This is a genomic window from Variovorax gracilis, from assembly GCF_030317115.1.
In the GTDB taxonomy this organism is placed as follows: Bacteria; Pseudomonadota; Gammaproteobacteria; order Burkholderiales; family Burkholderiaceae_C; genus Variovorax; species Variovorax gracilis.
Genome location: NZ_JASZYF010000033.1, coordinates 1 through 57,487 on the forward strand (window position 1 = coordinate 1; position 57,487 = coordinate 57,487).

Sequence of the window (57,487 nt, forward strand, 5' to 3'; positions counted from 1 at the left end):
GAGCACCGGGTCGACCGCCGAGTAGTTGAGAAAAAGCACCCGCCGGGCCGGATCGCGCTCGTTGTTCTTCTCGATCGCGTCGATCAGCGCGGCCGCGGTGGCCGACGAGTTGCCCTGCAGCACGATGCGCGCGCCATCGTCCATCGCGGCGCGCAACGCCGAGAGCGCCTCTTCGTTCTGGCCCTTGCTGTCGTAGCGGTCCAGTTGCAGGAAGCGCGCGCCGCCCGGCAGCTTGACGCCGCCGCGCGCATTGACTCTCTCGACCGCCCACAGGATGTTGCGGAACACCGCCTCGCCGGTGTTGGCGAAAGGGCCGCTCATGCTCTCGACGAGCGCCAGGCGAATCGGCCCCGCGGACTGGGCAAGGCCCGGAGCGGCCAGCGCTGCGCCGATGGACGCGACAACGAATTTCAGCGCCTGGCGGCGCATCGTGTCCATGGCTTACTCGGGCTTGAAATCGATCGACTTCAGCACGGCGCCGATGCGCTCGTAGTCCGAGCGCAGCGACTTCGCCAGCTCGTCCGGCATCCGCGGCTGGCCCGCGTCGAGCCCGAACTCCCTCAGTCGTTCGCGGGTGGCGGGTTGCGCCATCACCTTCAGCGCCGCGTCGCGCAGATGAGCCTGGGCGGCAGCAGGAACATCAGGCGTGACCCACAGGCCCATCCAGGCCGTCGCCTCGATCTGCGGGTAGCCCAGCTCGGCGAAGGTCGGCACATCGGGCAGGTTCGGCGAGCGCTGCGGCAGGCTCACTGCGTAGGGCACGATCTTGCCGCCCTTGATGAGCGGAATGGCGTTCGGGATGCCCGCGAACATCAGCTGGACGTGCCCGCCCATCAGGTCGGCCAACGCCGGCGGCGTTCCCTTGTAGCCGACGTGCACCATGTCGATGCCGGCGGCCTTGTTGAGTTGCAGTCCCATGACGTGCGACACGGTGCCGGGGCTGTAGGAGGCGTAGCTGACCTTGCCGGGATTGGCCTTCACATAGGCGATGACGTCCGCGACGTTCTTCGCCGGCACGGAGGGATTGCCCACCATCACCAGCCCGCCGCGTGCCAACTCGGCCAGCGGCTTGACTTCCTTGCCCATGTCGAAACGCAGCTTCACGATATGAGGGATCTCGCTGACCATCGCGTCGAGCGAGACGATCATCGTGTTGCCGTCGTGCGGCGACTGCATCAGGTCGTTGACCGCCACCGCACCGCCGGCGCCGGGCTTCGTCTCGACGATGACGGGCTTGCCCATCTCCTTCTGCAAGCCTTCGGCCAGGAGCCGCGAGACGACCTCCAGCGAGCCCCCCGGCGGCCCCGCCACGATGATGCGCGCCGCCTTGTCGGAAGGGGCTTGCGGAAAAGCCGAAGGGGCGGCCAGCAACGCGAGCGCGGCGGCCAGGGCGGCGCCCAGGCGGCGGCGGTGAAGGATGGAAGGCATGTGTGTCTCCTGTGGAAGTTCAATCGTTGGGGGAATGTTGGGGAGCCGATCCGGGATCGGGCAGCGCGTCGAAGAACTCGACCCGGCCTGTTTCCAGCGAATACTCGGCGCCGACGACGTGAAGCTGGCCCGCGCCGATGAGGCGCTCGAGAATCTTCGAACCGTGGCGCAATTGCTCGACCGACTGGCGGACGTTCGCCTGGACGCTTTTCCGGATCAGCGTCTCCCGGTCGTGGCCCAGTTTTGGAGCCAGAAGGTCGGCCACTGCGGGCCGGATTCGATCGGCAATGAATCGCAGGTGCGGCGAGCGGGCCTCGGTCGGCCGGCGCAACTGCTCCAGCGTCCCGAGAATCGCGCCGCAGTGCGTGTGCCCCATCACCACGACCAGCGGCGTCCCGAATTCCGCCGCGGCGAACTCGATGCTGCCCAGTTGCGAAGGAGCGGCGATGTTGCCGGCGACGCGGATGACGAACAGGTCGCCGAGGTCCTGGTCGAACACGATCTCGACGGGCACGCGCGAATCGGAGCAGCCGAGGATGATTGCGAAGGGCTTCTGCTCGAAGTTGGTCTTGGCGCGCCGCATGCGGTGCAGGAAGCGCTCGCCGGTGTGAACCTCGGAGGCAAAACGCTCGTTTCCTTCGCGCAGGCGCTGCAGTGCTTCATGGGCGGTGGTCATGGGCGTTGCCTGCCTTTCCGGTTTGACGAAATCTTGCATGCGGGGCCTCAGCGTGTGAAGAAGATGAATGCGGTCACGAGGACCGCGAGGAATATCGTTTCGCTCACCATCAGCACGATGGGCTTCAGGCCCACGGTGGCGAAATCCTTCAGGTGCGATTTCATGCCGATCGCGGCCATCGAGATCACCAGCAGCCAGGTGGAGAGCGTCTGCAGCGCTTGCTGCAGTGCGGCAGGAATGAGGCCGGCGCTGTTGGCGGCAACGAGCAGCGCGAAAGCCACCACGAACCACGGCAGCAAGGGCGGCTTCGGCCCGCCGGCCGGGCTGGCGACATGGGCCTTGCGGTACGACAGCGTGATGACCAGGATCACCGGCAGCAGCATCGCGACCCTCAGCAGCTTGACGATGGTCGCGACGTCGCCGGTCTCTTTCGACATGCCGTAGCCTGCGCCGACCACCTGCGCCACGTCGTGGATCGTGCCGCCCAGGAATACGCCGGCATGCTGCCCGCCGAAGCCGAGCGCGGCGACCAGCATCGGGTAGAGCACCATCGCGGCCGTAGAGAGCGTGCTGACGCCGATGACCGTGAAGATGGTGGCGCGCTCCTTCACGTTGTCGTCTGCCTGCGCCGGCATCACGGCGGCGATCGCCATCGCCGCCGATGCCCCGCAGATGCCCACGGCCCCGCCCGTCAGCACGCCGAAGCGGTTGCGGTAGCCGAGCATCCTTGCGAGGACCATGCCGAAGCCGATCGTCAGCGCCACCGACAGCACGACCATGGCGATCGGCATGGCGCCCAGCGCCGTGATCTGCGCCAGCGTGATGCGCACGCCCAGCAACGCGACACCGATGCGCAGCAGCGTGCTCGCGGAAAAACGGATGCCCGGGACGCAGCGGCCTTCGGTCGAGAGGAAGTTCAGCGCCATGCCGAGCAGCAAGGCAAAGAGCATGGCCGAAACGCGATAGTGATCGGCCAGCGAGATCGCGGCGACGGCCACCACCACCGACATCAGGATGCCGTGGAAATTGGTGCGCGCGGGCTGTCGCCAGCCGGTGAGCGTGAGGGAGAGGTTCATGGGATGGGACTCGCGATCGAGGACGGCGAAACGGCGCTCAAGCCGCTTCCTGCGCAGCCCTGGCGCGCTGGCGCGCCACGTCCGACTCGTAGCTGCGCGAAACCAGCACGAAGAAGACCGCGGCCGCGAGCGCGAGCAACGGCGCCAGCGACAGTGCGCGCTGGAGGCCCAGCACGTCGGACAGCACGCCAACGATCAGCGGCCCGGGCGCCAGTCCGATCAGGTTGTTGGCCAGCGCCATCGTCGCCGTCACCGTCGCCCGCACGCCAGGGTGCGTGACATCGCAGGCAATGGCCGCGGAACAACCGCCCTGCGCCGCGGCGAACAAGGCGCCGAGGAAGATCAGGCCCAGCCCCAGCGGACCGGGCGGCAGCGAAAAGGCGACGATCAGGATCAGTGCCGTCAGCGCCGAATAGGCGGCCGGCACCAGCGCACGGCGACGGGGATGCCGGGCGCTCAGCCGGTCGGCCAGTCCGCCGCCGAAGATCATCCCCACGCCCGACGCGAGTACCGCGACGCCGGCCATGAGCGCGGCCTTCTTCACATCCATGCCGTGGAAGCGGACGAAATAGGTCGGCAGCCACGCAATGAGCATCCCGGGCATCGCCATCTGCAGCCCGCTCGCGAGGAAGGCGAAATTGCCCGAGCGCGATGCGAACACCTCGCGCACGATCCGGCCCAGGCCCGTCCCCTTCAACGTGGCGCCGGCCTCCTGGGGCAAGGCGGCGTTCTTGTAGTCGCGCACGACGAAGGGGTAGATCAGCGCCAGCACCAGCCCGGGCGCGCCCACGGCGAAGAAGGCCATGCGCCAGCCGGACTGCGCCGCGATGGCGCCCCCGAGGACGACGCCGAGCACCGAGCCGAACAGGCTCGCCGAGAGGAAAGCACCCAGCACGGCAGCCCGCTGCTTCGCCGGAAACACATGCGCGAGCAGCGCGGCCCCAGCGGCGCCGTAGGCGGCTTCGCCGAGCCCCACGAAGGCGCGGGCCGTCAGTAGCTGCGCGTGGCTCTGCGCAAGGCCGCAGGCGATGGTCGCGAGGCACCACACGACGGCCATGAGCGTGATGCTCCTGACCCGCCCCCACCGATCGGCGATCAGCGAGATCGGCACCGTCAGCACACCCACAGTGAGCGAGACCACGCTCACGAGCATGCCAAGCTGGGCGTCCGACAGGCCCCACTCGGCCTTGAGGGCTGGCATGACGGCGCCGATGACCTGGCGCGACAGGTAGTCGGACAGCATCAGCCCGAAGGTGAGCGCGAAGACGGCCCACATGTAGACGCGCGAAAGGCGCCGGGGTTCGTTGGGGACGACGTGGGTGTCGGCGGCCGACAGTGCGGGATTCATCGGGTTTGTCTCTTGGTTGTCCGGGTTCTGGCTCAGAGATAGGTCGGCCACGAGCGCATCTCGTGCTCGCCGATGCCGCCATTGCGGTCGCGCCGGTGCGTGGCCAGCCCGTCCACGAGCCATGCGCGGGTCTGCTGCGGCGCGATGACCGACTGCACGCCGAAGGCGCCGGCCAGCGCGTAGGCCGAGGTGTCGCGTGCCAGTTCGGCCTTCAGTTGATCGAAACGCGCGGGGTCGTCCTCGCGCTTGATGCCGTAGAGGACGCTGACGCCGATCTGCGGATCCATGAAGCTGGCGTCGGCGCTGGTCCAGGCGGCCACCGCGTCGCTGTTGCGGCCGCCGCCCATGTTGATGTAGGCCTGGCCGTAGCTCTTGCGCAGGATCACCGACAGCTTGGGCACATTGCAGAGCTGCACGGCATGGATCATGTTCATGATGTGCGCCGGCGCCGCCTTGCGCTCGCCCTCGATGCCGACGAGGAAGCCCGGCGTATCGACCAGGAAGACGATCGGAATGTTGAAGGAATCGCACATCACCAGGAACGCCGTGACCTTCCGGCAGGCTTCCGGGTCCATCGCGCCGCCCTTGAACATCGGGTTCGAGGCCACGATGCCCACGCTCTCGCCGTCGAGCCGTGCCAGCCCGGTGACGGCGGCGCGGCCGAAGCGGTCCTTCAGGTTGAAGAAACTGCCTTCGTCGACGATGCCGGCAATCACCTTGCGCATGTCGTAGGTCTTGCTGCGCGCGGAGGGCACGAACTCGACCAGCCTGTCGGCATCGGGCGCGACCGCCTCGGCGGCAGGCCGCCTGGGTGGACGGGCACCCGCGTGCGACGGCAGGTAGCCGAGGAAGCGGCGGATCTCGGCCAAGGCTTCCGCGTCGCTGCCGACGACCCTGTCCACCAGGCCCGTCTGCTCGGCGTGCAGCTTCCATCCTCCGAGTTCTTCGGGGTCCACGGTTTCGCCGATCGCGAGCGAGGTGACTCTTGCGCTCGACACCGCGAGGAACGCGCCCTTGCGCATCACCACGAAATCGGACAGGCAGGTGTACCAGGTCGATGAGCCCAGGCAGGGGCCGAGCACGGCGCTGACCCAGGGGGTTTCGCGGCGGCGGCAGTACTGCTGCGGGTCTTGGCCGGCTGCCGCCATCGCCTCGGCACCCAGGCTGTCGGGCACCCGGGAACCGCTGGATTCGCCGAGGAAGATCAGCGGCATGCCGCTGCGATTGGCCGTGTCCTTGAGGCGGGAGATCTTGCGCATGTTCACGGCCGACGACGACGCGCCCTTGACCGTCATGTCATTCGACACGACCGCCACGCGCCGCCCCTCGATGCGGCCGGTGCCGGTGACCTTGGCATCGGCCGGCGAGCTTTCGCGGTCGGCAGGCAGCACCGAAACGGCCAGCATGCCGGTTTCGCTGAAAGAGCCGGCGTCCAGCAGTTGATCGATGCGCTCGCGTGCGTTGAGGTGGCCGCTGGCCCGACGCTGCGCGAGCTTGTCCGCGCCGCCCATGGCGAGCGCGGTGCGGATCCGGCTGTCGAGTTCGGCCCGCTGTTCTTCGTGGCTGGAAACGCCGAAAGCGGCGGCATTGACGGCCGCGTCGGCTGGTGCGAATGTGAGGCTCATGCGGATGCTCCCTTGGCTGCGCGCTGGTTCTTCATGGCGCTCATTCCTCTTCGAAGAGCGCGATTTCCTGGCCTTCGCGCACGGGCGCGCCCTCGGCGATGAGGATTTCGATCACGCGGCCGGCCTCGGGGGCCACCACTGGGATTTCCATCTTCATGGATTCGAGAACCATCAGGGTGTCGTCGGCCTGGAGGACGTCGCCTGGCTTCACCAGGATCTTCCAGACGGTGCCGGTGATGTCGGAGCGGATCTTTGTCGCAGTGGTCATGTTCGAGTGCCTCGTGGTGTGGCGGCGGAGTGCCGATGGCCGAACTTTACTCGACATTCAGATTGTTGACAAGATGAATGTGCCCATGATCTAATCGAAACATTGCAGCAGCGTGCTGCGCCCACGAGGCGGCACACCCGTCCGAACAGAGACAAACCCCATGGCCCCGACCGCAAGCGAAACAGAGAAAAAGCCGATGAACCCGACTCCGGCGCGCCCCGTGCCGATTCCCACCGCCGAGACCGCGCACTACTGGGGCGCGGCGCTGGAAGGCACGCTCAAGCTCCAGTACTGCCCTGCCTGCGCGCGCCACCAGTTCTATCCGCGCCGCTTCTGCACGGAATGCCTGTCGGAAGAAATCGAATGGGTGCCGGCCAGCGGCTCGGGCCACATCTACACCTACACCGTGTGCCACGTCGCCGGCCACCCCGCGTTCGAGACGCGCATCCCCTACGCGATCGGGATGGTCGAACTCGACGAGGGCGTGCGCATGCTGGCGGGCATCGTCGCCTCGGACCTGGACCACCTCGCCGTCGGCGCGCCGGTACAGGTCTGCTTCGAGCGCATCAGCAGCGAGATCGCCCTGCCGATGTTCCGCCTCACGGGCGGCGACCTGGCCGCCGCCGAAGGCACCGGCCGCCCGGACCATTTTTGAATACTGGAGACAACATGATCATTGATTCCTTCGACGCCGGCGCGACGGCATTCCCGGACCGCGTCTTCGTGCAAGGCGGCGGCCTGCAGCTCAGCTACCGCGAGGCCGCCGATGCCTCCCACGCGGTGGCCGCCGCCCTGGTGCGCGACGTGCAGCCAGGCACTCACGTCGCCGTGCTGTCCCCGAATCATCCGATGGTCCTGCCCGCGATGCTGGGCGTGATGCGCAGCGGCGCGGTCTACGTGCCGCTCAATGCGCGCGATCCGATCGAGGACATCGTCTGGTTCGCCAGGTTCTGCGAAGTGACGGTGCTCATCTGCCACGAGCAGTACGCACCCCACCTCGCGCGCATGAAGGCCGAGATCCCGACGCTGAAGCGCGTGATCGGCCTGACCGAGCCGCTGGAAGCCGGCGGCCACACCATCACGCAATGGTTGAAGAAATACGCCGGCCGGCGCGTCGACGTGCGCCGGGAGCCCGACGACATCGCGCTCATCAAGTCCTCCGGCGGCACCACGGGCCGGCCGAAGGCGATCATGCAGAGCCACCGCTCGCTCGAGACGGCCTACCGCATTACCAATCAGTTCACGCCGCCGCGCAAGGACCCTGTGCACCTCGTCGTCGCGCCGCTCACGCACGCGGCGGGTGCGACGATGGTCGCGCTGGCACGCTTCGGCGCGCGCAACGTGATCGCCCCTTCGGCCGACCCGGGCGTGATCCTGGAGGCGATCGAGCGCGAGCGGGTCACGCACATCTTCCTGCCGCCCACCATGATCTATCGCCTGCTGGCCCACCCGGACGTGGCGACGCGCGACTGTTCCTCGCTGGAGTACGTGCTGTACGGCGCGGCGCCGATGTCGGTCGACAAGCTGCGCGAAGGTCTCGCGCGCTGGGGCCAGGTGTTCATGCAGAGCTACGGCCAGTCTGAAGTGCCCGGCGTGATCACCTGCCTGTCGCGCAAGGACCACTTCGTGCACGACGACCCCGAACTCGACAAGCACCTCGCATCCGCCGGCCGCCCTTCCGGCGCCTGCGAAGTCGCGCTGATGGACGATGCCGGCAATATCGTGCCGACCGGCGAACGCGGCGAGATCGTCGCGCGGGGCGACCTGGTCTCGCCCGGTTACTACAACAACCCCGAAGCGACGGCCGAGGCGCGCGCCTTCGGCTGGCACCACACGGGCGACATCGGCGTGTTCGACGAGAACGGCTTCCTGTACGTCGTCGACCGCAAGAAGGACATGGTCATCTCCGGCGGCTTCAACATCTACCCGAGCGAGATCGAGCAGGTGATCTGGGGCCACCCCGCCGTGCAGGACTGCGTGGTGGTCGGCGTGCCCGACGCCGACTGGGGCGAACGCCTGACCGCGGTGATCGAACTCAAGCAAGGCACCGCTGCAACGGCCGACGAGATCATCGAGATGTGCAAGAAGCGCTTCGGCAGCCTGAAGACGCCCAAGCAGGTGGAGTTCTGGCCCACCCTGCCCCGCAGCCCCGTGGGCAAGGTGCTCAAGAAAGACGTTCGAGCCCAACTGGCTGCCGATTCGGCACGGGTCTGAGGTCAGACATGGACCCCAAAGCTCTCAGCGGCCGATATGCGATTGCCGGCGTCGGCGAGGCCGGCATGGGCAAGGCCCGGCCCGGAGACACGGCCCTGTCGCTGCAATGCGAGGCGGCGCGCCGAGCCATCCTGGACGCGGGACTGAAGCCCACCGACATCGACGGCGTGTTCGCCCACTGGGACGACCGCGCGGCCGGCCTGCTCGTGACGGAGTACATGGGCCTGAAGCCGAGCTACGTCGACAGCACTGTCGTCGGCGGGCAATCGAACCTCACCCACGTCGCCCACGCGATGGCGGCGATGGAGGCGGGCCTGTGCAATGCCGCGCTCATCACCTACGGCAGCACGCAGCGGCTGGACCGCAGCCGCTCCCGAGGCGGCCACGCGCAGGATGCGCGCATGCCGCCCGGGCAGTTCATCCAGCCCTACGGCATGCTGAGCCCGATCGGCTTCTACGCGATGCAGGCACGCCTGCACATGCACCGCTACGGCACGCGCGCCGAGGACCTGGGCGAGGTCGCGCTGGCGGCGAGGCGCTGGGCGCAGCTCAATCCGAACGCCATCGCGCGCTCGCCGCTGTTGATGGAGGACTATCTGGCAGCCCCGATGATCGCGGACCCGCTGCGCAAGTTCGACATCTGCCAGGTCACGGACAGCGCCGGCGCGGTCGTGCTGGTGCGGGCCGATCGCGCCAAGGAGTTGCCCCGCAAGCCGGTGCTGGTGCAGGGCTTTGCCGAGCAATACATCCAGCACGCCACGCCTTTCGGCACGGATGACTGGATCGACAACGGCGTGCTCGCCGAAATGGGCCGGCTGGCCATGGAGCGTGCGGGCCTCGGCCATTCCGACATCGACCTCGTGCAGATCTACGACGCTTTCACGATCAACGTGCTGATCGGGCTCGAAGCGCTGGGTTTCTGCGAGCGCGGCGAGAGCGGCGCCTTCGTGCAGGGTGGGCGCATCGCGCCGGGCGGTGCGTTTCCGATGAACACCTCGGGCGGCGGCCTGTCCTTCAACCACGGTGGCATGTTCGGCATGCCGCTGATGATCGAGTCGGTGCGGCAGTTGCGCGGCGAGTGCGGCGAGCGGCAGGTGCCGAACGCGCGCAACTGCCTGCTGCAGGCGGGTGGCCTGGTGATGTCCGCCTACATGGTGATGATCCTGGGGGTTTGATCGCCCCCAGCCCGCGATCGCTTATGAGTTGGTGGTTGCGCTGCCCTGCCGCGCTTCCAGTTGCTTCATCGCCTCTCGCTTCGAATCCTCGATCAGCTTTTCGACGGCTTCGGCAGCGACCTCCACGTTGCCCGCCTTCAAGGCCTTCTGCATGGACTTCCAGTTGCGCGCCGATTCCCTGCGGCGCGCCTGCGTGGCCAAGCCCAGCTGCGTGTAGCGCAATGTCTGGCGCGACAGCGACGCAAGGATCTCGGCAAGGCGCTCGTTGGTGCACGACTCCCGCAGGACGCGGCTGAGGCGGTAGGAGGTCTGGAAGTACTCGGCGTCCCCGCCCTCGTCCTGCGCCAGCGCGTCGAGCGCGCGGACGTCGGCGTCGATGGCGGCCGCGACACGCGCCGCCTCCTCGGCGGAAAGCCGGGCCACCATTGCCGCCGACAACTTGCGGCGGATCTCGAAGATGTCGGCGACTTCCTTGGACGAGAGCTGCGTGACGTGCGCCCCCCGGTTGGGCAGGATGCGGACGACCGAATCCTTCTCCAGGATGCGCAAGGCCTCGCGCACCGGACCACGGCTGACTTCGAACTGCTCGGCCAGCGCTTCTTCGCGAATACGCTCGCCGGGTTCGTACTCGCCATCGGCGATGGCGGTGAAGATGCGTTCGGCGATCTGCTCCGGCAGCGTCATCAACTGACGAAGCGGCTGCTTGGCGCGCGCCGGCTGCGCTTCGGCTTCCGCTCGGGCGGTGCCGCCGATGGCACTTGGGTTTCGGGTCGAGGCCATGGTCTTGGTCGTATCGGGGGTGCCTGGATTGCGGGGATGTGACAACAATTGTCAACAACCCCAATGTAAGCATGCGATTAGACCACAACTGCATGCGAATGCGGAAAGTCGCTTGTCAATGTCCCACGACATAGCGAAAGGAAAGTGAAGAGAGTGGCTGACAGCGTTCGTCCGCGCACGCTGACCGCCTGCGGCGGGCGCGAATCCTACGTTCATCGGCGAGCGCTGAACAAGAGGGGTGATCCATCATGAAGCCGAAGGAATTTCTCGGTCTTTGCCGGAAGGCGGTGATGGCCTGGATCGATGACTTCGCGCCGAGCATGGGCGCCGCGATCTCCTACTACACCATCTTCTCGATGGCGCCGCTGCTGGTCATCGTGATCGCCATTGCCGGTGCGGTGTTCGGTCGCGACGCGGCGCAGGGAGCGATCGTCACGCAGATCGGCGGCATGGTCGGCCAGGACGGCGCGACGGCGGTCGAGGCCTTGCTGCGCAGCGCGAGCGAGCCGGAGAGGGGCCTGGTCGCGGGCGCCATCAGCGTCGGCGTGCTCCTCGTCGGCGCCACGACGGTCTTCGCCGAACTCCAAAGCGCACTGGATCGCATATGGCACGTCCCGGAGCGGGAGAAGCCATCGGGCGTGTGGGCCGTGCTGCGGGCGCGTGTCCTGTCGTTCGGGCTGATCCTCGGCCTGGCCTTCCTGCTCATCGTTTCGCTGGCGGTCAGCGCGGCGCTCGCAGCCTTCGACGCCTGGTTCGGCGGATTGCTTCCGGGCTGGGAGATCCTCCTGCAGGGCAGCAACGAGGTGATCTCCATCGGCATATTCACCTTGCTCTTCGCCATGATCTTTAAGTTGATGCCGACGGCCGCGATCGGCTGGCGCGATGTCTGGATCGGAGCCTTCGTCACCGCGCTGCTGTTCGAACTCGGCAAGCTGCTGATCGGTCTCTACCTGGGCAAGAGCGGGGTCAGCGAGTCCTTCGCCGCCGCCGGCTCGCTCGTCGTGCTCGTGGCGTGGGTCTACTACGCGGCGCAGATTTTCCTGCTTGGCGCGGAGTTCACGAAGGCCTACGCGGATTCACACGGCTCGCTCGCAGGGGCCAGGGCCATGGACGGCACCGCGGCGGACGCGCGGGCCCATGCGGGCACGGGTCCCGGCATGGAGACTGCGGCCCATGCGACGAGGGAGCCGCTTCCGGACTACGCGGGCATCGCCCGGACCGCGGCCGCGCAGCGCGAGGTCGATCGACGCGTGGCGCAGGCCACCCGGCTCCTCACCCGGCAGTTGGTGCTGCTCGCTGCCGTCACGATCGGCAACGTGCTCGCCGCGCGCTGGACCAGGCATCAGCGAAGGATTGCCCGTCGACGCTAGTCATGGCCACCACCGGCTTTGCCCTACACACGCTGGACGATGTCGATGACTCCATGGTGCCGGTGGTCTATCTACCGTGACCTGTGGCCTCTTCCTCGAAGAGTTCTTTCTTTTCGCCCGTCAAGGGCAACCAAGGAGACAGCATGGCAACAGATGACGGCCGACTCGGCAATGGCACACCCAATCGCGATCCGATCACCGGCGCACCCGGCGCACATCCGGTCGGCACAGGCCTGGGAGCGACCGGCGGTGCGATCGCCGGGGCTGCCGCGGGCTCGCTCGCCGGCCCCGTGGGAACGGTGGTCGGCCTCGTGGCCGGCGCGGTCGCCGGCGGCCTGGGCGGCAAGGCCGTGGCCGAAGGCGTGAACCCGACCGCCGAGGAGACGTATTGGCGCGAGAACTACACCAAGGAGCTGTACTACGACCGAAGCCGGCCGTGGGAGGACTACGGTCCGGCCTACGAGGCGGGTTGGACCGGACGCAGCGTCGGGGGTGCCGACTTCCGTGCCGCAGAGCCCGGGCTGGCATCGGAATGGGAGAGCCGCCGCGGCGCTTCGAGGCTCGACTGGACCGAGGCCCGCCCGGCTGCGGAAGCAGCCTGGAACCGTGCGGACGAGACCTACTATGCGACGCAGGCCAACGGCAGTGACATCGTGAGCCACGAAGATCTCTCCAACGACGACGTGGTGGATGTGCTGAACGACCTGCTGGAGAACGCGCGCGACGGGGAATACGGATTCCGCACTTGCGCGGAGCAGGTCGAGACTGCCGACGCCAAGCAACTTTTCGCCAATCGCGCGGAAGGTTGCCGGCAGGCTGGGGTGGAATTGATGCAAATGATCAAGGCGTATGGCGGCGAGGCGGCGTCGGGCGGCACTGCGGCAGGGGCCATGCATCGGGGTTGGGTCCAAGTCAAGGGCTCTGTCGGCGCCGACAGCGAACTATCCATCCTGGAATCCTGCGAGCGCGGCGAGGATTCGGCGGTGGCCCGCTACCGCAAGGCGCTGAAGCAAAGCCTGCCCGCGGATGTGCGTGCCCTCGTCCAGAAGCAGGCGGACGGCGCGCAGCGAAACCACGATCTCATTCGCGATCTGAGGAACGCCGCACGCGAGCGGACCTCCTGACTCGACGCACGCCTCAGAGTTGCGCAGAAAGCAACGCGGCCAGGTGCTCCAACGCTTTCTCCGACAACGGCCGCTCGCGCCACGCGGCGAGAGTGATGCGCTTCGATTGCTTCAGGTCCGCCTCGAACTGGACCGTTTGCATCGATGCGAAAGCCGCGTCGTAGATGTTGAGGTTCGCTTCGTCGTTGAGTCGGAATGAACGGTTGTCGAAGTTCGTCGACCCGACCGACACCAGCAGTCCATCGACCGTGAAGACCTTGCAATGGAACATGGTCGGCTGGTATTCGCTGATCTCGGCCCCCGCTTCGAGCAGGGGTCCCCAGGCCGCCCGCGACGCCCCGCGGACGGTTTGGGAATCCATGATCGGTCCCGGCGTGATGATGCGCACGCGCACCCCGCGCTGCATCGCGGCGACCAGCGCGCCCACGGTCAAGTCGTCCGGAACGAAATAGGCGCTGGCCAGATCGATGCTCTTCGTCGCCGCCGCGATGGACAGCAGATACATCAGGTGCATGCTCTCGCTCCCTCCGGAAGGCGAGCTGCTGAACATCTGGGCCCGGCCATTGCCCGCCTTTTCGATCGCCGGAAAGTAGCGTTCTCCGTGCAGGACGTCGCCCGACACCTTGATCCAGTTGTCCATGAAGACGGCCTGCATCTGCGCGACGACGGGCCCTTCGACCTTGAAGTGGGAATCGCGCCAGTGTTCCGCGTCCTGCGCATTGCCGGTCCAGGCGGGAGCGATGCCGACGCCGCCGGTGAAGCCGACACGCCCGTCGACCACCAGGAGCTTGCGGTGCGTGCGGTTGTTCATGCGGGTGATGTCGTACCAGTTCGGCTTGTGGAACTTGCGGATCTGCACGCCCGCGCCTTCCATCTCCTTCACGAAAGCTTCGTCCACCTTCGCGCTGCCCACCCAGTCGAGCAGCACGTGCACCTTGACGCCGGCCCGCGAGCGCTCGGCCAATGCATCGGCGAACGCGCGCCCGATGTCGCCCGACCAGTAGATGTAGGTTTCGAAGGTGATGCTCTGCCGCGCGCCACGAATGGCGGCCAGCATGGGCGGGAAGATCCGGTCGCCGTTGTAAAGTGCCTCGAAGCGATTGCCGTCCGTGATGGGCGGCCCGAGCATGACGCCCAGCGCCCGCTGGTACTGCGCATCGTGCAGTGCGTATTCGCGGGTCACCTGCTCGTCGAGCTTCTTTTCACCGCCAGTGAAGGCGAGCACCAGGACGGTTGCGGCAACCGAGAGGAAGAGCGTCCAGAAAATGGCTTTCGTGCGGCTTCGCATGGGGGTTCATGGGTGGCGGGCGATGGGGCTGCAGTTTGCACGCCGGATGTCTCTCTCACGCACCCCGGGCGTCATCAAGCTCGGTAGGACGACGCCGCGACAAGGGGACGGCACTTCGTCCCACGCGCGAGCGGGGAGACGTCCGTGGCGATGGCCCGCGCTCGGTGGTCGACAATGCTGCGTTGCAACATCCAGAGCACGGAACCCATGAAGCAGTTGACCTGTTCGAATTGCAGCAATCGCGTTTTCTTCGAGAACCTGAGCTGCGAAACCTGCGGCTCGACACTGGGGTACGCGCCGGATGAGCAACTCATGCTCGCCTTCGAGGTGGCGGACGAGGATTCATGGCGCCGCCTGGGCCACCCCGGAGCCGACTACCGCCCCTGCGTGAACCGCAAGGAGAGCGTGTGCAACTGGTTGGTGCCCGCCGGCAGCGCTCACGGGCATTGCCTGTCGTGCCGCACCACGCACACCATTCCCGCGCTCACGAAGCCGGAGAACCGTGGCTACTGGGCCGCGCTCGAACAGGCGAAGCGGCGCCTCTTCTATACGCTCGTGGAGCTGGTGCTGCCGACACCCAACAAGCTCGAGGACCCCGCCAACGGCCTGTCTTTCGAGTTTCTCGAACAGGCGGACCCGAAGGAGCGCGTCCTCACCGGGCACGACGAAGGCGTCATCACGCTCAACATCGCCGAAGCCGACGACGCGCGCCGCGAGCATATCCGCATGTCGATGCACGAGCCCTATCGCACGCTGCTCGGCCACTTCCGGCACGAGATCGGCCACTACTACTGGGATCGCCTGGTGCGGCGCACCCAGTGGATCGACGAATACCGGGCGCTGTTCGGCGACGAACGTGCGGACTACGAGGAAGCATTGAAGAAGCACTATGCCTCGCCCGTGGCGGACTGGCCCCTGCGCTTCATCAGCGCATACGCCAGCTCGCACCCGTGGGAGGACTGGGCCGAGACCTGGGCCCACTACCTGCACATGGTGGATGGCCTGGAAACTGCCGCCTCCTGGGGCGCACGACTGGACTTCGCTCTCCCGTCCGGCCCTGCCCTCCAGGTGCGCCCGCTCGCGCTGCAGGCCGAGTCCATCCGGGACGCCGTGGTCGAACAGTGGCTGCCGGTGTCCCAGTTCATCAACGCGATGGATCGCAGCCTCGGCGCGCACGACAGTTACCCGTTCATCGTCGTCCCGCCGGTGATCGAGAAGCTCGACTTCATCCACCGTGTCGTCCGCGCGGGCAGTTCGGGCAGCGTCCCGATGAACTTCCTTCCGCGCTATCGCGACGACGCTCCCACCACCCGGTCGTAAGTCGCCTCGTCCACGAACCCGAGCGACAGCGCCGCCGCTCGCGGGCTGATGCCTTGCGCGAGTGCCGCGGCGGCGATCTTCGCGACCTTGTCGTAACCGATCAGCGGGTTCAGCGCCGTCACCTGCAACAGCGCGTTCTCGACGTTGCCCGCCAGCCGCGCGCGGTCCACCTCGGTGCCCTCGACCAGACGCCGGGCGAACACGCGCGACGCATCGGCCAGCACGCGAATCGACTGCAGCAGATTGGCGATGAGCACCGGCTTGGCGACATTGAGTTCGAAGTTGCCTGACGCGTTGGCCATGGTGATGGTCGCGTGGTTTCCGATGACCTGCATGCAGGCCTGTGCCAGCACCTCCGCAATCGTCGGATTGCGCTTGCCCGGCATGATCGAGCTCGTCAGGCCGTCGTCCGGGATCTTCAGCTCGCCCAGCCCGGAACGCGGCCCGGACCCGAGCCAGCGCACGTCGTTCGCGATCTTGATCAGTGAAGTCGCGATGACGTTCAGCGCGCCCGACGCTTCGACCAGGGCGTCGTGCGCGGCCATGCCTTCGAACTTCGATGGGTTGGGCCGGAACTCGCAGCCGGTGAGCGCACTGATCTCCTCGCAGAAGAACACGTCGAAACGGGGTGGCGCGTTCAGGCCGGTGCCGGCGGCCGTCCCACCCTGCGGCAGCAACCGGAGCCGCGGCAGGGCGGCGTCGATCCGGTCGATCCCGTGGGCGACCTGGCGGGCGAAGGTGTCGAAAGCCTGGCCCATCGTCATGGGCACCGCGTCCATCAGGTGGGTTCGAGCGATCTTGCGCACATCGGCAAAGGCGTCGGCGCGCCGTTGCAGGCTGCCGTGCAGCAGCATGAGCGATGGCTTCAGCCGTTGCTCCAGTTCCAGCACCGTGACCACATGCATGACGGTCGGGAAACTGTCGTTCGACGATTGCGATGCATTGACGTGGTCGTTGGGATGCAGCGGCGACTTCGTGCCCAGCGGCTGTCCCAGCAGTTCGTTCGCCCGGTTCGCGATGACCTCGTTCGCATTCATGTTGGTCTGGGTGCCGGAGCCGGTCTGCCAGACCGTGAGCGGGAAGTCCGCATCGAAGCGCCCGTCGCGCAACTCGGCCGCAGCGGCCACGATGGGCTCCGTCAGTTCGGGCGGCAACGCTCCGCAACGCAGGTTGGCCTGCGCGGCGGCCATCTTCTGGAGCCCGAACGCGTGGATCAGGGAGGCCGGAAAGCGCTCCTCGCCGACCTCGAAGATGCCAAGCGCGCGCTGCGTCTGCGCACCCCAGTAGCGGTCAGCGGGAATCTCGACCGGGCCGAAGGCATCGCTCTCGACGCGTACGGCGCCCATGATCAGTCCAGGGAGATGTTGGTCTTGGCCGCAACCGACTTCCATCGCGCGACCTCGCTTTCGGTGTGCTTGCCCAGCGCCGCGCCGGTGTACTGCTCCGCGGGCAGCAACTGGATGGCCTGCTCCGACATCTTGTCGGTGAAGGCCTTGTCGGTCATCACCTTCTGGTAGGCCGCCTGCACCTTGTCCAGCACGGCCTGCGGCGTGCCCTTCGGCGAGTAGACGCCATACCACGTCGATGCCTCGAAGCCCGGCAGCACGGTCTCGGCCAGCGTCGGCACGTCCTTCAGCTGCGGAAGGCGCACCTTCGACGTGACCGCCAGCGGACGCACCTTCGCCTCCTTGATCTGCGGCAACGCGGTGTTGGTCTGGTCGAAGATGCCGTCCACCTGCCCGCCGATCACGTCGATCAGCGCGGGGCCCGCGCCCTTGTACGGAACCTGCGAGATCTTGATGCCCGCGGTCGACGCGAACAGCGCCGCGATCAGGTGCGAGCTGGAGCCGACACCTGCGTTGCTGATGAACAGCTTGTCCGGGTTGGCCTTGCCGAAGTCGACCAGCGCCTTGATGTCCTTGGCCGGATGCTCCTTGCGGACCATCAGCACCAGCGGCGTATCGGGAAAGCGGAACACCGGCGCAAAGTCCTTCACCGGGTCGTAGTTGAGCTTCTTGTACAGGGCGGGCGCGGCGCCCATGTACCCCATGTGGCCGACCAGCATCGTGTAGCCGTCGGGAGCGGCGCGCGCAGCCTTGGCCGCGCCGACCGTGCCGCCCGCGCCGGGCGTGTTGTCGATGACGATGGGTTGCCCCAGTTCCCGCGCCACGCGCTCCGCGATGCTGCGTGCCAGCGCATCGGTCGGTCCGCCCGCGGCGAAGGGCACGATCCAGGTGACCGGCTTCGCCGGATAGGACTGCGCGACAGCGCCGCCAGCAACGAAGGCCAGCGCGAGCGCGCCAAGTTTCCAGTTCGACTTCATGATGAATTCCTTCAGGTGGGATCGGGGTCAGTGGGCAGCCGCCGGCGAACGCATGTCGATGCCGGTCGGGTGGGGATTGGTGTCCTTCATGTCCTCGGGCAGCAGGTTGCCGTCGTCCAGTTGTGCATCCGCGGCGGCGATCGCCGGGAAGCGCTCGGGATAGAGATGCCGCTCGGCAACCTTCGGGTCGAAGGTGCCCGACCATTTCGCGACGACCACGACCGCCACGCTGTTGCCGATGGTGTTGCAGGTCGAGATCGCCATCGACAGGAAGCGGTAGACGCCGAAGATCACCGCCAGTCCTTCGACCGGGAGAATGCCGGTGGAGGTCACGGTCGCCGCGAACACGACGAACGAGCCGCCCGACACCGTGGCCGCGCCCTTGGAGGTCAGCAGCATCAGCAGCAGGATGCCGATCTGGTGGTCCAGCGACAGCGGAACGCCGTACGCGTGCGAGATGAACATCACCCCCATCGCCATGAAGATCGACGTGCCGTCGAGGTTGAAGGCATAGCCGGTGGGCAGCACCAGTCCGACGGTCTGCTTGGCGCAGCCCAGACGTTCGAGCTTGATCAACAGGCGGGGCAAGGCGCTTTCCGACGATGCCGTGCCGAGCACGATCAGGATCTCGTCCTTGATGTAGCGCAGGAAGCGCCAGAGGCTGAAGCCGGCGATCTTCGCGATGAGGCCGAGCACGACGGCGATGAACAGCGCGATGACGGCATAGAAGCTCAGCACCAGTTGCGCCAGCGCGATCAGCACCGCGCTGCCATTGCTGCCGACCGAGTACGCGACGGCGCCGAAGGTGCCGATCGGTGCCAGTTTCATCACGAGGTTGATGAACGAGAACAGCACTTCCGAGATGTAGTCCAGTCCGCCGTTGACCTTTTCGCGGCGGCCTTCGGGAATCGCGAGGATGCCGATGCCGACCATCACCGCGAGGACGACGACCTGCAGCAGCTCGCCTTTGGCGAAGGCACCGACGAAGTTGTCGGGAACGATATGGGCCATGAACTCCAGGAAGCCTTGCGGCGCCGCGGCCTTCGCCACAGGAGCTGCAGCGCCTCCCGCCACCGTGGTCATGCCCTTGCCGATGCCCAGCAGATTGCCCGCCAGCAGCCCGACGACCAGCGCGATGGTGGAAATCACCTCGAAGTAGACGATCGATCGCCAGCCGACGCGCCCTGCACTCTTCACATCGCCGGCCGATGCGATGCCGTGCACGATGGTGAGGAACACGAGCGGTGCGACGCCCGCCTTGATGAGCGATAGGAACATGTCGCCCAGCAACTTGAGTTGCGAGGCGAACTTCGGGAAGGCGAAGCCAACGACGATGCCGAGCACCAGCGAGACCAGCACCTGCATGCCCAGCTTGCGGTACCAGGGCAGCTTGCGGGCGGGAGCCAGGGGCGCTTCGAGTGTGGTGGTGGTGGTTGTCATCTTGTCTCTCTCCCGCGCCTCAGGCGCTGACTTCGGCGGACAGCGCCAGCGCGCGATCCACCATCTGCGGCGCCAGGCCGAGGTAGTTGGCCGGATCGGTGAGGCGATCGATGGTGGCGCGGTCGAAGTGCTTCGTGACTTCGGGCAGGGCCGCGAGGGCTTCGGCCAGCGTGCCGCCCTTGTCGTTCACGGTGCGGCAGGCGTCGTAGACCACGTCGTGCGCCTGCTGCCGGCCGATGTGCGGGGCCATGCCCATCATCACGGCCTCGGCCACGATCAGGCCCTTGGTGATGCCGAGATTGTGGGCCATGCGGGCCTCGTCGACGATGAGGCCGCCGAGCGCGAACTTGGCCTGGTGCAAGGCGCCCGACGTGAGGATGAAGCTCTCAGGGATGGCAATCCACTCGGCATGCCACGGGCCGGTGGCGCGCTCGAAGTCCTGCACCATCGCATCGATCATCAGCCCGGCGTGCTGGCGCACCGCCTTGGAGGCGGCCAGCATCAACTCGCTGGAGATCGGGTTGCGCTTCTGCGGCATCGTGCTCGACGCGCCGCGCCCCTTGACGAAGGGTTCGTAGACCTCGGCGAACTCGGTCGACGCCATGATCATGATGTCGAGCGCGATCTTGCCGAGCGAGCCCGTGATGATCGCCAGCAGGTTCACCGCCTCGGCGAAGCCGTCGCGGGCCACGTGCCAGGTGGTGGCGGGCACGCCGAGCTTCAGCTCCTCGGCCATCGCCTTCTGCACTTCGAAGCCCTTGTCGCCGAGCGAGGCCAGCGTGCCGGCGGCACCCGCGAACTCGACCACCGCCACGCGAGGCCGCAACTCGGCGAGGCGCTCCTGGTGCCGGTCGAACATCGCGAGCCAGATCGCCACCTTGTAGCCGAAGGTCACCGGCAGCGCCTGCTGCAGGTGGGTGCGGCCCGCCATCGGCGTGTCGCGGTGCTTCTTCGCCAGCACACTCAGGATGCCGCGCAGCTCGCGGATGTCCTCGCCCACGCTGTCGAGCGCATCGCGCACCTGCAGCGCGACGGCGGTGTCCATGATGTCCTGCGTGGTCGCGCCCCAGTGCACATAGCGGCCCGATTCGCCGCACATCGCAACCAGCTGGTGGACGAGCGGGAGGATCGGATAGCCCACGATGTCCGTCTCGTGGCGCATGTGGTCGAAGTCGATGCGATCGATCCTGGATTCGCGTTCGATGACTTCGGCCGCCTCCGCGGGGATGACGCCGCAGCGGGCCTCCGCCTTCGCCAGGGCGATCTCGGCATCGATGTAGCGCTGGATCAGTGCGCCGTCCGAGAAGAGCTGGCGCATCTTCTGCGTGCCGAATGCATCGCGGAACAGGATGGAGTCGACGACCGTGCTGGCCATGGGAAGCGAAGGAGTGGACATGGGGACCTCGTGGAGTGGTGTGGGGCGGACGTCAATATGTCCGGACATATCTTCACTGTAATATGTTCGGACATAATTTCCAAATGGGGTATACCCTTAAGCCCATGAACGACGCTCACGAACCGGCCCCGCAGAAGGCCAACTTCTCGAACATCGCCCGCCACCTGACCGAAGGCATCACGTCGGGGCACTTCGCCGTGGGGACGCTGCTGCCTACCGAACTGGAGTTGTGCAAGCACTACGGCACCAGCCGCCACACCGTGCGCGCCGCGCTGGCGGAGTTGCAGGAGCTGGGACTGGTGTCGCGGCGCAAGAACGTGGGCACGCGCGTGGTCTCGGCGAAGCCAAGGCCCAGGTTCAGGCCGTCCCTGGCATCGGTCGACGACCTGGTGCAGTTCGGTGCCGAGCACCAGCGCGTGGTGCAGGCGATCGGGCCGACGACGGTCACCGGCGAACTCGCCCGCGAGCTGGGCTGCGCCGATGGCGCGCCCTGGCTGCGCATTTCGAGCCTGCGGATGGTGGGCGACGAGGACGCGCTGCCGATCGGCTGGACCGACGTCTACATCGACCCCGGCTATGCCGACATCGCCGAGGTGGTCCGGGCCTCTCCCGATTCGCTGATCAGCTCACTGATCGAGGACCGCTATGACCGGCATATCGCGGAGATCCACCAGGACGTGCGCGCGTTCACGATCACCGATGGCGCCATGGCCGACAAGCTCCAGGTGAAGACCGGCACGACGGCGCTGAAGATCGTTCGACGCTATTTCGACGACGAGGGCGATGTCTTCGAGATCTCCGTCTCGGTGCATCCGGCGGACCGGTTCTCGGTGTCGATGCAACTGCGCCGATAGAAGGGGAGAAGGGGCTGCGGCTACGCCGCGCTTTCGAAGAGGTTCCGGCGAGACACGCCCGCGGGACTTTGAACCCCGATCAGCGCCATGTTGCGCATGATTTCCGACGCCAGGATGCCGATGGCGTGCTCCACGCCGGCCTGCCCCGCCACCGCGCCGGCGTAGTTGAAAGGCCGCCCGACGAAGACGAACCTGGCACCGAGCGCCAGCGCGAGCAGCACGTCGTTGCCACGACGGAAGCCGCTGTCGATCATCACGGGATAGTCCTTGCCGAGCGCTTCGACGACCGCCGGCAACACCTGCATCGGCGACACCGCGCCGTCGAGCTGCCGCCCGCCGTGGTTCGACAGGATGACGCCGTCGGCCCCATGCTCGCTCGCCTGCAGTGCATCGCGCGGGTCGAGGATGCCCTTGACGACCAGCGGGCCCTTCCAGCGCCGGCGTATCAGCGCGAAGTGCTCCCAGTTCAGGTGGTCGCGCGCGCCGAAGTCGCGCATCACGCTGGACGAGAGGATCGGCGCACCGCGCGTGGCCTGCGAGTTCTCGAAATGCGGCATGCCTTGCGTGAGCAGCGTGCGGAGTGCCGTCCCGCAAAGCCACCCGGGGTGCGTGATGCCATCCAGCGCCAGGCGCAGGCTCGGTCGCAAAGGGGTGGAGAAGCCGGCGCGGATGTTGTTCTCGCGGTTGCCCGAGACGGGCGTGTCCACCGTGACCACGAGCGTGCCGAAGCCGGCGCGCTCCACCCGGTCGAGCAGCTTGAGGATGCGCTCCGGCTCCCCGGGCACGTAGGCCTGGAACCATGCACCCGGATTGGCGCGGGCAATCTCCTCCATCGGAATCAGGGAGGTGCCGCTGAGGATCATCGGCACGTTGGCGGCCGCGGCCGCCTGCGCCTGCACCAGGTCGCCGCGGTAGGCCGATAGCGCGCTGATGCCCATGGGCGCGATGCCGAATGGCGCCGCGTACTGCCGCCCGAGCAAGGGCGTGGCGAGCGTGCGCGCGGAGGTGTCCGTCAGGATGCGGGGCACCCACGCGAAGCCCTCGAAGGCGCTGCGATTGGCGCGCAGCGAGCGGTTCGTTTCGCAGCCGCCCGACACGTAGGCAAAGATGGGCGCGGGCAGGAAGCGGCGTGCCGCGTGCTCGAAATCGTCCAGAGACAGCATGCGGCGCAGCCTGCGCGGCAGCTTCCGCGCGCCTGCGCCAGTCGGCGCGGACGAACTCGGCGCCGCGAATTTCTCCAGGCCGGTCGATGAGGTCGTCACGGCGGCGCTCACACCGGCAAGCCCTTGGCGCGCAAGGTCGCGTCAAAACGCTCGGGGTCGGACCTGCCTGCCGCGTTGTCTGCACGGATCTTCGCTTCCTTGACCAGGTGCGCGCGGCTTCGCGCGAGGACGTCGGCACACTCGGCGGCCGGGATGGCAATGACGCCATCGGCATCGCCGACGATCAGGTCGCCCGGCAGCACGGCAAGGCCGGCGCACGAGACCGGCACGTTGATCTCGCCGGGGCCGTCCTTGCTCGGGCCACGGTGCGTGTGGCCGCGCGCAAAGATCGGCATGCCCTCCTCCGCCCATTCGCAGAGGTCGCGCACCGCGCCATCGATGACGAGGCCGCCGAGCCGCTTGAAGAGGCAGGTCGTGCGGATCAGCCCGCCGACCAATGCCTGCGACACGTCGCCGCCGCCATCGATCACGAGCACATCACCGGGCTGCACCATCATCAGCGCCTTGTGGATCATCAGGTTGTCGCCGGGGCGCACGCGCACCGTGACGGCCGGGCCGCACAGCACGGTGTCGAGCCGCGCGTGATACTGGCGCAAGCCGATGGTGCCGATGTTGCGGCTCATGGCGTCGCCGATCGCCGCGACCGGGATGTCGCGGAAGGCTGACACGACCTCGGCAGTGGGCCCTTCGGCACGGGGATGGATGCGGTAGCCGGCGGGCCACTGGACGGTGGTTTCGTTGCTCATGGGATCTCCGGGAACGTGAGGACGGCGGGTATCAGGAAAAGACCTGGGGATTGACGCAGGCGGACGCATCGGCCGGTTGGCCCTGCAGCCAGCCGAGCACGTTGCGCGCGGCGCCGCTCGCCATGCCCGCGAGAGCGGCCGGCGTGGAGCCGCCGACATGCGGCGTCAGCACGACGTTGGGCAATGCGGCCAGCGGGCTGTCGGGGGGCAGCGGCTCGGTCGCCATGGTGTCGAGGCCCGCCGCATGCAGTTGGCCGCTTTGCAATGCGGCGATCAGCGCCGGCTCGTCGACCACCTCGCCGCGCGCGGTGTTGACGAGGATGGCGCCGCGCCGCATCGCCGCGAACTGCTCGGCGCGCAGCATGTCGCGGGTGTGCTTGTTGAGCGGCACGTGCAGGCTGAGCACGTCGACCAGCGGGAGCATCGCGTCCAGCGATGGAAGCAGCCGCACACGCTCGACCGGGCTCTTGCCGCCGGCCAGCGCCGGGTCGAACGCCACGACGTCCATGCCGAGCGCGAGGCACACCATGGCCACGCGCTGGCCGATCTGGCCGAAGCCGACCAGGCCGAGGGTCTTGCCATGCAGTTCGACGCCATCCTGCGCGCGCGACCAGCGGCCGGCATGCAGCTCGGCATCCATCCAGCCGATGCGACGCGCCGCGGCGAACATCAGCCCCAGCGTCATCTCGGCCACCGACTGCGCGTTGGCGCCCGGCGTCACGTACACCGGGATGCCGCGCGCGGTGGCCGCATCGACATCGATGTTGCTGACGCCGACGCCATGCTTGGAGATGACCTTGAGCGTCGGGCACGCTGCAATGGCCTGCGCCGACAGCCGCACCGTGCGCGAGATGACCGCATCGACGGGTTCGGTCTGCATGATGCGTTCGACCTCCTCCACGCTGTCGGGATCGGACAGGTAGATCACGCGCGCGCCGGCCTGCGCCAGGAGATCGGCGCCGGCCTTCGCCAGCTTGGGTGCCGTGACCAGGATGGTGGGGTTCACTGGTGATGTCCTGTGGCTGCTCAGTCGAGCTTGATGTTGGCTTCGCGGATCAGCGCGCCCCATTTCTGGTGCTCGCTGCGGATGTAGTCGCCGAATTGCCTGGGCGTGCCCTCGGCGGCGGCGGTGCTGCCTTCGAGCGCCAGCTTCTCGAGCACGTCCGGGCGCTTGAGGATCTTCTGCACCTCGCTGTTGATGCGCTCGACCACCGCGGGCGGCGTGCCCGCGGGCGCGACCAGGCCGGTCCAGGTGATCGCGTCGAAGCCCGGGTAGCCCTGCTCGGCGACGGTCGGCACGGCGGCGAGCTGCGGCACGTTCTTGAGCCGCTGCGGCGAACTGATGGCGAGCGCACGCACCTTGCCGCCAGTCAGCTGGGGGATCGCAACCGGCGTGTTCGCAAAGTTGAGTTCCACCTGGTTGCCGAGGAGGTCGGTCATCGCCGGGCCTGCGCCCTTGTATGGCACGTTCAACACCTTGATGGCCGCGCGGCGCTCCAGCATCTCGCCGGCCAGGTGACCCACGGTGCCATTGCCGGCGAGGCCGATGCGCAGCGATTCGGGCTTGGCCTTCGACGCGGCGACCACGTCGGCCAGCGTCTTGTAGGGCGACGACGCGTTCACCAGCAGCACCACAGGCTGCGACGCGACCGAGGCGATCGGCGCGAAATCCTTCAGCGGATCGAAGGGCATCTTCGCGTAGAGGGCGGGGTTGATCGCCAGGTTGGCGGTCTGGCCGAGGCCGATGGTGTAGCCGTCGGGGGCTGCCTTGGCAACGGCGTCGAGTCCGATGTTGCCGCCCGCGCCGGGCTTGTTGTCGATCACGATCACCCATCCGGCCTGGGTCGACAGCTTCTCGGCGATGAGGCGCGCCACGAAATCGGTGCCGCCGCCGGGCGGGAAAGGCACCACCAGCTTGATGGGCTTGGCGGGCCACGGGGTCTGGGCAAGGCTGCTGCAGGCGAGCAGTGCGAAGGCGGCGCCTGCGAGCAAACGGTGTCGACGGGTCATGGAATGTCTCCTGTTGGTGGAGCGAATTCTGAAAACTTCAACTCATTCCGTCTATTCGATAATGTTCATTCATCGATTCCTCGGAGCTATGAATGGACATGCACCTTCGAGACCTGAAATATTTCGAGACCGTGGCCGACCTGGGCCACGTCGGGCAGGCCGCCGACAAGCTGGGCCGTACGCAGCCCGCCCTGACCAAGGCGGTGCAGCGTCTGGAGGAGGCGTTCGGCGCTGCGTTGTTCGAGCGCAAGGGCCGGGGCATCCGGCTCACGCCCGTGGGCGAAGTCCTGCTGGCGCGTGCCCGCGTGCTGCGCGGCGCGACCGAAGAGGCGCTGCGCGAGGTCGGCGATTTCGCCAAGGGCAACGCCGGCCACGTGCGCATCGGCAGCGGGCCGATCGCGGCCGATCACGTGCTGCCCGAGATCTGCAGCCTGCTGTTGGCCGAGGCCAGCGAGACCACGATCGACATCACTGTCGCACCGAGCATTGCGTTGCGCGAGCGGCTGCGCGAAGGCGCGATCGACCTGCTGATCGGGCTGATGCCCGAGAACGACGACGACTTCGTGACTCACTCGATCGTGGAGGACGTGGTGGTGGTCGCGACCAGCCCGGATCACCCGGTGTTCGCCTTGCCGCGGATCACGATGGAATCGCTGCTCGCCTGGCGCTGGGTGCTGCCGGTAAACACGATCGTGAGCCGCCAGTGGCTCGACGCGGCCTTCCGCGCACGCGGCCTGCCGACCCCGACGGCACAGATCGACGCGAACTCGATTCCTCTGCTGCCGCGCTTGATCGCACGCACGCACCTGCTGAGCTTTCTCTCGCGCCACACGCTGAACGCGAGCGGTGCAGCCGGCGTGCTGCGCGAGGTGCCGCTGAAAGAGACGACGCTGCGGCGCCACCTGGGCGTGACCTATCGCAGGGAAGGCTACCTGTCGCCTGCGGCGCAGCGGCTGGTGACGCTGCTGCGCTCGCGCGGCAAGCGCCTATTCACCTCCGCGCTGGAACAATCGCGGTAACCCGACCAGCAGGGTCAGGCGACGGCGTGCATTGCGGCGTCTCGCGCCTCGGTCGCGGTTTCGCTGCGGCCCTTGGCCCGCAAGACGCCGAACAGGTCCTTCGGGTCGGCGGTCTCCGGCATCAGGTCGAGGATCTCGCCCAGGCCCAGCGCCTCGGCGGTCTCGCGCATGAAGGCGAGCGCCGCGAAGTCTTCCAGCGCGAAGCCGACCGAGTCGAACACGGTGACCTCCGCGGCATCGAGGCGCCCCGGCCGATGCCCGCCCAGCACCTGCCAGAACTCGGTGGCCGCGAAGTCGGCGGGCATCTGCTGGATCTCGCCTTCGATGCGCGATTGCGGTTCGAACTCGACGAACACCGATGCCTTGTCCAACACGCCGCGATGCAGCTCCGTCTTGCCGGGGCAGTCGCCGCCCACCGCGTTGACGTGCATGCCGGGCTCGATCATGTCGGGCGTGAGGATGGTCGCGTTGGTCTTGTCGGCCGTCACGGTGGTCACGATGTCGGCACCTCGCACCGCCTCGGCCGTGCTGCCGCAGACGCGGATCTGAAACCCCTGGCCGTCGAGGTTGGCGGCGAGCTTGGCGCTGGCGGCCGCATCGGTATCGAACAGGCGAAGCTCGCGAATGCCCACGAGATCGCGGAATGCGAGCGCCTGGAATTCGCTCTGCGCACCATTGCCGATCAGCGCCATGCTGCGGCTGTCCGGCCGCGCCAGCCTGCGTGCCGCCACCGCGGACATCGCCGCCGTGCGGATGGCGGTCGTCAGCGTCAGTTCCGACAGGAAGCGCGGCGCGCCGGTGCGCACGTCGGCGAGCACGCCGAAGGCCATCACCGTCGGCAAGCCGTGCCGGTGATTGCCCGGGTGACCGTTGACGTACTTGAAGGCGAACTGCTCGGCGTCGGCGATGGGCATCAATTCGATCACGCCGACATCCGAGTGGCTGGCAACGCGGGCGCTCTTGTCGAAGTCGTTCCATCGCAGGAACTCGCGCTCGATGCGATCGGCCACGCCTGCGATGCAAGCGGAAAGGCCCTTGCGTTGCACGAGACGAATCATCTCGGGCGCGCTGAGGTAGATGGTGCTGGGGTAGAGACGGGTTTGCATCGCGAGGTCCTCTGTCGATGCAAACAAGTGTGCGCAAGGCGCCTGTCAACCGGTAGGCGCAAGGTTGCAGCGTCCTGCGCACCGGGCTGCCGAAACGGCAGGGTTCGCTGCCGGTGTGACAACGGCGACGACCGGGCGCTAGGCGTCGCCGTCTCCTTCCCCCTCTCCCTCCACCTGGTCGAAGCGCAATGCGCTCGATCCCTCGCCGCGCCCGACCTGACGGCGGAACGAGGTCCACACCCAGGTGGACCCATCGGTCCATCGCGCCATGCGCCGGGCGCGGGTCACATGCGCTCCCTCGCGCGGCACTTCCTCGTCATAGAGCAGCAATTGCGTGCCGGCATTGAGCACCGTGCCTTGCGCGGGATGGATCTTCCTCGACCCGTCCGGCTGCAGCACGGCGCCTCGGCGCAGGCGCTGGACGATCTTGCCGTCCTCCGCCGCCAGTTGCACCGGCAGCAGCGGAATCCAGTTGGCCGGCACCGTCGACGACAGCACGTAGTGCAGCGAACCATCGGCGCGCCCGGTCGGCGGCGACGTCCCTGCGTCGTTCTCGATGCGTTGCACTGCCTGCTCCACGGGGCTCTCCGTACTGCGCTCGATCGCCCATGCGAGATTGGCCATCTCGTCGCGCATCAGCAGCACATCCTCCAGCACGCCGCCTTCGATCACGCGGCCCAGCGAGGGCGGCAGGAAGAACAGATTGGTCTGCGGCGAGTCGATGGGCGCCTCGCCCGCACGGCGCAGGCAGCCCAGTTGCCACATCGACCAGTGGGGCGGCGGCAAGGCCGGGTCGCCGATCGGCCGCAGCAGGCTTCGCACGCCGAAGGTGTCGGTCACGACCAGCGACTCCACACGCGTCAATGACCCGACGGGCAGTGTCAGGGGCACGACGAACCAGTCATTGCCGTAGCTGCCCGCGTACTCGATCACCATGAGTTGCGCGAGGTCGGTCGGTCCCACCGGCAGCAGGCCGTAGGCGATGCGTGCGTCCTCCATCTCCCAGAAGCGCGCCGCCGGTGCGCCGCGGAAGCCGACGGGCGCGGGCACGGTGGTCTCGACGACGCTGCTGAGCTTTCGGTCGCCGTCCGTGCCCATGCGCACTTCGAGATTGCGGTCGAAGCTGCTCCAGTCGAGCCGGCCATCGTCGAACTCGGCGGCGGTCAGCGCGAACTCGTCCTCGGGCCGGTCGGAAAGCCGCGCCGCCACCGAGACGGCGTACTCCAGGCGCGAGGGCTGCCAGGCATCGCCGGGCGCATCGGGAACCGGCGCCGGCTCGTTCACAAGCGCGTCGTACCAGGCCAGCCAGGCCAGCGCCGTCTGTTGCACTTCGGCGCGGTCGGCGACCGCGATCTTCAAGGGCGCTTCGAGCACGACCTGCGCCGCGCCGCCGTTGCGGAAGGCGTCGGCAAGCCGGCGGGCATCGGGCGCGCGCGCCGTCATGGTCTGCATGAAGCGCGACGTGGCTTCGTCGATCGGGTCCGCATCGGCCGGCGGCGCGGGCAGCGCCTGCAGGGCGAAGCGCTGGATCAGCACCGCGCGGTAGCTCTTCGACAAGGGCTGCAGATCCAGCATGCGCAGGAACTGCAGGCCGGCCTCGACCGCGAGCGTCAGCATGCGCGCGTCGTTTGCATCGGCCGGGCGCATGCGCCGCCGCTCGACATGCACCTCCAGCGGCGCGGCCATCGGGTCATAAGGCGGTGCCCGCATCTGCGTGTCGTGCTTCAGCTCGCCGAGGTGGCAGCGCGACAGCATGGCGCTGGTGGCGCGCACGCGCGCCTGCACGGGCGAGCCCGCGTCCTCGGCCTGGAACTCGCCGACCTGCCACTGCCGCGCGAGGAACCACAGCGGATCGAACACCCGTGCATGGGTGCCCGTCGACATGGCCTCGTCGCGGCAATGCGGTTCGAGGCGGGTCCAGCTCGTGATCGACGCCGTGCTCGGGCCGGTGGGCGGCGGCGGGGGTGGCGGCTGCGGCGGGGGCGGCCGTGGGGGGCGAGGCGGACGCGGCGGCGGGGGCTCCGGTGGCTCCGGTGGCTCCGGAGGCTCGGGGGGTTCCGGCGGCCGCCTGGGAAGGCGCGGCTTCGGCGGCGCAGCGACGGCGTCGGCGGGCGGCTTGGGCTTGGCTGGCATGGCGTGTCCGGGCGCTGGATGGACGGGCTATCGCGTCAGCGGCGCGGCGTCTGTGGACACCACGTCGTCCTTCGCGTTGAAGGCGAGGTAGAGCGCCGGGAGGTACTGGGCCGTGCCCGCCAGCGCCTCGGCATCGATGGCGCGCAGCTTGGCCAGGTCCAGCGTCTCGGCCAGCACGCGGTGCAAGCGGGCGATGGTCCAGGTTTCATCGGGCACGGGCGGCATGGCAAGCAGCACGCTCTGGGGAGCGCAGGCATCCGGCGGGTTGTACTGGAAGGTGATCGCGGTGGTCTCGCGCCGGCTCGGCACGACTTCAACCCATTCGTCCACGGCCAGGCCGCACAACGGCAGCGCGGTGTCGAGCGTGGCCGGCACCTGCAGCACGAGCGAGAGCTTGCCCGAGGGCGGCTCGGCGTCCGGCGCGCAGGGCAAGCCGACCCACCGCTCGCCGTCGACGTAGGGCAATTGCGCCACGCGCAGGTTCAGGCGCTCGCCGGTGTTGAGCACCTCGGCACCGCGCAGGCAGGCGGCCAGGCGCGCCACCGGATCGCGCACGCGCGCGCTGCGCGTGAACCACGTGTGCGCGGCCAGCGGGTCGCCGCCCTGTGCGACGGCCGTCGCCGCGACCGCGGACGCCAGCTCCGCCGCTGCCGCACTGTCGCAAGTGAAGCGCGGGAGCACCACGAAGGCCGCGCCGAACACCGCCCGCATCCGCTCGCTCAACCGGTCGCGCCGCACGCGAGGCTCGGACGGTGCGGCCACGGCACGCAGGGTTGCGCCCTGATCGAGACGCGTCCTGGCCTGCTTGAGCAAGGCTGCGGACTGCTGCAGCAAGGCTTCGCGCGTCGGTGCATCGTCACCCGCCGCGACGGCGGGGACGGCCGGCGACAAGCCGAAGCTGCCCAGTTTCAGCATGGCTGCGCGCAGCGCGTCGGATGTGCTCGCAGCGCCCTTCTTCACCAGGGCGTCGAGCGCCTTGTGCGCGGCGTTCAGCGCGTTCTCGGCCTTCACCGCGCGGGCCTCCAGCTCCACGAGATCGAGCGCGCCCGTGCCGGCGCGTTCCGGCGGGTTCAGGTCCTCGGCATCGGCACCGCGCGCGTTCGAGAGCAGGCGCTGCGCGGCGCGCGCTTGCTCCAGCACGTCGAGCAGCGTCAGCTCCGCTCCCGCGAGATCGGCGGGCCGCGCGTGCTGGATGCGCAGGGTCGCCTGCGGAGCGAAGCCGCCTTCCTGATGACGCGCGAGGTACAGCAGGCGTTGCTCGATGTCATCGGGCGCGGTGTCGGCGCGGCGCGGACCCGCCACGGTTTCCACGCCGTACACCACGTCGAGCGGCGCCAGTTGAAGATCGCCCAGGCGCAGCACGCGCGTCTCCATGACGGCGCCGCTCACGCCATCGATGCGCTCGACCGCGCAGCGCACCTTGCGCGGGTCGCCCAGGAGCCTTGCAGCCCATGCATTGAGCATCGGCTCGGCGCTCGCACGCGCCGAGGTCGACGCGGCGGCCCAGCCGGTCGTGGCGGTTGGCTTGCCGCTCCACAGCGCCAGCAGGCGGTGCGTGAGCGCGATGCCGCTGCGCGGGATGCGCGCCGCCTCCAGCTCGGGCGCGGGCGCGTCTCCGTGCGCGATGGCGGCCAGCGTGCTGGCGATGCGCGAGGTGTTGCCGCGTGCCATCTGGTAGGCGGCCTCGGCGGTCAATGCGTCGCCCAGCCCATCGATGGCATCGCCGAGGGCGTTGAGTTCGCGGACCATCTTCTCCAGCTCGTCGGCACTCGCGCCGGCCTGCACGAGCAGCGCGTTCACAGGTCGGCCGTCATCGCGCCAGCGGCTGTGCAGCACCAGGCCATCGACGACGTTGTTCGCCGCGATCGCTTCCAGGGGCTGCGTCTTCACTTCGAGCTTGCCGGCGACCAGGGGCGCGAAGTCGCGCAGCGGTGCGATGAAGCGGTCGAGCGACAGGTCATGCAGGCTGCGTTCGAAGCGATAGCCGAGCAGTGCGCCCAGTGGCTGGCCCTGGCGCACGCCTTCCAGCAGTTGGCTCGCTTCCCGCACGCGGCGCGATGTGAGGTCGATCGCGAAGGCGCCCTCCTCCTTCGGCACGCCGGTCGGGCCCAGGTGCGCGTTGCGCAGCAGCGCCGCGGCCGCGGCATGCGTCATCGATGGCGCATGAATGAAGCCGCTGTCGTTGGGCGACGCGAAAAGCGGACCCGGCTCGCCGGCCGGCGACGCGACGGGCGCGGCGGACGCGGCCGGCGTCGGCCGCAGGTTCTCGACCCAGCCGTAGCCGCCCGCATAGACCCCTTGCGGCGCTTCGGCTCGCATCGACGCGAGTCGCTTGCTCGCGAAGGAGGTGATCCACGCATCGAGCCGGTGCGACGAGAGATCCAGCGTGCCCTGCATCAGGAGTTGCAGCGCCTCGCTGTCGAGCGCGCGCAGCCAGTCGAGACTGTCGCGAAAAGCGCCGAGCGACGCGAGCGCGGGATGCTCGAAGCTGCTCGCGCTGTCGAGGAACTGCCGGATCGTGTTCTCGCCGGTCATTGGAGGCACGTGGAGATCGAGCTGGCGCTTCCAGGTGAGCGTCGGCGTGGCGCCGGTCACGAGGTCGATCAGCTCCGGGTCGCGCAGCAAGGCGGCCGCGTCGTTGCCGGGCAGGCCGGCCGCGATCAGGGCAGTCGCCTCCGCCAACTCGCGCAGCAAGGCGTGGCGCAGTAGCGTCTGCAGCAGGGGCGAGGTGCTGTCGGGATTGACGGGGTCCGGCCGCAGGGCGATCAGGGCCTCGATGCCGGGTGCGGCCAGCAGCGCGCCGATGTAGTCGGGCTCCAGCTTGCGCCAGGGCGAGACCTCGCCGGCCTGCACCAGCGGCGAAGTCACGTCGTAGGCCAGGTCCGCAAAGACGGAGCGCGTGAGCCGCGGGCGCCACGGAAAGCCGAGTCGCTGCAACAGCCCCGTCGCGATCGCCTCCTGCATCGGGATGAAGCCGTTGCCCTGCAGGTCTTCGAAGAGAAAGGCGCGCAGGTGCTGCAGGTAGTGGCGGCCGAGCACGGCGCGCGTGCTGTAGCTGGACGAGACCGCGTCGGTGCGCATCACGTCAGCGAGGTCGCCGTCGGGATCGGCCGGCTGCCGGCGGCCGACGCGCGCGGCGTCTCCCAACTGCGGACGCCAGGCGCCGTCGCGCAGTTGCTGCAACACGTTCCGCAGCCAGAGATCGCGCGCGAAAGCGCCCTCCTCGCCCGTGCGCGGAAGCCACTCGTCGAGGGAAGTCACGGGGAGGAAGCCGTAGGGCTGGCGGCCCACGCGCAGGCTGGGGTATGGCCCTGCGCTGCGCACGTGATCGAGGAAATGGGCGCGCGCCCACGCGATGTGATCGGGCGTGAGGCCGCTGCCGTCCGGCCCTGCCAGGTTGTTCAGGAAGTAGCCCCAGCCCGCCGGCCATAGCGCGTTGTTCATCGCCCGCATGTCGGTGTCCTGCTGCCCGGCCGCCATCGGCAGCCGGCCGAGCACCGGCGCTACCTGCGCGGCGGGCAGGCCCAGTGCCGCGCCGAGCCGCACGGCATTCGATGCGGCGGCGAGCGTCGACGGATCGAAAGCCACCTCGCTGGCGAAGCTCTGCACGCGGCCGGGGTCGGACGAGTCGTAGCCGGCCCGGCGGTCGGCCGAATTGTTGGTCGGCGTGCCGGTGCGCAGGAATTCGGCGCCATCGGTGTAGTGATGTGCGTCGAGCAGCGAGGCCAGCTGGGCCGCGGTGTCCGCTGCGTTGGTCGACGCGGTCCCGAGCACGAACAGGCTGTCGAGGCCCGCGGCCAGCACCTGCGCCGGAATCGCGATGCGCATGGCCATCCCGGCTCTCTCGGCTTCGTCGAAATCCACCATCCAGCGCATGCCTGCGTCGACGGCGAGTTGGTCGTCAGGCACCTCCACCACCGGCGCCTGCGGATCGGGCCCCGTCGCCAGCGGGCGTCGAATGTCGCTGCCGCTCACCGCGATCACCGGCAGGCCGCCCGACTGCACGATGGCGATCCAGCGGTCCGGGAGCAGCCGGGCGATCGGCGCGCGCCGCCATGCGGCATCCTTGCCATCGGAGACCACCGGCACATCCGGCCATTGCGGTGCGTCCGGCAAGGGGTCGGCCGCGGGCACCGCCGCCTTCGGACGCTGGGCCGAATTGCGAGGCTCCAGCACCCGCGCGATCCACGCCGCGCGCGCGGCACCGAAGCGATCGGCCAGTTGCCGCCACGCATCCGCGCGCGCGGTCGCGTCGGGGCCTGCGTGCCAGTCCTGCTCCCAGTAGTGCCGTCCCCACTCCTGTTCGCCCGGCAGCAGTTCGGGCTCATGGGAGTCGAGGTGGATCTTGTCGGGATAGATGCGCACCCGCAGTACGCTGCTGCCGTCGGGCTGCGCGAAGAAACGCGTTTCCAGCCGCACGGGCAGCAGCGCCAGCGGCCGGTCGCCCGGGCACAGCGTGTCGCCCATCAGCGCCGGCAACTGCGGATGGGCCGCGGCGGCGAGCGTCAGGTTGCTCCTGAAGAAGGCGGCGGCGGAGAAGCCTGGGGCGGTTGCCATGGCGTCGCTCAGTGCTTGACGAGTTGCGATGCATGGATCGCGATGCGCACCGGCAACTGCCGCACGATGCCGGCCATGTGCGCGCCGTTGCGCCCCCATTGCAGGCCATCCAGCGGCAGTCCCGCCGGCGGGCCGCCCGAAACCCCCAGATGGCTGGCGCCACCCGTCGGCGTGTCTTCGTCGAGACCGAAGCGCGGCTCCGTCGGGTGCTCCTGGATCACGATGTAGTGGCCGGCGCTTCCGTCGGCGCCGGTCGCGTGCGCCGCCGTGAAGTCGAAACCGAAGAAGGAGACGTCCGGCTGCATGCTCCCGCTGAAGGCCGGCTGCACTTCGGCCCCGGCATCTTCGCTCGGCGAGCGCACGCCGTTGGCATCCACCACGCCCGGCACGGCGTAGACGATGGCGTTGGGATAGCGCTTCAGCAGCGCGCTGCGCATCAGCATCACGAACTGCTCCCGCACCGGCGCGGTGGCCGGGTCGGCCAACGGGCGATCGGCCCACAGGTGCAAGGGGCCGATGTCGGGACGGGGGGCAGGCGCGCCGCGCACGTCCCAGAACTGGTCGAAGCAGGTGCCGCGCTGGTCTGTCGGGAAGCCGCGCCACAGCAGTTCGCGCGCCATCTCCACGTTGAGGCCGACCATGTAGGCCTCAACGAAGCGGCGGTTGGTCTTGAGGCCGATCACGCTGTCGGGCAGCACGGTTTGCAGGCCGGGCAGCAGCAGGTCTTGCGACAGGTCGCGCAGCGGCTCGTACATGGGCTGGCGGAAAGTCGGCGCGGCCATGATGGTGTCGATGCCCACCGCGGCGCTCGCGGGCGTGTCGACCGGCGCCACCGCGCCGGCGCCGACCGAGACCATGGCACGCGCCACCGCCACGAGCGTCTGGCGCGGGCGGGTCTGTGCCAGCACCGTCGCCTTCAGCTCATCCATCGCCATGCCGGCCGCCGGAGCGAAGATCCGCTTGAAGCGGCCGGGGTCGATGCGGCCCAGGTGCTCGCTCGCGGCGAGCCGGAACTCATGCGCCGACGGGCTGTCGGGCATCAGGATCATCACGGAGATGGCCGGCACGTTGATCGGCGCGCCCTCGGGCATGACCTGGAAGTTGGGTCGCCCGACCAGTCCGTCGATCAGCGTCTTCGTTACATCGCGGTAGGGGCGGATGTTGGCGTTCGGCAGCCGGACGCGCACCGCATCCACGGTGGCCTGATCGGTCGCGGCCGGCGCGGAGAAGGTCATGCCGAGGTTGAGCTTCGCCACCCATGTCATGGTGGTCGAGCGCGTCAGGCCCTGCGCGGCGATGCGCCGAGTGAAGGGACCGCGCTCCCGTCCGATGCGGCGCATCGCAGGACTGGTGGCCGCGAGCGGCAACGCCCTGCCCTCCATGCGCGCCACCAGCGTGCGCGGCGCCGTCTCGTCGGCAGCGATGGTGCGGATGCGCGCGAAGGCCGGCGAGCCGATCCGCAGCAGCGTCTCCGCGCCGAGGTTCGCGAAGTGCCGCGCATGCAGGCTGGTGCCGACGGCCAGGCTCAGTTGCAGTTGCCGCATCCGCTGGTTGGCGCGCTGCAGGTCGGCGGCCTGCTCCCAGGCTGCGGCCATCAGCGGCTCCTGGTGCTCCTGGACCACCCGCGTGCCAAAGGCTGCCACGGTTCGCGAACGCGGATCGAGGTTGAGCTGGTCCAGCCATCGAGGAATGCCGCGCGCCACGATCGCGCGTGCGGCATGCCAGCGGCCATAGACCGGCGGCGCGAGCAGCGGATCGGCGTCCGGGTCGGCAACTTCGCTCAGGCCCGGCGCGTTGACGATGTCGGCCAGCGCGGTCTGGAAGGGCTTGGCGCTTTCCTCTGCCCAAGGCGCCGGCGCGTCGGGTGTCTCCATCGGCAGCAGCGCGCCTTCGAGGCCCAGCTCGACATGCGGCGGGAACTCCGCCGGCAGGCCGAAGCCCGGCTGGGCGATGTCGATGGGCCTGCGCCCCAGCCCCTCGGGCACCGGCTGTGGCTTGAGCCGGCGCACCAGCGATTCGAAATCGCCGCCCGGACCGGTGCGGAACTCCCAGTGGTGGTAGACCGGAAGCAGGAAAGGCAGCTTCTGCGCCGGTGTCCATGCCGGCGCGAGCGCGTTGGCCGCGACCAGCTCGGTGTCCGCGACGGGCAAGCCCAGCCCCGCCTTGCGCCCGAGCTCGAAGGCCGGTACCACGCAGGCGATGTAGTCGGTGTCGGCGCGGAGGATGCGCGGACAAAGCAGGCGCGACAGCGACAGGGCCGGCGAACCCGCGAGCGCGCTCCCGACCTGCGCCGCGTCGGCCGCCGCAGCCTGCGCATGCGCCCACGCCCAGCTATCGACGAGATCAGGCAGCTCGGCGGCGATGCTCGCGGGCGCGGCGATCTGCAGCGCGGTGCATGGCGCATCCACCGTCGGACCGATCGACACGCCCTCCTGCTTGCGCACGACGACCAGGCACAGCCATGGCCGCAGCTTGCCCGTGGCATCGGCACGGGCCGGCGTGAAGAGCCAGGGGAAGTCGGGCCGGTCGAACTCGATGGCCGCAAAGTAGTTGGGCTCGAAGTCGATGCTGCCCGGCCGCGGATCTCGCCGCACGATCTGGTTGGCGTCGATGCCCACGACGTCGGCCGGTCCGCGCAGCCGCACCGTCACCGGTGGCGCGGCGCTGCCGTTGACCGACAGCACGGCGGACAGTTCGGCCACCGCATGCTGGCCCGCGCCGAGCGAATCGGCCGTGCTGATGCTCGCGGCCGCGCCCTGGCGCACCCAGGGCAGAAGGCTCAGGTTGGCGGCGGGACCGGATGGCATCGATCGTCTCCTGCTGCGTTCGCTAGCCCTGCAGCTCGTGCAGCGGCACCACCTGCCACCGTGCGCCGCCGCGGTTGAGCGTGTCGAGCGCGGCACGGTACTCGCTCCAGGTCCGCAGGCCCGCATCGACCGGCGGGGGTGCGCCGTCGGCCAGCGGAACGATGGCCCAGCGGGGTGCTTCGACCTCCACGGCCTGGGCGGGCTCGGCTTCGAACTCCTCGCCACGGCGGAAGCGCGCCAGGCCAATGGCCCGCACCGGCGCGCGCGCCGCGGCGCCGGTGCGGCTGTGGAAGCGCAGTTGCGCGAAGCTCATGACGAACGGCGGCGCGGGCGGCTTGGGCGGCGCGCTCATGTCGTCGATCACGATCGGCTCGTACTTCAAGGGCGCCGCGACGACTTCCGCCGCATCGAAGCTCACCGATTCGCTTCCGAACACCACGCCCGCGTCCATCTGCTCGAAGGACGGGCCCGCGAGCTTCTCGTCGTCGCTCATGGCAAAGAACTGCGCGGGGGCGAACTGGTCGCGAACGGCGTCCGTACCTTGCGGCTGCGAGTTCAGCGTGGCCGTGACCGTGAAGCGCCGGGCGCCTGCCACGGGTGCACCGCCGAAGGAATCGACGTCGCGCGAGGTGTTCAGCGGCACCACCTGCTGCCTGACGACCAGGCGCCCGAGCGGATCGAGCACGATGGCAGCGCTGCCCCCGCCCGTCGCGGCAAGCTTGCGCAGCGCCACGCCGTGGCTCGCATGCGCAGGGCCCAGCGTGGTCCAGCTCTGCGGCGTGGCGAGTGCCTTCTTCAACTCCGCGAGCACGTCCACGGCGGGCGGCAGCGGCGGCTTCTCGCCGTCGATCAGGGTCTTGTCGAAGCGCACCGTGAAGTCGCACCACAGGATCTCGAAGGAGGCCTTGCCGCTCACGCGCAGCGGCCGCGGGCCTTCGAGCTCGCCCTTGAGCGAGACCTTGAACAGATTGCTGGAGCCGCGCTTGAGCTGCACCGAGGCATGGAACTCCGCGAGGAAATGCAGCGGGACGAACTGGATCAGCACGTCGTAGCCGATGTCTCCATCGACGCTGAAGCCATAGGCCGCCGCATGCAACTGCGCCCGCGCGCCGAATTGAAGGGTGTTGGACGTGATCGCGAAATAGGCGTCGCAGGTGATCCGCGGGTTGTCGCCCGAGCTGAGCGCGATGGCGATGCGGTCGAGCTTGGGCAGGTTGGCCGGCGGTGCGAAGCGCGGGTTCAGGCCGCCCACCGCCAGCACGAACCCCGCGCCCGGCCCGGAGGTCCAGCGCGCGCGCAACGCCATCGCGCCGGTCAGCGCGAACTTGTGCACCAGCCGCGAATCGACGAGCACGGCATCGATGGAGGCGGTGCCTTCGTCGAAGTCGAGCACGCCCATCGCATCGAGGTTCAGACGCACGAGGTCGTTGTCGCGCGAGGGCAGCATGGAGCTGATGCGCCCCAGCACCAGCAGGCGCGAGCGCGCGCCGAACTGCAGGATCAGCGCTAGGTCCAGCAGCACCAGCGTGGGCGTGGCCCAGCCGATGCGCGCGAGGATGCCGAGCAGGTAGCTGCCGCGCAGTGCCGGGAAGGCACTGGCGAGCGAGCGGATGATGGCCGGCGCATTGGCGACCGGATTGCGCGGGAACAGCAGCGTGCCCAGCGTGTCGTTCTTCAGCCCCGCGCGCAGCACGTCCTGGTCGAAGGTGCGGTTGACCGCCACCATGCCGCCGATGCCCTGGAGCGTGAAGCCCATGCCCAGCGGGATCGGCCGGAAGTCCTCGGCGGTGATGAAGATGATCATCGAGAAGCCCGGCCTGCCATCGGGCATCTGCGTTGCGATCAGGCCGAAGGCCTTGAGCGTGATGGTCTCGTGCAGCGACAGCTGCATCACGCCTGCGTAGAGCTTCTGCGCCTCGTCGTGGAACAGGAAGCCGCCGCCCGTGAGAACACCGCTCGCTTCCACCGACAGGCCGACGCCGCTGGGCGGCTTGAAACGGAGTTCGAGGTTCGCGACGCCGAGGTTCCCGCCCGAAGGCGGGAAGCTCAGCAGGCCGGCGATGCCGATGCGATCGAGCACCGCGGTCAAGGGTCCGATCGAGGCCGACACACTCGCCGACACCTCGGCGGCCACGTCGGCATCCTGCGGCCGCAAGGCCAGCGTCAGGGCCGAGAGCGTCACGCCGCCGAAGGAAAGGCCGACCGGCACCGAGGCTTCGAGCGCCGCGCTGCCGCGCAGGGTCAGGCCCTTGTCGCTGGACCACGCGATGCCGAGATCGCCCTGGGCCTGCAGGCCGCCGGACGGCAGGATGGCACTGAGGAAGCCATCGCCATCGCCGGCCGCGATGACCACCATCGCCTTCGTCACGTCGGCCGACACGGCCAGCGACGCGCGCGTTTCCGACAGCGCGACTTCGAGGCCGAGCCGCGCGCCGCCGACTTCGATGCGCGCGCCCTCGGGCTGCCCGATGACGTAGGCCGGCAGCGCGTCGACGGTCGCGAGGGTGGCCGACGCGCTCGCCTTCACCTCGACGGTGCCCGGGCTCGCGAGCAGCGTCACCCCATGACGGCCCCAGGCCACGACATCGATTCCCGCGGTGAGATCGGCCGCGATCTCCCAGGGACCGGCGCTCCCCCGCACGGCGATCGTGCCGAAGGGGCTGATGAGCAGGCCCAGGTCGCCCTGTTCCGCCGGCGACAGCGACAGCACGACGCCCGACTCTGCCGCCGCGCCGTAGAGCGGATCGTCCACGTACACGATCAGCGCATGGGCCATCAGCGGGCCGGCATCGCCCAGCGCCACGGCGTCGTCGGGATCGAAGCCGTAGCGGCAGGTCACGCCGAGCGAGCGCAGCAGGCGCAGGAGCCTCGGGAACAGCTTGTCGGCCATGGCATGCGCGTCGGCCGCCGTCTGCATCGCGTTGCCGTACTCGGCGCGCAGCACGGCCATCGGGTCCTTCAGCAGCGACGGCAGGCGGTGGAGGTGCCAGCGGTCGAGCCGGTAGCTGTCACGCACCAGCCGGCCGCCCTGCACGAGCGGCGCGTTGCCCTCGCGCTCGTCGGCGGGTTCGAGCAGGGTCAGCAGCGCCGCCGCGGGCCTTGCGGCCGGGATGCGGCTTTCGAGAAAGGCCATCACCAGCAGGTCGACCAGTTCGCGGCCCAGGCCTTCGAGCGAGGCCAGCGGCCCCTGCTGTTCGAGACGACGCAAGGCTTCGAAGGCCTCGGCGGCCGCGTCGAGCACGGCGGCGATGGCATCGAACGAGGGCACCTCCTGCGCTGCGAGCGCATCGATGCGATGCCTCAGTTCCGCGACCGCCGCGAAGGCTTGCAGCAACGTGTTGCTGTCCGAGTCGGGTGGCACGCCGAGCTCGGCGAGCAGGCGCTGGAGAAAGGCCGGCTCTTCCGCCACCTGGATCACGGGGTCGAGCAGGCTTGCGAGGCCGCTCGCGAGCGAATCGAACAAACTGGCGCTCATGGCATGGCGCGCGGCACGAACTCCGCGAAGGCAGGGTCGTCGGGGTCGAGGCCCACCACGTAGTCGCTGAGCTGGAGCTCACCGTCCTTGTCCTTGCGCCAGCGCACGGTGTGGTGCAACCGGCGGATGCTGACGTTCGTGGGATGCCAGTCGAACGTGATCTCGCAGAAATTGTTGGTGCCGATGACCTTGTTGACCGCGCCGCCGGCGTTGTACATGCGGTACTTCATCGCCGCGAGCCGCAGCGCCTCGGCGGCCATCTTGCGCTGGTCGGGCGTGCTGCCCGCGGGCAGGGTCGGAATCGGCGTCACGTCCACGGGCACGCTGACCTCGGGCGGCGTCAGGTAGTCGAGGCGGTAGGTGTAGTCCGGAGGCGTCTGCGGATCGATCGCATTGCCCAGGAAGAAGCCGTCCGGCTCGGTGGGCAACGTCGGCTGGTCCAGCTCGATGGTGAACAGCGGCACGAAGGTGCCTGCGGGATGAAGGCCCCGCTGCCCCACCACCTTCTGCGAACCCTGCGCGACGTTCCAGCCCACGTAGCCTTGCGGCGTGGTCTTGGGGATCATGAGCCAGGCGATGGGGTTGGGCGTGTAGGCGTAGCCGTCGCGGTGGAAGCCGAGCGTGCTGTCGGTCTCCTTGCGGAACGAACTGGCCACCAGTTGCGCAATGACCGCCTTCACCGGCTGGGGCTGCACGTCTCCCAGGCGCGTCGATGCCTTGTAGAGCAGCCGGGTCGCGAAGCTGAAATGCACGTCGCCCGAGATCATGGCCAGCGCGCCCGTCCGCTTGCCGCCGACCAGCGGCAGCTTCTCGGTCAAGCTCGCCATCAGCCGGTCGAAATGGATGGACGGCAGCTCCCACGCCTCGTACACGTCGGGGAAATGCTCGAAGAAGTTGGCCACGCCATCGTGTCGCGCCGCGGAACGGATCGGCTCCACGGCCGGCGCGTTGGTGGTCATCACCACGATCACGATGCGCTCGCCCGCCGGCGGCGTGTTCACGATCTGCTGCACCAGCTGATCTGCCGGCATCAGCACGCCGCCGCCGACGCGGCCCGTGGGAAAGGCGCGCCACGAGCGCGAGTCGGTGAAGATGACCTGGTGGCCCGGCCCTTCGACCGTGAAGTTGTAGACCAGCTCGTCCGGTTCGTGGAACACGGCATTGGCGGGTCGCGTCGCGAGCGAGGCTTCGTCGTGCACGGCCACGAGCTTGCGCAGCGCGGGCGACTTCGTCTCGTAGACCGCGGCATCCGTGGTGCCGTCCAGCAAGTCGAGCAAGGCCTTGCCCGGTGGCCTGGTGCCGCCCGCAGCCGGGTCCTCGAACACCTCCGGCACGTTGCCCCAGTGCTGGCACAGCGTATAGGCCACCAGCGCGTTCTGCGCCACCCGCAGGCCGAGCGGACGGCCATACAGCGACTTGCAGGTGTCGCGCGTCATGTTCCAGTCGTCGGTGACCTCGTGGTCGTCGAAGATCATGTAGCTCGGGATGTTGGCCAGCATCCGGCGCACGTCCGGAAGATCCTGGCGGAACAGTGCGAGCTTCTTCGCTTCGCGGTCCATGCCGAAGTGCTGGCCTTTCTTGACGCGCTTGCCGAACCAGTGGCTGAACGCGATCGCATCGCCACCGAGCACCGTGCGCGTGGCATTGGCGACGTCGCTGAAGAGCGGCATGTCGGCGGGCCACAGCACATCCGACCACACCATGAGGTACATGCACAGGTACTCGCCGAGCGACAGGAGCTGCCCGTCGAGGTCTTCCGAAGTGAAGCCCGCGGCTTCCAGGGGATCGCGCCGCAGGAAGGGCAAGAGCTTGTCCACGTCCGCCTTGCTGCCTGCGTCGTCGTAGGGAATCAGTTCCTTCCACCCGAGCAGGACATGGGCGGCATCGGAGAGCACCAGCAGTTGCGAGGCCGAGACATCGTCCGCGTAGATCTGATCGCCGGTCAACAGCAACTGGTGCGGCCGCGCGACCGGGTTGGAGGCGGCTTGCGCCAGCAGCTTGTCGCCCACTCCGAAGGCATCCCTGCCGTTGCCGTGCGGAATGCGGCACGACCCGCACAGCAGGCGCAGGTCGTCGAGCGACGCGGGCGGCAGGCAGAAGCTCGGCAGGCCGAAGGGCACGTAGGCGAAGGCGGCGGGCAGCGTGGTGGTTCCCGTGGCCGTGGGCAGGTCCATGGCTTGCTGGTCGTCGAAGGCGAACGACAGCTTGTAGCGATAGATCACGCCTTCCACGAGATCGGGCGCGCCGGCGTCCGGAACCGCCGTCACGCACACGATGTGCAATTGCGTGCCGACGGCGACGCTGTGGCGATGGCCCGATGCCACGGTCGCGTCGAGCGCATCGACCACCGTGAGCGTGACATCGCCGCCCACCCGCATCGCCAGCCAGACGCTGACGCTGCGCGGCGCGACCTTTCGCAGCACCGGCCCGGCCAGCACGCGCGGCAGTGCGGAAAGGCGATTGGCGAGCGACTGCCAGGCCATGGCGGCATTCAGCGGGCGACGGACGCGGGCAGCGCGAGGCGAAGTCTCATCGAGCCTCCTGGGCGGCACGCCTGGAACGGCGCGGCCGAACGAAGGGCGCCATCGTGGGCTACCCGGCACGGAAACTCAATGCCGCCGACGGCCTATATGCCAAATGAAATAAGTGGCGCGCGCCGCGCGTGCGGATGTGTCGTCACTTCGGGCACAAGGCCAGCGCGGCGAGGGTCTCGGAGCACTCCTTCTCCTTCGCCTCCTTGACCATGCGCTCGGGCACAGGGATGTCCACCACCGCGGCGTCGGTCGGTGCAGGTGCAGGCGCCTGGAATGCCTGGCCGATGGCGACGGGGGGCGGAACCCCTTCGACGGACACTGCGCGCGCTGCCCTGCGCTCCGTGTCGAATGCACCCGCGGTGCCGCCCGCCCTCTCGCTGCTTCTCGGCTTCGAGGCCACGTCGTCGCTGCGTCGCCGCGATACAGGTGCCGGTCGGGGAACCGGCATGGATGGCTGCCCCGAGGCAGTGGCGACGGTGGGTTGCACCTGCGTCTCGACGATGGACACTTCCTCCGAAGCGAGCGACTTCCGCAGCGAAGCGATCCGGGACGTGACGGACGCGGCGGAGGAAGAGACGGCGTTCTCGATCGTCGCCCAGCCACTGGCAAGCTGGCTCGAATACCAGTACGCGAACGCCCCGATCAACAGCAGGAGAAGCAACAGCACGCGCAAGCCGATGCGCTTGCCGGTTGGGCTGCGATTCAGTGTCCGTGTAGGTACTGGCGAAGTGGATGAGGGTTCGAGCGAACCGGGGGCCGTGCTCGCCGTCGTGTTCGCCGCGAAGCGCACGCCCGAGAACCTGCCTTTACAACCACAGCAGTATCTGGCACGGTCCTTGTTCGCCGTGTGGCACGCTTCGCAAAACTTCATCCCATCGCTCCATCGCAGTGAAGGAGGTTTTCACATTGTGTACCCTTGTCTTGGTTCAGCGTTCGACGACTTGTAAGACAAAAACGCGGCTCTTTGTCCATATCAGACACGTGAGCAGTGGTTTGCCGAAAGGGGTTGATGCATGAGCGCCAAATCCGCCCGGCGCGAATACCTCGAGGCGCTCGCCGCTTTCGAGCGCGCATGCCGCGATTTCTCGAAGGGCATGGGTGCCGTGCTCGATCCGGCCCAGCCGAAATCGTCGAGCGAGCCGCAACCGCTGCTCGCGAACCTGGGTCCGCGCAAGCCGGCCAAGCGGGCTTTGCGCAGCGACTCCGCCGAACAGGTCAAGCGCGCACGTTGAGCCTCGTCGACCCAAGGCCCCGGGCTACAACCTGTAGCGGGCCAGCGCCTCATCGACCTTGGCTTTCAGGAGCGTCACGCCGCCGGTGCCGCTGGCCGCACGCCCGATGAACGCACCGGCCGCCGCTCCGATCAGCGCCTTGCCGATGAGCGAGCGGCTCCGTCCCGTCGCCATCATCAGCAACAGGCCGACACCGAGCACGATGAGATGTTCGCCGGGCATGTCCGGCCGGTTGGCGTCGTACTCCTTGAGCGCCGCGATCCAGGACTTGGGTTCCATGGTGCTTCCGTTTCCCAAAAAACATAAAGGAACATTCTTGGACGAAAAGTCACCGTCGCGTTGTAGGCTGGCGACCCGGCATCAGGTGGCGATCACGCCCGCTCCGCGCAATCGTCTCGCCCAAAGGACAACTTCATGACCACCCTGCCCGAGTTTCTCGATCCCTATGCCCACGGCTTCGCCAGAGTGGCGGTGGCGGTGCCGCGCAACCGGGTGGCCGATCCGGCGTTCAACGCCGGTGAAACGGTGGCGCTGTACCGCGAGGCCAGCGCGCAGGGCGCGGTGGTCGTCGCGTTTCCGGAACTTGGCCTCTCGGCCTACACCTGCGACGACCTCTTCCACCAGGCAGCGCTGCTCGATGCCTGCGAAGCCGCGCTGGCAACCGTGGTCGCGGCATCGAAGCAGATCGGCGCGCTCGCGATCGTGGGATTGCCGCTGCGCGTGGACCATCGGCTCTACAACTGCGCGGTCGCCGTGAGCGGTGCCCGCATCCTCGCGGCGTGGCCCAAGACCTACCTGCCCAACTACGGCGAGTTCTACGAGGCCCGCCAGTTCAGCGCGGCCGACAGCGCCCTCTCCACCGAGATCGACCTGTGCGGCCAGCGCGTTGCCTTCGGCACCGACGTGATCGTGCAGGCGCGCCAGCTGCCGCTCCTGAAGCTGCACGTGGAAATCTGCGAGGACGTGTGGGTGCCGATCCCGCCATCGAGCTACGCGGCGCTGGCCGGGGCCACGGTGCTCGTGAATCTCTCCGCCTCGAACATCACGATCGGCAAGTCGGAATACCGCCACCGCCTCGTGAGCCTGCATTCGGCGCGCTGCCTCGCCGCGTACCTCTATTCGTCGGCGGGCATCGGGGAGTCGACCACCGATCTCGCCTGGGACGGGCAGGCCCTGATCTACGAAAGCGGCGAGATGCTGGCCGAGAGCGAGCGCTTCAGCAACCGGTCGCACATGATCCTGTCCGACGTGGACCTCGAAAGGCTCTCGCGCGAGCGCATGCGGCAGAACTCGTTCGGAGTCTCGGTGCAGCGGCACAAGCAGACGCTTGCCGGCTGGCGCACGGTCGACTTCGACTGCATCGCGCCAGCGTCGATGCCGTCGCCCGCGCTGATGCGCAACGTGGAGCGCTTTCCCTACGTGCCGGCGGACGCGCGCCATCGCGACGAGCGCTGCATGGAGGTCTTCAATATCCAGGTCCAGTCGCTGGTGCAACGGCTGGAGGCAGCGGGCATCCGGAAGCTGGTGATCGGCGTGTCGGGCGGACTCGACTCGACCCATGCGCTGCTCGTGTGCGCGCAGGCGATGGACCGGCTTTCACTGCCCCGGGCCAACATCCTCGGTTTCACGATGCCGGGCTTCGCCACCAGCGACCGGACCAGGGAACAGGCGCACCAGCTCATGGACGCCATCGGCTGCACCGCGCGCGAGATCGACATCCGACCGAGCTGCCACCAGATGCTGGTGGACCTCGGACACCCTTTCGCCGACGGCGTGCCGCAGTACGACATCACTTTCGAGAACGTGCAGGCCGGGGAGCGGACCAGCCACCTGTTCAGGCTTGCCAACTTCCACGGGGCGATCGTGGTGGGCACGGGCGACCTGAGCGAGCTTGCGCTCGGGTGGTGCACCTACGGCGTCGGCGACCACATGTCGCACTACAACGTGAATGCGAGCGTGCCCAAGACGCTCATCAAGCACCTGGTGCGCTGGGTTGCGCAGAACGGCCAGATCGGGCCGGCCGGCAGCGCGGTGCTCCAGGCCATCCTCGAGACTGAAGTCAGCCCGGAACTGGTGCCGCACGAAGCCGGATCTTCCACGGATGCCGCCCGGCAGCCGGGACAGAAGACCGAGGACTTCGTCGGGCCTTACGAGCTTCAGGACTTCCATCTCTACTACACGCTGCGCTACGGCTTCAGGCCGGCCAAGGTGGCCTTCCTGGCCTACACGGCATGGCATGACCGCGACAAGGGCCGCTGGCCGGACGAGCTGCAAGCCGAGCGCAACATGTACACGCTCGCGCAGATCCGCAAGCACCTCGGCACCTTCCTCTACCGCTTCTTCAAGACCAGCCAGTTCAAGCGATCGTGCGTGCCGAACGCGCCGAAGGTCGGTTCGGGCGGTTCGCTCTCGCCGCGCGGCGACTGGCGCGCCCCGAGCGATTCGGAGGCCGCGGTGTGGCTTGCGGACCTGCAGGGGATTCCGGACGAAGACAGCGGACCCGATCGATGACGTCATGCCGGTTCGGGGGGCGCGCACGGACAAGGCCAGGGCAGCCGCCGGCATCGAGGAACCGCCCCTGAAGGGTGGGTGCCGAAGCGACCTCTACCAGCGCCGGCCGGCTGCCTGACCGAAGCGTACGCCCTCTGCATGAAGCCTGTGTTACGCAGGGTTGCCGATGTCGATGTCCCGCGCTTGTGTGCGACCGCCCCCCGCCCTATAAGACTTGGTTGCGGACACCTGAAGGAGCGGACATGACCGTCGATCTGAGCCACTTCAAGCCCCTGGACCCAGGCCGCATCAATGCCCAGGATCCCGTGGAAATGCAGTACTGGTGCACCCAGCTTCACTGCGACGAGCAAACGTTGAACGACGCGCTGGCAAGAGTCGGCTCTCATGTGACCGCGGTGCGCGACCAATTGGCCTCCGCCGGCAAGGCGGGCAAGCCACCCGGCCGATAGCCGCGCTGCGGCCAAGCACGATCGGCCGCGCCTGCGCAATGTCCAAAGACATCCGTTCCGGATGTCCCGGCGGCGCCCTACGCGCCGTTGCAGTGACGACCGACGCATCCTGCGCGTCGGCGACCCTACGTTTGCGCCACCCCCCAGACCGCCGACCCACGACAACCACCTCACATGCTTGGCATCGTCATACCGGCCCACAACGAGCAGGACACGATCGCCGAATGCGTCGGGGCGGCACGGCGCGCAGCCATCCATCCGGATTTGGCCGGTGAAGCTGTAGAGATCGTCGTCGTCATCGACGGCTGCAGCGACGCCACAGGCGTTCTGGCCGCGCGCGCGGGCGCCATCACCATCAGCGTGCGTGCCCGCAACGTGGGGGTGGCCCGCGCAGTGGGTGCCGAGGCCCTGCTCGCGCGCGGCGCGCGCTGGCTTGCATTTACCGACGCCGACACGATGGTGTCGCCGAAATGGCTGGCCGATCAACTTTCGCTCGACGTGGATGCCGTGTGCGGCACGGTCGGCGTGGAGGACTGGTCGCCCCACGGGATCCATGCGGATCTCTTGCATGGTCATTTCCTCCGTACCTACCAGGACAGCGACGGCCACCAGCACATCCACGGAGCCAACCTGGGCGTTTCGGCGGCGGCGTATCGGCGGGCAGGCGGATTCCGCCACCTCGGCTGCAGCGAGGACGTGGACTTCGTGCGCGCGCTCGAAGCCTCCGGTGCCAAGATCGCGTGGAGCGCCAAGCCACGGGTCGTGACCAGTTCCCGACGGCAGGCAAGAGCCCAGGGCGGCTTTGCCGACGCGCTGCTGCACGCGATCGTCCAGCAACTGAATTCGACAGGCCTGCCGGTCTTGACGAGCCCATAATGAGGCATGGGATTGCCGCGTACGCTGCAGACGCTTTCTTCCATCCTGGACGCCCGAGGCCCGTCCGACGGCCTCGCCTTCTTGAATGACGGCGTTCCGCACCGGTACAGCGCCATCTACCGCCTCTCGGGTCTCACGTTGAAGAACGTGCTCCTGCATGACAAGACGGGCAGGCTGCGGCCCGAATACCTCGCGGCCATACCGTTCGACAGCAGCTTTTGCCAGTTCGTGGTGCGCGACGGCCAGTTTCGAACCGACAACTCCGCCGCCGACACCAGGCTGCGGGGGTACTCGTACCCGAGCATCGCGCTCTCGTACCACAGCGTGCCCATTCTGAATCCCGAAGGCGAGATCTGGGGCACGCTCAGCCATTTCGACAGCGCGGCGCTGCCCTTGCCCGAGGAGGAGTTCGAACTGCTGAAAGGCGCGGCACCCTTGCTGGCCAGGTTCCTGGTCGAGCCCTGAGCCGTCGTCTCCTACACGAGCCGGCGCCGTGCGCTGACGAAGCTCGCCTGCGCTTTCGCGTACCGTCGCCGGGCTTCTCCACCATCCGCCCCCTTCGACCACTCTGCTCTGCACTCACGCATGCTCGCCCTGGCCACCGACAACGCCCTGGCGCGACTTCAGCAGCAACACGGACAGGGGCTCACGCTCGCCCATCTGATCGACGCCGGCATCGACCAGCTTCCGCTGCCCGGCGCAGGAGGGACGCTCGCGCGCTGGCAAGTCCTGGCCGAAGTGGCGGCCCATGATCTTTCGCTGGTGAAGCTGTTCGAGGGCCACACCGACGCGCTCGCGATCCTGCGGGAACTGGGCGCACCCGCCCCGGAGGCGGGATCGCGATGGGGCACCTGGTGTGCCGAGCCGCCGGACGCGCGCCTGGCGATGGACGCGGTGGACGCCCTGGCGGAAGACCGCCTGCCCCACGCCCCCCGCGTGCCCCCCGTATGCCTCACCGGCACCAAAGCCTGGTGCTCGGGTGCCGCCACCGTGACGCATGCGATCGTGAGTTGCTGGAATGCCGAGGGCAAGCCCTGCCTGGCCGCGGTCGCCATCGCAGCGCCGGGCGTCACGGTGACCGGGGATGGCTGGCACGCCGTCGGCATGGCGGCGAGCGGCAGCGTGGATGTTCGCTTCGATCACGTCGACGCCGCGCAGGTCGGCAGCCCCGACGACTACGTGAACCGGCCCGGCTTCTGGCAGGGCGGCGCCGGCATCGCGGCCTGCTGGTTCGGCGGCGCGCTCGGCATCGCACGCATGGCGCGGCAGTCGAGCGGCCACGCGTCCGATGCGCATCGGCTTGCGCACCTGGGCGCCATCGACGTGGCGCTCGCGGCCAGTGCCGCAGTGCTGCGTGAGACGGCCGCCTGGATCGATGCCCACCCGAAGGAAGACGCGAGGACCCTCGCCCTGCGCGCGCGGCTCGTGGTCGAGCAGGCCTGCAGCGAGGTCATGCACCACGCCGGCCGTGCCGCGGGCGCGGGCCCGCTGTGCCGCAACCCGCGCTTCGCGCGCGCCATGGCCGACTTGCCGGTATTCCTGCGGCAAAGCCATGCGGAACGCGACCTCGCAGCACTGGGCAGACAGATACTGGATGGAGGCGCCCCGCCATGGATGCTGTGACCGATCGCCCCATTCGCGGGCAAGGCACTTCGGAACGCGATTGGAATGCGTGGCCCGGCCTGCGGCAACTGCGAGCGGCGACGCCCGGGCAACTGGTTCCCTACGGCGCCCGCGCGGTGGTGGTGGCGCCGCACCCGGACGACGAGGTGCTCTCGGTCGGCGGACTGCTGGCGCAACTCGCCCGTGGCGGAACACCCATCTGCGTGATCGCCGTCACGGACGGCACCGCCAGCCATCGCGGCTCGGCCGATTGGCCTGCCGATCGGCTGGTCAGGGAGCGTCCCCAGGAGAGCCGCAACGCCCTGCGTTGCCTGGGCATCCACGTCGAACCGATGCGCCTCGGCATGCCCGACGGCGGTCTTCAGGAGTTGCGTTGCCTGCTGGCGGACCGCCTGCTGCCGATGCTGGATCGCTCCGACGTGATCTTCACCACCTGGCGACAGGACGGCCACCCCGACCATGAGGCCACGGGTCACGCGTGCGCGTTCGCCGCGGCTCGCGCCGGTGCGCGGCTGGTCGAAGTGCCGGTGTGGGCCTGGCACTGGGCCGCACCGGGCGACGGGCGCCTGCCGTGGCACCGTGCAAGCCGTGTGGGTCTGGACGCCGACGCGCTCGACCGCAAGCGACAGGCGGTACAGTGTTTCAAGAGTCAACTGGAGCCGGACGCCTCCACCGGCGCCGGGCCGATCCTGCGCTCCACCACGGTCGAGCGCGCGGACCGGCCCTTCGAGGTGATGTTCACGTGAGCGACATGCAGGAACAAGAAGCGTACTTCGCCGGTCTTTATGGCGGCAACGACGATCCCTACCAGTTGCGCACCCGCTGGTATGAAGAGCGCAAGCGCAACCTCCTGCTCGCCGCCCTGCCCCATCAGCGCTACGAGCACGCCTTCGAGCCCGGCTGCGGCATCGGCGAGCTCACCGTTGCGCTGTCGAAGCGCTGCGACCGGTTGCTGGCTTCCGACTTCTCCGAGCGCGCGGTGGAGATCGCATCGCAACGCACACGCGGACTGCGCAACGTGACGATCGAGCAGCACAGGCTTCCCGACGACTGGCCGCACGATGCGGGGCCTTTCGACCTGATCGTGCTGAGCGAGCTGGGCTACTTTCTCGACGAATCCGCCATGCGCAGCCTCGCGGGTTGCTGCCGGCACTCTCTGACGGCCGAGGGCACGCTGGTCGCCTGCGACTGGCGACCGGATTTCAAGGAGCGCAGCTTGTCGACCGACGCCGTGCATGCGGCGCTGGCCGCGCTGGGACTGACGAGCATCGTGCGCCACGAGGAGCCGGACTTCCTGCTGCAGGTGTGGTCGCGCGATGGCCGCTCCGTCGCCGAGCGCGAGGGCATCCGATGACGGAGCCCCTGCCCTTTCTCGCCGGAGGCGGGCAACTCGGCGAGTTGATCGCCCGCCATGACTGGAGCGCGACCGGCGTCGGAGCCATCGAACAGTGGCCGCCGCACATGAAGACCGCGACCGCGCTCATGCTCCGGTCGGTGGTGCCCATCGTCATGCTGTGGGGCGAGGCGGGCGTGATGATCTACAACGATGCCTATTCAGTCTTCGCAGGCAACCGGCATCCCCGGCTGCTCGGGTCCCGCGTCCGGGAAGGATGGCCCGAGGTCGCCGACTTCAACGACAACGTCATGAAAGTCGGGCTGGCGGGCGGCACCTTGAGCTACGAGGACCAGGAACTCACTCTCGCAAGACACGGCCGCGCCGAACCCGCGTGGATGAACCTCGACTATTCGCCCCTGCTCGACGAAGCGGGCGTACCCGCCGGCGTCATGGCCGTCGTGGTCGAAACCACGGCCAAGGTCCAGGCGGAGCGGCACCTGAATGCCGAGCGCGAGCTGCTTCGCGCAACCGAGGCCCGGCTTCGGGCGCTGAACGCCGATCTGGAGCGCCAGGTGGAAGAGCGCTCGCACGGACGCAGCCTGTTCTGGCAGTTCACGTCGGACCTGCTGGGCGTGCTCAACGGCGAAGGCGTGTTCGAGAAGACCAATCCCGCATGGCAGGCGGTGCTCGGATGGTCCGAGGACGAACTCCGGACCACACCCATCTTCGACCTGCTCCATCCGGAGGACCTCGCGAAGACGCGCGAGGGCTTCGCCGAGCTCATGGATGGAAAGCCCGCCGTGAACTTCATCAATCGTTATCGCTGCAAGGACGGCGGCTACCGATGGCTGTCATGGACCGGCGTGCCCGAGGAAGGGCGCTACTACTGCAGCGGCCGGGACATCACCGCCGAAAAGGCTGCCCAGATCGAGCTCAACCTCGCACAGGAGGCGCTGCGCCAATCCCAGAAGATGGAGGCCGTCGGCCAGCTCACGGGTGGCATTGCGCACGACTTCAACAACCTGCTCGGCGGCATCAGCGCCAGCCTGCAGGTGCTGGCGTCAAGGCTCGCAAAGGGCAAGACGGAAGGCGTCGAACGCTACATCGGCATGGCCCAGGAATCGGTGCGCCGGGCCGCCGCCCTCACCCAGCGGCTGCTGGCTTTCTCGCGCAGGCAGACCCTCGACCCGAAGCCGACCGACGTCAATCGCCTGGTCGCCAGCATGGAGGAGATGATCCGCCGCAGCATGGGACCGGGCGTGGAAGTCGAGGTGATCGGTGCCGGGGGCCTCTGGCCGACGAAGGTCGATTCGCCGCAGCTCGAGAATTCGCTGCTGAACCTGTGCATCAACGCGCGCGATGCCATGCCCGACGGCGGCCGCCTCACCATCGAGACGGCGAACAAGTGGCTCGATGACCGCGCCGCGGCGGAACGCGAACTCCCGCCGGGGCAATACGTCTCGCTGTGCGTGACGGACACCGGCGCGGGCATGACAGCCGAAGTCAAGGCGCGCTGTTTCGACCCATTCTTCACCACCAAGCCCATCGGCCAGGGCACCGGCCTGGGGCTGTCGATGGTCTACGGCTTCGTGCGCCAATCCGGCGGCCAGGTGCGCATCTACTCGGAGCTGGGCAAGGGCACCACCATGTGCCTCTACCTGCCGCGGCACCTCGGTGATCCCGACCAGGATGAGCCCCGCTATGCGCAGGAGTCCGTCGAGCGCGGCGACGGCGAGACCGTGCTGGTGATCGAGGATGAGGCGAACATCCGGGTCCTCATCGCCGAAGTCCTCGAACAGGCGGGCTATCGGGTGATCCAGGCTGACGAGGGAGCGCGCGGATTGCGGCTGCTGCAGTCCGCGGCGCGCATCGATCTCCTGATCACCGACGTGGGCCTGCCGGGCGGCATGAACGGCCGGCAGGTGGCCGATGCGGCGCGAGTCACGCGGCCGGACCTCAAGGTGCTCTTCATCACTGGCTATGCGGAGAACGCGGCCGTGGGCAACGGCCATCTGGAACGGGGAATGGCGGTGATGACGAAGCCCTTCGAAATCGCCGCGCTCGCGAACAAGGTCCGCGGGATGGTGGAACCCTAGTGCGGAGCGCGGCCTAGGCAAGCATTGCGTGCGCCGCGGCGAGTGCCATCGCCATCGCCACGCCGAAGATCCCGAACGCCGCAGGGGTCCGCGATGCCGGCTGAAAGGTCAACGCGCCCGCGCAACCGATGAAGAGGAATGGCAGCGGGATGACGACGGGCAGCGCCAACAGGATGGCGTCTTCGAACGCGCAAGCCATGGAAGCGACGTCCGGCGTGGTCCAGCGAATGCCGACCAGGGGCAGCGCTGCGATCGCGGTGCACATGAAGAAGCTCCAGAAGAGCCACTCCTGGGGGATCGGGGCTTCGCTCACCTTCGCCTTGGTTTCCTCCCATTCCACTTCGTCCAGCTCTTCAAGCGGGTCAGGCACGCCCGCCGTACCTGCCGTCGCGCGTGCCCGCCAGTCCCGCAGGGCGGCTGCGGGAACGGAAAGCGCCAGGACCACCAGGTCGAGCCAGCCGCCTGCTCGTCGCTCGACCGCAAGACGCGAGTAGGACCGGGAATTGCCAGGATGAGTGGTGAGCGGTGTCATGCCCGGCAATGTAGGCACGGCGATCGCGCCTGGGGTGATCGGACCGCAGCAGTATCGCGTGACGCTACCGGGCGTGGCGACGGAAGCACCGCACGAGCCAAGGCGCAGCGCTCGTGCCCTGCCATCTCCCGATTCAGCGCGAAGCAGCTTCCTGGAAGAATCGAAACTGCACGGTCGGATCGTCGGCCACACGGGCACCAAGGCCGCGCTCCCACCGGAGGTAGGCGTCCCACACCGCGTCGCGGCGCGGGCCGAAGACGCGCATGACGGAACCCCAGTCGTCGTCGAACGGGGTGAGCAGCCGGGAGGCCCGAATCTCGGACTCGACCGCAAGGCCACGAGCCCGCCAGGCCTGCGTGCCGCCTTCGAGCCATGCCACCATGGCATCGGGCCAGCGCCGCTGCGCATCGCGCGCCGCCAGCCGCGCAGCGGCGCCGTCTGGCGAGGTGAACACGATGGCGGTGTCCGACGGCAAGAGCACTTCGAGCGGTGTCAACGACGCCGGGAGGAGAAAGTACGCGCCGGGCAGATGCCCGCGCTCGTAGTCGATGCTCGGGCCGACATCGACGACTTGCGCCCCTCCGGTGTCGAGCAGCTCGGCGAGTCGATCGGCGTCAAGTGCTTGCGAGGCGTCCGGCAGGCGGGCGGAGGCCGCCTCTTGCGGTGCCTCGGCACGGGTCGCGGACGGCAAGTCACCCTCCAGCACGTGAACCTCGGCCTGGTTCAATTGCGTCAGCCAGAAAGCAGTGATGGAGGCGCGCAGCAGATGGGTATCGTCGACGAGCACGATGCGGGCATTGCGCGTGCCCACCAGGTTCTCGAAATGCATCAGCAGCTGCCCGCCGGGCACATGCCGCGCCCCGTACGCGTCGGCTGCAACGGGATCGGCGAGCGGGCGCACATCGAAGACGTAGAGGGTTCTGTCCGACTCGGCGCGGAGCCGAACCAGGCCGTTCGCGTCGATGCGCTTCAGGCCATGGCGCGATCGCAGGTCCTCGGCGAGCCCGCGCAGCACGGCGGGCTCCTCCGGCGGCACGTCGTCGACAGGGACTGCGTTCTGCACCACCGGGGCGCCGCGCAGTCCCCAGGCCATCACGCCGTCTTCCACGAAGACCGCATCGGGAGCGCGCCCCAGCAGCCGCAGCGTCGTGGTACCGATGATTCCGCGCGTTCGGCTGAAGCAGTTGATGGCCCATACGTGCTCCGGATCGCTGTGCGCGAAGCGACGCAGCGCCAGCTCGGTGCCGGGATAGTTGCGCGCGCCGTCGATCGACAGGAACTCGTACTCCGCTCGCGGCCGTGCGTCGATCACGGTGGTGGACTTGCCGCCGCGCCGCCGCGCCTCCAGTTCGGCGAGGGGCAGCACCGGCGTGTCGTAGTGCTGCCGCACGCCGTCGCCGAAAGCCTTGACGAGCGTGTTGTAGCCATCGATGACCGGATAACCCGACGCGGCCCAGGCCTGGAGTCCGCCCGCCAGCCGCCGCACTTCGGAATAGCCGAGTCGATGCAGCAAGGCGGCGGCCGCGGCCGCGGGACCGTCTTCCGCATTGTTGGCGTCGTAGAGGACAACGTCGGTGTCGTGCCGCGGAACGAATGCATCGATGTGCAGCTCCAGCACGCTCAAGGGCGCAAGTCGCGCCAGGTTGGGATGGCCTGCGTTGAACCAGCGCGCCTCCCGCACGTCGAGGAGCGCCAGTTCCGTCGACCCCAACAGCAGCTCGTGCAGCGTCTGGGGCGAAATGCCGATGTCGCTCAATTGGGCTGGATCTCCGCCTGCTTCACCACCGCGGTCCACTTGCGCGTCTCAGACTGGATGAAGCGTCCGAACTCTTCCGGCGAGCTGCCGACGGTGAAGGCACCGATGTCGTCGTAGCGCTTCCTGAAGTCGGGCGACTGCACGATGGCCCTCAGCTCGCGCGCAAGCCGGTCGACCACCGGCGCGGGCGTGCCGCTGCGCGCGACGATGCCGTACCACGATGTCACCTCGAAGTCGGGGAAACCTGCCTCCGCCGTCGTCGGCACCTTGGGCAGCCATGGCGCGCGCGAGCCATAGGCCACGGCGAGCGGCTTGAGCTTGCCCGACTGGATGTGGGGGATCGCGGTGATGACCTCGTTGAAGATGAACTGGGTCTGGCCCGCCAGCAGATCATTGATCGCCGGCGCGCTGCCCTGGTAGGGAATGGCGGTCAAATCCGCGCCGGTGCGGCTGCGCAGCAGCTCGCCAGCGAGGTGGGAGTACGCGCCGACGCTGACGCCGTAGTTGACCTTGCCCGGGTTCTTCTTCGAGTAGTCGATCAGCGATTGCACGCTGTCCACCGGCAGCGCCGGGTGGACGAGCAGCACTTGCGGCGTCTGGACCAGCAGCGAGACGGGCGTGAAGTCGCGCTCGAGGTCATAGCTCAGACGCTTGAACAACACCGGCTGGACCGTGAGGTTGGACGCGGGCGCCAGCAGCAGCGTGTAGCCGTCGGCCGGCTGTCTCGCGACGTGCTCGAAGCCGATGTTGCCGGCCGCGCCGCTTCGGTTCTCGACCACCACGGTCTGCTTGAGCCGCTGCTGGAGCTGCTCCGCCACCTCGCGGGCGACCTTGTCGGCAATGCCGCCGGCCGGATAGGGCACCACGACGCGGACGGTCCTGTTCGGATAGTCGTCCGCCGCAAAGGCGATGCTGGAACACAGGGCAAGCGCAAGCACCGAAAGCAGGCTGCGGCGATTCGAAAGGTTCATGGGTCGGGCGTGGCGCCGGAGCGTGAAAGCCTGCGAATCTAGGTTGTCCTTGCGCCGCCGCGAACAAAGCTTTGCGCATATGGACATGCGGAATGGGCGCATGCGGATGGCAGTGGCCTTCCTATCATCGCGCCGCATCGGAAGACCCATGACCACCGTGCCCATTCCTGCTCCCTCCACCCGCTCTGCGCGCGCATCCTGGTGGCGCCACTACGAAGTCCCGACGCTGGTCCTGGCCGCCGCGACCTATGCGGCCTGGGCCGCGCTCGTCGCGTCGCACCGCGCGCTGCCGGGCTGGCTGCTGTTCATCCTCGGCGGCTATCTGGCGCAACTGCACTTCTCGCTTCAACATGAGAGCATTCATGCGATGCGACACCTGCCGCAGTGGCTGCGATGGGCAACCGTCTGGCCGCCGATCAACCTGTGGCTGCCCTACCCCCTCTACAACCGCGGGCACAGCGCACACCACGTCAACTTTCACCTGACGCATCCTCAGCGCGACACCGAGAGCGCCTACCACTCCGCGCCCGCATGGGCCGGCTACGGCACGGTATGGCGGTGGATCTACCAGGCCAACCAGACCCTCGCCTTCCGAGTGGTGCTGGGTCCGGTGCTGCGGCTCTACAAGCTGGTTCGCGGCGAGGTCGGACGCCTCTGCGCCGGCGACTTCTCGCACGTCGGGATCTGGCTCGTGCATGGGCTGAGCGTGGCGCCGGTCCTGTACTTCGTGGTCGATGTCTGCGGCATGGGCCTCGGCACGTACCTGCTCTGCTTCGTCTACCCCGGCATG

The 57,487-nt window shown here is 68.4% G+C and carries 47 protein-coding genes (1 of these 47 cut by a window edge); 19 read left to right on the forward strand and 28 right to left on the reverse strand.

Going from position 1 to position 57,487, the window contains the following annotated elements; all coding sequences use genetic code 11:
• The 7 genes from QTH97_RS31525 to QTH97_RS31555 form a co-directional block, all read right to left on the reverse strand.
• A partial coding sequence (locus tag QTH97_RS31525; RefSeq protein ID WP_286572532.1) for an ABC transporter substrate-binding protein occupies positions 1-438 on the reverse strand: 438 nt, incomplete at its 3' end.
• A 3-nt stretch (positions 439-441) separates the two neighbouring features.
• Complete coding sequence (locus QTH97_RS31530) at positions 442-1,428, reverse strand: Bug family tripartite tricarboxylate transporter substrate binding protein (RefSeq protein ID WP_286572533.1); 987 nt, start codon at positions 1,426-1,428, stop codon at positions 442-444.
• 19 nt (positions 1,429-1,447) lie between these two features.
• Entirely contained in the window at positions 1,448-2,104 is a 657-nt protein-coding gene (locus tag QTH97_RS31535) for a carbonic anhydrase (protein ID WP_286572534.1), read from the reverse strand.
• Between the two features lie 47 nt (positions 2,105-2,151).
• Positions 2,152-3,180 carry a YeiH family protein gene (locus QTH97_RS31540; RefSeq protein ID WP_286572535.1) on the reverse strand — a complete coding sequence of 343 codons (1,029 nt, stop codon included), beginning with the start codon at positions 3,178-3,180 and terminating at the stop codon, positions 2,152-2,154.
• 37 nt (positions 3,181-3,217) lie between these two features.
• Positions 3,218-4,579 (reverse strand): MFS transporter, encoded by a 1,362-nt coding sequence (locus QTH97_RS31545; protein WP_286572536.1) that lies wholly within the window; start codon positions 4,577-4,579, stop codon positions 3,218-3,220.
• Complete coding sequence (locus tag QTH97_RS31550) at positions 4,561-6,153, reverse strand: acyl-CoA carboxylase subunit beta (RefSeq protein ID WP_286572537.1); 1,593 nt, start codon at positions 6,151-6,153, stop codon at positions 4,561-4,563. The genes QTH97_RS31545 and QTH97_RS31550 overlap by 19 nt, the downstream gene beginning before the upstream one ends.
• 40 nt (positions 6,154-6,193) lie before the next feature.
• Positions 6,194-6,421 carry an acyl-CoA carboxylase biotin carboxyl carrier protein subunit gene (locus tag QTH97_RS31555; protein ID WP_286572538.1) on the reverse strand — a complete coding sequence of 76 codons (228 nt, stop codon included), beginning with the start codon at positions 6,419-6,421 and terminating at the stop codon, positions 6,194-6,196.
• A gap of 196 nt (positions 6,422-6,617) precedes the next feature.
• Between QTH97_RS31555 and QTH97_RS31560 the strand changes: the two genes are divergently transcribed.
• Genes QTH97_RS31560 through QTH97_RS31570 form a run of 3 tightly spaced genes read left to right on the forward strand, consistent with a single transcriptional unit; the run spans position 6,618 to position 9,810 of the window.
• Positions 6,618-7,076 (forward strand): Zn-ribbon domain-containing OB-fold protein, encoded by a 459-nt coding sequence (locus QTH97_RS31560; protein WP_286572539.1) that lies wholly within the window; start codon positions 6,618-6,620, stop codon positions 7,074-7,076.
• A 14-nt stretch (positions 7,077-7,090) separates the two neighbouring features.
• Positions 7,091-8,635 carry an AMP-binding protein gene (locus QTH97_RS31565; protein WP_286572540.1) on the forward strand — a complete coding sequence of 515 codons (1,545 nt, stop codon included), beginning with the start codon at positions 7,091-7,093 and terminating at the stop codon, positions 8,633-8,635.
• 8 nt (positions 8,636-8,643) lie between these two features.
• Positions 8,644-9,810, forward strand: coding sequence for an acetyl-CoA acetyltransferase (locus QTH97_RS31570; protein ID WP_286572541.1), 1,167 nt, complete (start codon positions 8,644-8,646; stop codon positions 9,808-9,810).
• A 21-nt stretch (positions 9,811-9,831) separates the two neighbouring features.
• Here the strand turns inward: QTH97_RS31570 and QTH97_RS31575 are convergent, their stop codons facing one another.
• On the reverse strand, positions 9,832-10,590 hold the full coding sequence (locus QTH97_RS31575) for a GntR family transcriptional regulator (protein ID WP_286572542.1): 759 nt from the start codon (positions 10,588-10,590) through the stop codon (positions 9,832-9,834).
• Positions 10,591-10,838: 248 nt separating this feature from the next.
• On the opposite strand from QTH97_RS31575, the gene QTH97_RS31580 reads away from it, so the two are divergent.
• On the forward strand, positions 10,839-11,960 hold the full coding sequence (locus QTH97_RS31580) for a YihY/virulence factor BrkB family protein (RefSeq protein ID WP_286572543.1): 1,122 nt from the start codon (positions 10,839-10,841) through the stop codon (positions 11,958-11,960).
• A 143-nt stretch (positions 11,961-12,103) separates the two neighbouring features.
• A complete protein-coding gene (locus QTH97_RS31585) occupies positions 12,104-13,084 on the forward strand; it encodes a ferritin-like domain-containing protein (RefSeq protein WP_286572544.1) in 981 nt (326 codons plus the stop codon).
• A 13-nt stretch (positions 13,085-13,097) separates the two neighbouring features.
• Here the strand turns inward: QTH97_RS31585 and QTH97_RS31590 are convergent, their stop codons facing one another.
• Positions 13,098-14,372 (reverse strand): phospholipase D-like domain-containing protein, encoded by a 1,275-nt coding sequence (locus QTH97_RS31590; protein ID WP_286572545.1) that lies wholly within the window; start codon positions 14,370-14,372, stop codon positions 13,098-13,100.
• 207 nt (positions 14,373-14,579) lie between these two features.
• Between QTH97_RS31590 and QTH97_RS31595 the strand changes: the two genes are divergently transcribed.
• Positions 14,580-15,692 carry a zinc-binding metallopeptidase family protein gene (locus QTH97_RS31595; RefSeq protein ID WP_286572546.1) on the forward strand — a complete coding sequence of 371 codons (1,113 nt, stop codon included), beginning with the start codon at positions 14,580-14,582 and terminating at the stop codon, positions 15,690-15,692.
• Here the strand turns inward: QTH97_RS31595 and QTH97_RS31600 are convergent.
• Genes QTH97_RS31600 through QTH97_RS31615 form a run of 4 tightly spaced genes read right to left on the reverse strand, consistent with a single transcriptional unit; the run spans position 15,659 to position 20,851 of the window.
• Complete coding sequence (locus QTH97_RS31600; RefSeq protein WP_286572547.1) at positions 15,659-17,038, reverse strand: class II fumarate hydratase; 1,380 nt, start codon at positions 17,036-17,038, stop codon at positions 15,659-15,661. The two genes, QTH97_RS31595 and QTH97_RS31600, sit on opposite strands and share 34 nt — an antisense overlap.
• Before the next feature lie 2 nt (positions 17,039-17,040).
• Entirely contained in the window at positions 17,041-18,015 is a 975-nt protein-coding gene (locus QTH97_RS31605; RefSeq protein WP_286572548.1) for a tripartite tricarboxylate transporter substrate binding protein BugD, read from the reverse strand.
• A 27-nt stretch (positions 18,016-18,042) separates the two neighbouring features.
• On the reverse strand, positions 18,043-19,455 hold the full coding sequence (locus QTH97_RS31610) for a cation:dicarboxylate symporter family transporter (protein WP_286572549.1): 1,413 nt from the start codon (positions 19,453-19,455) through the stop codon (positions 18,043-18,045).
• Positions 19,456-19,474: 19 nt separating this feature from the next.
• Entirely contained in the window at positions 19,475-20,851 is a 1,377-nt protein-coding gene (locus QTH97_RS31615; RefSeq protein ID WP_286572550.1) for a class-II fumarase/aspartase family protein, read from the reverse strand.
• Between the two features lie 104 nt (positions 20,852-20,955).
• On the opposite strand from QTH97_RS31615, the gene QTH97_RS31620 reads away from it, so the two are divergent.
• A complete protein-coding gene (locus QTH97_RS31620; protein ID WP_286572551.1) occupies positions 20,956-21,705 on the forward strand; it encodes a GntR family transcriptional regulator in 750 nt (249 codons plus the stop codon).
• A gap of 20 nt (positions 21,706-21,725) precedes the next feature.
• Here the strand turns inward: QTH97_RS31620 and QTH97_RS31625 are convergent, their stop codons facing one another.
• The 4 genes from QTH97_RS31625 to QTH97_RS31640 are packed head-to-tail and all read right to left on the reverse strand — an operon-like array spanning position 21,726 to position 25,684.
• The gene (locus QTH97_RS31625) at positions 21,726-22,946 is read right to left on the reverse strand and encodes an alpha-hydroxy acid oxidase (RefSeq protein WP_444813501.1); all 1,221 of its coding nucleotides are present in this window, start codon (positions 22,944-22,946) and stop codon (positions 21,726-21,728) included.
• A 29-nt stretch (positions 22,947-22,975) separates the two neighbouring features.
• Entirely contained in the window at positions 22,976-23,674 is a 699-nt protein-coding gene (locus tag QTH97_RS31630) for an RraA family protein (RefSeq protein ID WP_286572552.1), read from the reverse strand.
• A gap of 31 nt (positions 23,675-23,705) precedes the next feature.
• Positions 23,706-24,680 (reverse strand): hydroxyacid dehydrogenase, encoded by a 975-nt coding sequence (locus QTH97_RS31635; RefSeq protein ID WP_286572553.1) that lies wholly within the window; start codon positions 24,678-24,680, stop codon positions 23,706-23,708.
• Positions 24,681-24,700: 20 nt separating this feature from the next.
• A complete protein-coding gene (locus QTH97_RS31640) occupies positions 24,701-25,684 on the reverse strand; it encodes a Bug family tripartite tricarboxylate transporter substrate binding protein (RefSeq protein ID WP_286572554.1) in 984 nt (327 codons plus the stop codon).
• Positions 25,685-25,776: 92 nt separating this feature from the next.
• On the opposite strand from QTH97_RS31640, the gene QTH97_RS31645 reads away from it, so the two are divergent.
• Positions 25,777-26,703 (forward strand): LysR family transcriptional regulator, encoded by a 927-nt coding sequence (locus QTH97_RS31645; RefSeq protein ID WP_286572555.1) that lies wholly within the window; start codon positions 25,777-25,779, stop codon positions 26,701-26,703.
• Positions 26,704-26,717: 14 nt separating this feature from the next.
• Here QTH97_RS31645 and ocd read toward each other — a convergent pair whose 3' ends face one another.
• From ocd to QTH97_RS31680, 7 genes are all read right to left on the reverse strand, one after another.
• Positions 26,718-27,809: an ornithine cyclodeaminase gene (ocd, locus tag QTH97_RS31650; RefSeq protein WP_286572556.1), complete on the reverse strand. Its 1,092-nt coding sequence runs from the start codon at positions 27,807-27,809 to the stop codon at positions 26,718-26,720.
• 138 nt (positions 27,810-27,947) lie between these two features.
• Positions 27,948-29,693, reverse strand: a complete 1,746-nt coding sequence (locus QTH97_RS31655) for a hypothetical protein (RefSeq protein ID WP_286572557.1) — start codon at positions 29,691-29,693, stop codon at positions 27,948-27,950.
• Between the two features lie 276 nt (positions 29,694-29,969).
• Positions 29,970-34,499 carry a hypothetical protein gene (locus tag QTH97_RS31660; protein ID WP_286572558.1) on the reverse strand — a complete coding sequence of 1,510 codons (4,530 nt, stop codon included), beginning with the start codon at positions 34,497-34,499 and terminating at the stop codon, positions 29,970-29,972.
• Positions 34,500-34,507: 8 nt separating this feature from the next.
• On the reverse strand, positions 34,508-37,306 hold the full coding sequence (locus QTH97_RS31665) for a hypothetical protein (protein ID WP_286572559.1): 2,799 nt from the start codon (positions 37,304-37,306) through the stop codon (positions 34,508-34,510).
• A 22-nt stretch (positions 37,307-37,328) separates the two neighbouring features.
• On the reverse strand, positions 37,329-40,781 hold the full coding sequence (locus tag QTH97_RS31670) for a DUF6603 domain-containing protein (RefSeq protein WP_286572560.1): 3,453 nt from the start codon (positions 40,779-40,781) through the stop codon (positions 37,329-37,331).
• Positions 40,778-43,264, reverse strand: a complete 2,487-nt coding sequence (locus QTH97_RS31675; protein ID WP_286572561.1) for a metallophosphoesterase family protein — start codon at positions 43,262-43,264, stop codon at positions 40,778-40,780. Before QTH97_RS31675 ends, QTH97_RS31670 begins: the two co-directional genes overlap by 4 nt.
• Positions 43,265-43,457: 193 nt before the next feature.
• Positions 43,458-43,763, reverse strand: a complete 306-nt coding sequence (locus tag QTH97_RS31680) for a hypothetical protein (RefSeq protein WP_286572562.1) — start codon at positions 43,761-43,763, stop codon at positions 43,458-43,460.
• Between QTH97_RS31680 and QTH97_RS31685 the strand changes: the two genes are divergently transcribed.
• A complete protein-coding gene (locus QTH97_RS31685; protein WP_286572563.1) occupies positions 43,762-44,262 on the forward strand; it encodes a hypothetical protein in 501 nt (166 codons plus the stop codon). The two genes, QTH97_RS31680 and QTH97_RS31685, sit on opposite strands and share 2 nt — an antisense overlap.
• Positions 44,263-44,328: 66 nt before the next feature.
• Positions 44,329-44,547, forward strand: coding sequence for a hypothetical protein (locus QTH97_RS31690; RefSeq protein WP_286572564.1), 219 nt, complete (start codon positions 44,329-44,331; stop codon positions 44,545-44,547).
• A 24-nt stretch (positions 44,548-44,571) separates the two neighbouring features.
• Here QTH97_RS31690 and QTH97_RS31695 read toward each other — a convergent pair whose 3' ends face one another.
• Positions 44,572-44,826 (reverse strand): hypothetical protein, encoded by a 255-nt coding sequence (locus QTH97_RS31695; protein ID WP_286572565.1) that lies wholly within the window; start codon positions 44,824-44,826, stop codon positions 44,572-44,574.
• Between the two features lie 135 nt (positions 44,827-44,961).
• Here QTH97_RS31695 and QTH97_RS31700 point away from each other — a divergent pair, with 135 nt between their 5' ends.
• From QTH97_RS31700 to QTH97_RS31735, 8 genes are all read left to right on the forward strand, one after another.
• Positions 44,962-47,058, forward strand: a complete 2,097-nt coding sequence (locus tag QTH97_RS31700) for an NAD(+) synthase (RefSeq protein WP_286572566.1) — start codon at positions 44,962-44,964, stop codon at positions 47,056-47,058.
• A gap of 242 nt (positions 47,059-47,300) precedes the next feature.
• Complete coding sequence (locus QTH97_RS31705; protein WP_286572567.1) at positions 47,301-47,507, forward strand: DUF3606 domain-containing protein; 207 nt, start codon at positions 47,301-47,303, stop codon at positions 47,505-47,507.
• A gap of 174 nt (positions 47,508-47,681) precedes the next feature.
• A complete protein-coding gene (locus tag QTH97_RS31710; RefSeq protein WP_286572568.1) occupies positions 47,682-48,383 on the forward strand; it encodes a glycosyltransferase family 2 protein in 702 nt (233 codons plus the stop codon).
• 6 nt (positions 48,384-48,389) lie between these two features.
• The gene (locus tag QTH97_RS31715; protein ID WP_286572569.1) at positions 48,390-48,848 is read left to right on the forward strand and encodes a GAF domain-containing protein; all 459 of its coding nucleotides are present in this window, start codon (positions 48,390-48,392) and stop codon (positions 48,846-48,848) included.
• Positions 48,849-48,968: 120 nt separating this feature from the next.
• On the forward strand, positions 48,969-50,006 hold the full coding sequence (locus tag QTH97_RS31720) for an acyl-CoA dehydrogenase family protein (protein WP_286572570.1): 1,038 nt from the start codon (positions 48,969-48,971) through the stop codon (positions 50,004-50,006).
• The gene (locus tag QTH97_RS31725; protein WP_286572571.1) at positions 49,994-50,752 is read left to right on the forward strand and encodes a PIG-L deacetylase family protein; all 759 of its coding nucleotides are present in this window, start codon (positions 49,994-49,996) and stop codon (positions 50,750-50,752) included. Before QTH97_RS31720 ends, QTH97_RS31725 begins: the two co-directional genes overlap by 13 nt.
• Before the next feature lie 5 nt (positions 50,753-50,757).
• A complete protein-coding gene (locus tag QTH97_RS31730) occupies positions 50,758-51,360 on the forward strand; it encodes a class I SAM-dependent DNA methyltransferase (protein ID WP_286572572.1) in 603 nt (200 codons plus the stop codon).
• Positions 51,357-53,438, forward strand: coding sequence for a hybrid sensor histidine kinase/response regulator (locus QTH97_RS31735; RefSeq protein WP_286572573.1), 2,082 nt, complete (start codon positions 51,357-51,359; stop codon positions 53,436-53,438). Before QTH97_RS31730 ends, QTH97_RS31735 begins: the two co-directional genes overlap by 4 nt.
• 13 nt (positions 53,439-53,451) lie before the next feature.
• Here the strand turns inward: QTH97_RS31735 and QTH97_RS31740 are convergent, their stop codons facing one another.
• The 3 genes from QTH97_RS31740 to QTH97_RS31750 all read right to left on the reverse strand — a co-directional run bounded on the left by QTH97_RS31740 (position 53,452) and on the right by QTH97_RS31750 (position 56,697).
• Positions 53,452-53,988, reverse strand: coding sequence for a hypothetical protein (locus tag QTH97_RS31740; RefSeq protein ID WP_286572574.1), 537 nt, complete (start codon positions 53,986-53,988; stop codon positions 53,452-53,454).
• 115 nt (positions 53,989-54,103) lie between these two features.
• Positions 54,104-55,726 (reverse strand): rhodanese-like domain-containing protein, encoded by a 1,623-nt coding sequence (locus tag QTH97_RS31745; RefSeq protein ID WP_286572575.1) that lies wholly within the window; start codon positions 55,724-55,726, stop codon positions 54,104-54,106.
• Complete coding sequence (locus tag QTH97_RS31750; RefSeq protein WP_286572576.1) at positions 55,723-56,697, reverse strand: Bug family tripartite tricarboxylate transporter substrate binding protein; 975 nt, start codon at positions 56,695-56,697, stop codon at positions 55,723-55,725. Before QTH97_RS31750 ends, QTH97_RS31745 begins: the two co-directional genes overlap by 4 nt.
• A gap of 148 nt (positions 56,698-56,845) precedes the next feature.
• Here QTH97_RS31750 and QTH97_RS31755 point away from each other — a divergent pair, with 148 nt between their 5' ends.
• Positions 56,846-57,487, forward strand: the 5' portion of a protein-coding gene (locus QTH97_RS31755) for a fatty acid desaturase (RefSeq protein ID WP_286572577.1). 294 nt of this gene lie beyond the right edge of the window; only the first 642 of its 936 coding nucleotides appear in the window; the start codon lies at positions 56,846-56,848; its stop codon lies beyond the right edge, outside the window.

What these genes read in the sequence shown, in the direction of transcription:
- QTH97_RS31530 (WP_286572533.1), bottom strand. Translation starts at nt 1,428, where the DNA reads ATGCCTTCCATCCTTCACCGCCGCCGCCTGGGCGCCGCCCTGGCCGCC.
- QTH97_RS31535 (WP_286572534.1), bottom strand. Translation starts at nt 2,104, where the DNA reads ATGACCACCGCCCATGAAGCACTGCAGCGCCTGCGCGAAGGAAACGAG.
- QTH97_RS31540 (WP_286572535.1), bottom strand. Translation starts at nt 3,180, where the DNA reads ATGAACCTCTCCCTCACGCTCACCGGCTGGCGACAGCCCGCGCGCACC.
- QTH97_RS31550 (WP_286572537.1), bottom strand. Translation starts at nt 6,153, where the DNA reads ATGAGCCTCACATTCGCACCAGCCGACGCGGCCGTCAATGCCGCCGCT.
- QTH97_RS31555 (WP_286572538.1), bottom strand. Translation starts at nt 6,421, where the DNA reads ATGACCACTGCGACAAAGATCCGCTCCGACATCACCGGCACCGTCTGG.
- QTH97_RS31560 (WP_286572539.1), top strand. Translation starts at nt 6,618, where the DNA reads ATGAACCCGACTCCGGCGCGCCCCGTGCCGATTCCCACCGCCGAGACC.
- QTH97_RS31565 (WP_286572540.1), top strand. Translation starts at nt 7,091, where the DNA reads ATGATCATTGATTCCTTCGACGCCGGCGCGACGGCATTCCCGGACCGC.
- QTH97_RS31570 (WP_286572541.1), top strand. Translation starts at nt 8,644, where the DNA reads ATGGACCCCAAAGCTCTCAGCGGCCGATATGCGATTGCCGGCGTCGGC.
- QTH97_RS31575 (WP_286572542.1), bottom strand. Translation starts at nt 10,590, where the DNA reads ATGGCCTCGACCCGAAACCCAAGTGCCATCGGCGGCACCGCCCGAGCG.
- QTH97_RS31580 (WP_286572543.1), top strand. Translation starts at nt 10,839, where the DNA reads ATGAAGCCGAAGGAATTTCTCGGTCTTTGCCGGAAGGCGGTGATGGCC.
- QTH97_RS31585 (WP_286572544.1), top strand. Translation starts at nt 12,104, where the DNA reads ATGGCAACAGATGACGGCCGACTCGGCAATGGCACACCCAATCGCGAT.
- QTH97_RS31590 (WP_286572545.1), bottom strand. Translation starts at nt 14,372, where the DNA reads ATGCGAAGCCGCACGAAAGCCATTTTCTGGACGCTCTTCCTCTCGGTT.
- QTH97_RS31595 (WP_286572546.1), top strand. Translation starts at nt 14,580, where the DNA reads ATGAAGCAGTTGACCTGTTCGAATTGCAGCAATCGCGTTTTCTTCGAG.
- QTH97_RS31600 (WP_286572547.1), bottom strand. Translation starts at nt 17,038, where the DNA reads ATGGGCGCCGTACGCGTCGAGAGCGATGCCTTCGGCCCGGTCGAGATT.
- QTH97_RS31605 (WP_286572548.1), bottom strand. Translation starts at nt 18,015, where the DNA reads ATGAAGTCGAACTGGAAACTTGGCGCGCTCGCGCTGGCCTTCGTTGCT.
- QTH97_RS31610 (WP_286572549.1), bottom strand. Translation starts at nt 19,455, where the DNA reads ATGACAACCACCACCACCACACTCGAAGCGCCCCTGGCTCCCGCCCGC.
- QTH97_RS31615 (WP_286572550.1), bottom strand. Translation starts at nt 20,851, where the DNA reads ATGTCCACTCCTTCGCTTCCCATGGCCAGCACGGTCGTCGACTCCATC.
- QTH97_RS31620 (WP_286572551.1), top strand. Translation starts at nt 20,956, where the DNA reads ATGAACGACGCTCACGAACCGGCCCCGCAGAAGGCCAACTTCTCGAAC.
- QTH97_RS31630 (WP_286572552.1), bottom strand. Translation starts at nt 23,674, where the DNA reads ATGAGCAACGAAACCACCGTCCAGTGGCCCGCCGGCTACCGCATCCAT.
- QTH97_RS31640 (WP_286572554.1), bottom strand. Translation starts at nt 25,684, where the DNA reads ATGACCCGTCGACACCGTTTGCTCGCAGGCGCCGCCTTCGCACTGCTC.
- QTH97_RS31645 (WP_286572555.1), top strand. Translation starts at nt 25,777, where the DNA reads ATGGACATGCACCTTCGAGACCTGAAATATTTCGAGACCGTGGCCGAC.
- ocd (WP_286572556.1), bottom strand. Translation starts at nt 27,809, where the DNA reads ATGCAAACCCGTCTCTACCCCAGCACCATCTACCTCAGCGCGCCCGAG.
- QTH97_RS31655 (WP_286572557.1), bottom strand. Translation starts at nt 29,693, where the DNA reads ATGTCGACGGGCACCCATGCACGGGTGTTCGATCCGCTGTGGTTCCTC.
- QTH97_RS31660 (WP_286572558.1), bottom strand. Translation starts at nt 34,499, where the DNA reads ATGGCAACCGCCCCAGGCTTCTCCGCCGCCGCCTTCTTCAGGAGCAAC.
- QTH97_RS31665 (WP_286572559.1), bottom strand. Translation starts at nt 37,306, where the DNA reads ATGCCATCCGGTCCCGCCGCCAACCTGAGCCTTCTGCCCTGGGTGCGC.
- QTH97_RS31670 (WP_286572560.1), bottom strand. Translation starts at nt 40,781, where the DNA reads ATGAGCGCCAGTTTGTTCGATTCGCTCGCGAGCGGCCTCGCAAGCCTG.
- QTH97_RS31675 (WP_286572561.1), bottom strand. Translation starts at nt 43,264, where the DNA reads ATGGCCTGGCAGTCGCTCGCCAATCGCCTTTCCGCACTGCCGCGCGTG.
- QTH97_RS31685 (WP_286572563.1), top strand. Translation starts at nt 43,762, where the DNA reads ATGGATGGCTGCCCCGAGGCAGTGGCGACGGTGGGTTGCACCTGCGTC.
- QTH97_RS31680 (WP_286572562.1), bottom strand. Translation starts at nt 43,763, where the DNA reads ATGCCGGTTCCCCGACCGGCACCTGTATCGCGGCGACGCAGCGACGAC.
- QTH97_RS31690 (WP_286572564.1), top strand. Translation starts at nt 44,329, where the DNA reads ATGAGCGCCAAATCCGCCCGGCGCGAATACCTCGAGGCGCTCGCCGCT.
- QTH97_RS31695 (WP_286572565.1), bottom strand. Translation starts at nt 44,826, where the DNA reads ATGGAACCCAAGTCCTGGATCGCGGCGCTCAAGGAGTACGACGCCAAC.
- QTH97_RS31700 (WP_286572566.1), top strand. Translation starts at nt 44,962, where the DNA reads ATGACCACCCTGCCCGAGTTTCTCGATCCCTATGCCCACGGCTTCGCC.
- QTH97_RS31705 (WP_286572567.1), top strand. Translation starts at nt 47,301, where the DNA reads ATGACCGTCGATCTGAGCCACTTCAAGCCCCTGGACCCAGGCCGCATC.
- QTH97_RS31710 (WP_286572568.1), top strand. Translation starts at nt 47,682, where the DNA reads ATGCTTGGCATCGTCATACCGGCCCACAACGAGCAGGACACGATCGCC.
- QTH97_RS31715 (WP_286572569.1), top strand. Translation starts at nt 48,390, where the DNA reads ATGGGATTGCCGCGTACGCTGCAGACGCTTTCTTCCATCCTGGACGCC.
- QTH97_RS31720 (WP_286572570.1), top strand. Translation starts at nt 48,969, where the DNA reads ATGCTCGCCCTGGCCACCGACAACGCCCTGGCGCGACTTCAGCAGCAA.
- QTH97_RS31725 (WP_286572571.1), top strand. Translation starts at nt 49,994, where the DNA reads ATGGATGCTGTGACCGATCGCCCCATTCGCGGGCAAGGCACTTCGGAA.
- QTH97_RS31730 (WP_286572572.1), top strand. Translation starts at nt 50,758, where the DNA reads ATGCAGGAACAAGAAGCGTACTTCGCCGGTCTTTATGGCGGCAACGAC.
- QTH97_RS31735 (WP_286572573.1), top strand. Translation starts at nt 51,357, where the DNA reads ATGACGGAGCCCCTGCCCTTTCTCGCCGGAGGCGGGCAACTCGGCGAG.
- QTH97_RS31750 (WP_286572576.1), bottom strand. Translation starts at nt 56,697, where the DNA reads ATGAACCTTTCGAATCGCCGCAGCCTGCTTTCGGTGCTTGCGCTTGCC.